Here is a 57,671-nt window from a genome sequence, read left to right on the forward strand (position 1 = left end):
AGAGCCGGACCGGACCGACCGGCCGAGAGCCGGACCGGACCGACCGGCCGAGAGCCGGACCGGACCGACCGGCCGAGAGCCGGACCGGACCGACCGGCCGAGAGCCGGACCGGACCGACCGGCCGAGAGCCGGACCGGACCGACCGGCCGAGAGCCGGACCGGACCGACCGGCCGAGAGCCGGACCGGACCGACCGGCCGAGAGCCGGACCGGACCGACCGGCCGAGAGCCGGACCGGACCGACCGGCCGAGAGCCGGACCGGACCGACCCGCCGAGAACCGCGCGGGAGCCGGCCCGGTCTGGGCCCGAACGTCGGGGTCGACGCCGGGCCAGACCAAAACCAGGGGTGACCCGACCGACGTTCAAAGACGAGGCACTAGCGGGCGACGGTGGCGGTGCAGCTCAGCACCGGCACCGAGTTCGCCCCGGTGAAGCTGCCGAGGAAACCGAAGCTGGTGCTGGCACCGGTGCCGAGGGCACCGTTCCAGCCGGCGTCCCGCACCACGACCTGGGTGCCGGTCTGGGTGAACGAGCCGCCCCAGAGCTGGGTGAGCCGCTGCCCGTCGGCGTAGTTCCACGCCACCGACCAGGCACTGCTCGGTGACCCGGTGTTCCTGACGGTCACCTCGCCCTGGAAGCCGCCCGACCAGGAGGTGGTCACCTTGTACGTCGCCGTGCAGCCGCCGGCCGGGGCCGGCGTGGTCGGGGGCGGCGTCGTCGGCGGGGGCGTCGTCGGCGGCGGCGTGGTGGGCGCCGGAGTGGTCGGCGCGGGCGTGGTCGGCGCGGGCGTGGTCGGCGACGGGCTGGTCGTACCGCCGAGCCGGTCAGCTACGAGGATGCCCCGGCCGTTGGTGCCCAGGTAGACCCGGCCGTAGACCCGGGGGTCGCCGGTCAGCGCCTCGCCCGCGTTGCCGTACTGGTGCTTGTCGTCGTTGATCCGGACCCAGCTCACGCCGGCGTTGTCGGACCGGAACACGCCGTGCTGGCCGTCGACCGTGCCGAAGGTGAACAACGCCGGGTACGCCTGCCCGGGGGCCGCCTTGCCGAAGCCGACGTTCACCGCCGACGACACGTTGGCGAGCCTGGTGAAGGTGGCGCCGGAGTCGGTGGAGTGCCACAGGCCACCCTCGCCCGCCAGCCAGAGGTCGCCCTCCCTGCCGGGCACTGCCTTGAACTTCACGTTTCCCGTGGTCGGCAGGCCGGTCGCGGCCGACGCGGCGAAGCTGGCCCCGCCGGTGGCGCTCACGTAGAACCTGCCGCCGCCGAAGCCGTAGAACTTGTTCTTGTTGACCCGGTCGGACTCGACCACCGCGTTGGCCGGGATCCCGGTCGCCGGGGCCCACGAGGTGCCGAAGCCGACCGAGCGGACCACGGCCTGACCGGCGTCGCCGGGCGCCCAGACGAACTGGCTGCCGTCGGCGGACGCGGCCACCGTGCCGCCGCTGTTGATCCCGGACGGCTCGCCGCCCTGGAACCAGTTTCCCCCGCCGTCGGTGGAGAACGCGACGTGGCTGTCGCCCGGCCGGTCCGCGTCGGCGAAGTTGCCGGCCCGCACCAGCACCGACGGGTTGGTCTCGGCGTAGTCGAGGCTGGTGGTGCTGGTGAAGTTCGGCTGGGTGAACATCATCGGCGGCACGGCCGCGAGGTCGGTGTGCCGGAAGCCGCCGATGTCCCCGAGCGCGCTGACCAGCGGCGCCCCGGACGGCGGGCTGACCAGGTCGAGCACGGCGGTCTCCTCCAGCCCCTTGACCATCGGCTTGATGGTGAGCTGGCCGCCGGTGTCCCACCTGGTCAGGTCGGTGCTGCCGTAGATGGTCGCGCCGGTGCCGTACAGGAAGCGGTCGGAGTCGAACGGGTCGATCTCCACCGACTCGTTCATCCAGCCCAGCTTCGGGGTCTCCTCCGGCGGGGACGGGTTGCTGCCGAAGGTCAGCCACGGCACGGAGCTGACGTCCATCGTGTACTTCTTGGTCTTGTTCGGGTAGCTGCCCCAGTCCCAGATCCGGGTCCAGGTCGCGCCCCCGTCGGTGCTGCGCCAGAAGATGACGTCCGGCCACCAGGAGATCTGGGTGGCCACCATGAGGGTGTTCGGCTTCTGCCGGTCGATGGTCAGCCCGGAGTAGCCGAAGTACGCGTCGGCGCTGGACGACGGGATCGGGCTGATCCGCGTCCACGCGCCGGTGGCCCGGTTGAACTTCCACACGTCGCCCTTGGCCCCGTCGTACGGGCCGCCGGTGTCGCTGGTGGCGATGTAGAGGTAGCCCCCGACCGGGTCCACCACGCCCTTGTGGGCAAGGTACCCGGTGGGCTGGCCGGCGATCCGCTCCCAGGTCGTGCCGCCGTTGGTGCTGCGGTAGACCGGGTTCTCCTTGTCCGCCACGCCGACGTAGACGGTCTGGGTGGCAGTGCCGGCCGTGCCGGTGCTCTTGTCGAAGCTGACCCAGGTCAGGCCCTGGTTCTGGCTCTGGTAGCCGCTGCTGTCGTTCGGGTCGGCCCGGTAGTTGCCGACGTTGGGGAAGTTCGCCACCTTGGCCCAGGTCGCCCCGTAGTCGGTGCTGCGCCACAGGCCGTTGCCGCCCTCGGCGCCGTAGTACAGGATGCTGTTCCTGTTCGGGTCGACCGCCAGCCGCTCGCCCATCCCCCGGCCGGGCATGTTGCCGCCGTTCTTGAACGGCAGCGCGCTGACCTGCCAGGTGGCGCCCTTGTCCGCGGAGCGCAGGATCGCGCCGTTGTTCGGGTCCCAGTCGTTGGTGTACATGCCGACGGCCGCGTACACCCGGTTGGTCTGCACCGGGTCGGTGGCCAGGCTGACCACGCCGTTGTATCCCCACTTGCCGGCGTCGACCCAGTCGAGCAGCGGCGTCCAGGACTGGCTGGCCTGCTCCCAGCGGTACGCGCCGCCGATGTCGGTGCGGGCGTAGATCAGGTTCTTCTCGGTCTGGTTGAACACGATGCCGGGGACGAAGCCGCCGCCGTCGATCCGGACGTTCTTCCAGGAGTACGGCTCCGCCGCCGCGGCGGCGGCCGGGGCGGACGGGGCGACGGTGAACTGAACGGCCACGACTGCCGTGGCGGCGGCCAGCACGGTGGTGACCGCGCCGACGAGACCTCTCCGCATCTGCGGTTCCTCTCGGGATGCCCGTGGGGGTGGGGTACGAGCACGACGCGCCGGTCGACGTACGGCCGCGCCCTGGCGCGTCGAGGTGGGGGGAGCGGCCCAGGCTCCCCACCGGCATGCGTGGCTCCCGCTGCCGAGGAAGGAATTCACAGTAGCCTCTCCCCCGACCGGTTTGGAAGCGCTCCCAAAAAGTCGGTGGACCGGCATGGACCACGCCCCGCCCGGGCGGGGTCGCGGGACGCGGTGGGCGGCTCGGCCCGGGCCACCCACCGCGTCGGCGGCTCAGTCGAGGTGGTAGACGAGCCCGTCGCCGACGGTCTCCCGCCGGATGCCCAGCCCGTCCACCGGCCGGGCCGCCGCGTCGGCCCACGGCGTGCCGGCCGCGTACGCCGGCAGCAGCACCACCGTGCGCACCCCGAGCCCTCGCAGGTACGCCACCGACGCCGCGTCGGGGAAGCCCCCGCTCGCCGCCCGGATCTGCTGCTGACCGGCCGGGGTGAACGAGGCCAGCCCGTTGACCACCTTCGGGAAGCCGTCGGTGGACCAGAGCATCACGTGGAACTCCCGGATGCCGTCGCTGGGTAGCACCAACGCCGGCCCGCGCAGCCCGTGCAGCGCCGCCGGCTGCACCGGGGCGGGCACGTGCGGGGTGCGGTTGACCCCCTCGGCGAGCACCAGCAGCATCGGGAGCACCAGCGCCGCCTGCCCCCAGCGCCGCCACCGGCCGCCGGGCGACCCCGGCTCCGGATCCGGCTCGCGGACGGTCAGCGCCCCGGCGGCGAGGACGCCCAGCAGCAGCGTCGTCCAGAGCACCAGCCGGCCCGGGGTGCGCACGCCGTCCCAGCCGGGCACGTGCTCCACCAGGGTGACGTAGCCGGGGTCGCCGTCGCCGAACAGCGTGGTGCCGGCGGCCAGCGCCGCGCTGAACAGCACCCCGGCGGCCAGCGCCAGCCGGTGCCGCAACCGCCACGCCGAGACGAACAGCCCGGCGAAGGCGAGCCCGATCAGCACCATCCCGGGCAGCAGGGTCATCTCCCCGGCGAAGCTCAGGGTGGCCCGGGCGGCCATGTGGCGCTCCCCCCACAGCCAGGACTCCGGCGGCGCGGTGAGGAAGCCGCGCAACGGCGGGGAGAACATCGCGATCTGTTCGACCGTACGGCGGCCGGAGGGGTGCCGGGCCACCACCTCGAAGTAGGGCGCGGCCATCAGCAGGGTCACCCCGGCGAAGAAGGCGCCGCCGGCCAGGTCCGCCACCAGCAGCCGGCGCGGAAACGCCGGCCGCGCCCGCCGCCACCACGACCAGCCGTACCCGACGGCCGCGCCGAGGCAGAGCAGCCCCAGCGCGTACGCGAAGGGCAAGCCGATGCCGAAGCCGAGGCTGACCTGCCAGGCGGCGACCAGCCAGCCGGCCCCCGCCCAGCCCGGCCGGGCCCGGTCCGGCCGGTACCCGTGCCGCAGCGACCAGCCGTGCCCCCGGGCGAGCATGGCCAGCGCCAGCGCGATCCCGCCGATGCTGAGCACGTGCAGGTGCCCGGCCTGGGCCAGCTTCCACGGCGCGTACGCGAAGGACGCCCCGGCCACCGCGGCGCCCGCCCAGCCCGCGCCGAGCTGCCGGGACAGCGCATACGCCCCGACGAAGGCCAGCGCGTGCACCAGCATGTACAGCAGGTTGTAGCGGACCACGGCGGCGACCGGTCCGTGCCCGATCATCCCGAACGGGGCGTAGCCGAGCAGTGTGTCGGAGTACGCGTAGGTGTACGGCTCCGGCCAGAACGTGTTCGAGTGCCAGACGTGCACCGGGTCGGTGAGCAGGGCGTGCCCGCCCCAGGCGACCTGCCACGCCTGGAGCGTCGGGTCGCCGGTGTCCTGCGGGATGGTGCCGGCCAGGTCGCGCAGCGTCGGCCAGGTCAGCAGGGCGGCGAGCAGCAGCGAGCCGAGCACCGCGAGGGTCCACTCGTGCCGGGCCAGCAGGCCCAGCCGGACGGCCGCCGACCGGCCCCGCCCGGGGCCCCACCACTTCGGGGCGGCGACCGGAGCCGCCGCGCGAACCTCACCCATCGCTTACTCCCCGCCGCCGACAGTCACGCCGCCCACAGATGGTGCCGGACCCGACCGGTCCTTGTCGACGCCCGGCCGCCTCCCGCCGCCCCGGGGCGGCCGTGCGCGACCCCCCTCACCCGACCGGGGTGGGTCCGGTTCACCCGCTCCGGCGGCAGGATCGGCCCCGGCGGGCCCACGCGCGCGCCGCCGACCGTTCGTCGACATTCGGGAGGATGCAGCGATGGCCACCGCGACGACCACCCGCACCGACCAGGACATCCAGTCCGACGTGCTGGACGAGCTGACCTGGGAGCCGCGGGTCCAGCCGCACGAGATCGGCGTGACCGTCACCGGGGGCGTGGTCACCCTGACCGGCTGGGTGGACAGCTACGCGAAGAAGTGGGTGGCGGAACGCGCCGCCCACCGGGTCGCCCGGGTCCGGGCGGTCGCCAACGACCTCACCGTCCGGCTGCCCGGCTCGGCGGAGCGCACCGACGCCGAGCTGGCCACGGCCGTCGGGCGGGCGCTGGAGTGGGACGCGTTCGTGCCGGTCGAGCGGATGGAGGTCACCGTCGCCGACGGGTGGGTCACCCTGCACGGCGAGGTGGAGTGGGAGTACCAGCGCCGGGCCACCGAACGCGTCGTCGGCCGGCTGACCGGCGTACGCGGGTTGAGCAACGGGGTCACCGTGCGGCCGGCGGTCCGGCCGGACACCGGCGACCTCGCCGAACGGATCGTCGACGCGCTGACCCGCGCCGCGGCGGTCGACGGCGAGCAGATCACCGTGCGGGTGCACGGCGACGCCGTGCTGCTGGAGGGCACGGTGCACTCGGTGCCGGAACGCGAGGCGGTGGAGCGGACGGTCTGGTCGGCGCCCGGCGTCCACGAGGTGCGCAACCGCCTCACGGTGGTGGCCGGATGACCACGCCGTTGCAGGTCACCGCCCGGCTTCGGGTGCCGGTGACCGGGACCGACCACGCCCGGGGGCCGGCGGACGCCCCGGTGACCCTCGTCGAGTACGGCGACTTCCAGTGCGGGCACTGCGGCGCGGTGCACTCGAACCTCGCCGAGCTGCTGCGCCAGCGGGCCGACGTGGTCCGGCTGGTCTACCGGCACTTCCCGATCGCCAACGTCCATCCGTACGCCGAGAGCGCCGCCGAGGTCGCCGAGGCTGCCGGGCGACGGGACCGGTTCTGGGAGATGCACGACTGGCTGTACGAGCACCAGGACCAGCTCGACCCGGTGCACCTGGGGCTCGGGGTGGCGCAGCTCGGCCTGCCCGCCGACGAGGTGGGCGGCGAGCTGGAGCGGCACGCCCACGCCGACCGGGTCCGGCGGGACTTCGTCGGGGGCATCCGCAGCGGGGTGAACGGCACCCCGACGCTGTTCCTCAACGACGTCCGGTACGAGGGCGGGCACGCCCTGCCCGAGCTGCTCGCCGCCGTGGACCAGGCCGCCACCGCCTGACCGGGACCTGCCGTGGCTTCGGGCGGTGCCGCTTGCCGGTCCCCCGTGGTGGGCGGCCCCGGGCCCGGTCAGGGCCTTGCCGGCGCCAGGTGGGTGCGTTCCCCGTCGTGGTCGAGGATGCACAGGATCTCGGCCGCACCGCCGTGTGCGCCGAACGCGTGCGGCACCATCGTGGAGAACTCCGCCGCCTGACCGGCCTCGACCAGGATGGTCCGCTCGCCGAGGCGCAGCACCACCGTGCCGGAGAGCACGGTGAACCAGTCCCGGCCCGGATGCACCCGCCCCTCGTCGGGGACCGCACGGGTGATCCGCATCTTGGCGACCGTCACGCCGTGCGGTGCGCCCTCGCGGGACAGCAGCCAGGTGGTGACGCCGCCTGCCTCGTCGCGGTGGGGGCGGATCACCACGTCGTCGTCGGCGCCCGACTCCACCAGTTGGTCGAGCGTGGTGCCCAGCGCCCGGGCGATCGGCGTCAACTGGTCCAGGGCGATCCGCCGGTGGCCGGTCTCGATCCGGCTCAGCGTCGACGGGCTCAGAAAGCAGCGAGCTGCCAGGTCGTCGAGCGACCAGCCGCGCGCCACCCGCAGCCCCCGGATCCGCTGCCGAACCAGGGCGTCCAACTCACTGTCTTGCGTCATACGCAAGACTCTATGCCATCCCAGCAATGGGCGGGTACGGTCGTCGGCATGGCACATTCTCACCTGGGCGAAATGCTCGACCTCGACGCCGACGTTCTGCACGAGTTCCACCGCGAGGTGATCGCCTGGGCCGGCTCGCTGGTCCCCGACCGGCCACGCATCATCGACGTGGGCGCCGGCACGGGCACCGGCGCCCTCGCGTTGGCCCGACACCTGCCGGACGCCGAGGTCGTCGCGGTGGACCTCTCCGACGAGATGCTCGAACACCTCCGGCACAAGGCCCGGGCGTCCGGCGTCGCGGACCGGGTCCGCACCGTGCAGGCCGACCTGGACCAGCCGTGGCCGGACCTCGGGCCCGCAGACCTGGTGTGGGCGTCGGCCTCCCTGCACCACATGGCCGATCCCGTCCGTACCCTCGCCCAGGCCCTCGCGGCGCTGCGCCCCGGCGGCATCCTCGTGGCCACCGAGCTGGACTCGCTCCCCCGGTTCCTGCCCGACGACGCCGGTGCCGCGCTGGAGGAACGCGGCAACGCCGGCATGGCCGAGATCCGCGCCGAGGCGGGAATGCACATGGGCCAGGACTGGACGGCCCACCTCACGGCGGCCGGCTTCACCGTCGAGGCGCAGCGGCACTTCGACATCGCCCTGCGAGCACCCCTGCCCCCGGCCACCGGCCGCTACGCGCAGCTCTGCCTGGAGCGCTTGCGGCACGGTCTCGACGGGCGGCTCAGTGCCGACGACCTGGCGGCCCTCGACACGCTCGCGGCCGGCGTCCTCGACCGCGACGACCTCACCGTCCGGGCGACCCGGACGGTATGGCTGGCCCGGCGTCCGTAGCAACCCGCAGCACCTGATCTGAGCCTCGCGGGGCCCACGACGCCGGGCCCGCGAGGCTCAGATCAGGTGCAGCTCCCGGGCCCGGCGGACGGCCTCCCGGCGGCGGGTGGCGTCCAGCTTGCGGTAGATGTTGCGCACGTGCGTCTTGACCGTGTTGACCGACAGCGACAGCTCGCCGGCGATTTCCACGTTGGACAGGATGCTCTGCAGGTACCGCAGGATGGTCAGCTCCCGCTCGGTGAGCGGCTCCTCCAGCGCCCGCCCCGACGCCGGGTCCGGCCGATCGGTCGGCTCCTGGGCGCGGACCAGGTCGCTGACCGTCGGCCAGTGCGCCGTACCGGAGTCCAGGTGCGCGGCGAGCAGGTCCCGCACCCCCGGCTCGGCCCGGGTGAAGACCCGCCGGTACCCGTCCGCTTCGGCCAGTTCCAGCGCCCGTTCCAGCAGCCGCCCGGCCCGCCGCTCGTCGCCGGCCCGCCGGGCCAGCAGCGCGTCGAGCACCCCCGCGTCGAGGCGTACGGGCAGCGGCCAGGCGGCGGCGTCAAGGCCGTCCCAGTCCGGCAGGGCGTACCCGGCGGCCCGCGCGTCCCCGGCGCGCAGCTCGATGCGGGCCAGCGCCACCGCCACCGCCGGCGCGGGCCCGTCAGACTGGCACAGCCCGTCGGCGAACAACTCCCGGGCGGTTCCCAGGTCCCCGTGGGCGGCCCGCAGCTCCGCCTCGGCGGCCAGCAGCCAGCCAGCGAGCTCCCGCGCCCCGGCCGCCCTTTCCCCCGCCCCGCCGAGGCGGTCCCGCGCCGCCGCGAGCAGACGCAGGCCGGCGGCCGGGTCGCCCCGGTCGTTCAGCAGCTCCGCCCGGCACAGCGCGGCGAGCGCCGCGACCGGCGGCTCCCCGGCGTCACCGGACTCGCGGGGGCCGCCAGGGGCGCCGAGGGCACCCGGGGCGTCGCCGCCGGTGGCCGGGGCGGCCAGCGCCAGGTGCGCCGCCGCCTCGTCGGGCAGGTCCCGGTGCAGCGCCACGAGGGCCAGCGCCAGGTGGCCGTGGGCGCAGTCGACCCGGCAGGACCAGCCCTGGCAGGCCGGCAGGGCCAACGCCTCCCGGGCCGTCCGCTCGGCCGCCCGCAGCTCGCCGAGGGCCGCGTGCAGCAGAGCCGACCGGCTCGCGCAGAGCAGTTCGGTGCGGGGTCGGCCGCCCTCCCGGGCCGCCGCCAGCGCCGGCCCGAACTCGGCCGCCGCGCCGCGCAGGTCGCCCTCGGCGAGCGCGGCCAGGCCGAGCGCCGCGCCGGCCGCCGCCCGCACGTCGGCGTCGTCGGCCGCGCCGGTGCGCGGATCGTCCGCCGACCCACCGGGGGTACGCGTGGCGAGCAGCCGGTGCGCCGCCCGGCGTACCTCGTCGTGGTCGCCGGCCAGCCGGGCCAGGGTGACCTCCAGCGCGGTGGCCAGCCGGCGGAACCGGTCCCGGCGCGGCACGGGCAGCGACCGGGCGTGAGCGGTGGCCCGGTGGAGCTGCGCGGCGGCGGCGGCCGGATCGCCGGCGTGGGCCCGCTCGGCGGCGGCGGCGAGCCCCAGCTCCGGGTCCCGCCGGACCGCCTCCTCCGGCGGCGCGGCCGGCGGCGGCCCATCCGCGCCCTCGCGGTCGTACGGGATCAGCTCCGGCCAGCGGGTGACCAGCAGTTCGGTCGCCCGGTCCCAGTGGCCGGCGGCGAGGTCGTGCCGCAGCGCCTCGGCGGGGCGCCCGTGCCCGGCGTACCAACCGGCCGCCCGCAGGTGCAGGTCGCGCAGCTCCTCGGCGGGCAGCCCGGCCAGCTCGGCCCGGAGCAGGTCGGCCAGCAGCGGATGGCAGCGGTACCAGGGCGGCCGGTTGTCGTCGCGACGCACGAATCCCCCGGTCGCGGCCAGCGCGGCGAGCACCGGCTCGGCGCCGGGGCGGCCGGTCAGCGCGTCGACCAGGTCGGCGCGGAACGCGTCGGCCACCGCGCCCCGGCGCAGGCAGTCCCGGGCCGCCCCGTCGAGCGGGTCGAGCACCTCCTCGCGCAGGTAGCCGGCGACGTCCGGCTGGTCCCCGCCGAACTGCTCCAGCCAGCGCACCGGGTCCGGCCGGTCCCGCACGGCCAGCGCGGCGAGCCGCAGCCCGGCCGCCCAGCCGGCGGTGCGCTCCCGCAGCCGGGGCACCACCGCCGCCGGCAGGTACACGCCGTGCGCGGTGAGCAGGTCCGCCACCTCGTCGTCGGTGAAGGCCAGCTCGTCGGGGCCGACGGTGGTCAGTTCCCCGGCCAGACGCAGTCGGTGCAGGCCCGGCGGCAGGTCGGTGCGCGCCCCGACCAGCAGGCGCAGCCGCTGTCCCGCGTGGCGGAGCAGGAACTCCAGCCCGGTCAGCGCCGCCGGGTCGGCGATCCGGTGCAGGTCGTCCAGGACGAGCAGCACCGGGCTCTCCCGGGCGGCGAGCGTGGCGGCCAGTAGTTCGAGCTGGTCCGGGCGGGGCGGCGCGTCGGCCGGGGGCGGAGCGGGCGGGGGCGGCTGAGCCGGGTCGGGCCGCCGGTCGGTGACGCCGCGCAGCGCCGCCGCCAGGTACGACCAGAGCCGCGCGCCCGTGTCGCCAGCCTCGACCGTCACCCACGCCGGGGCCGGCTCGACCGTACGGGCCCAGGAGCCGAGCAGGGTGGTCTTTCCCCAGCCGGCCGGGCCGGAGACCAGGGTGACCGGGCCGGCCGTGCCCTCGTCCAGCAGGCGCAGCAGCCGGGGCCGGACCAGCACCGGCCCGGCCAGCGGGGCAGGGGCCAGCCGGGACGCCAACAGCGGCGGCGGTCCGCCCGCCCCGGCGCTCCCGGCGGCGGGGCCAGGGACCGCGTCCCCGTCGTGGACCCCCGGCCCGGCGCTCGTGGCGGCCACGACCGTGGCATCCCCGTCGTGCTGCGGCATCCGGCCCCACCCCCCACGGACGCGTCCACTTCCCCAGGTCGTGCGGCGGGCGGTTACCCGGCCCCGGCCGGTTCACCCCTTCGGGGGGAACCCGCTTCACCCGGCCGGCGGCCACCGTGGGGGCCGGCTGCGGGTTGACCGGTGCCCGCCGCCGGACGAGGAGCCGCCGACGATGAGGGGTGGGTGGGACGGATGGGACGCGGGACGCGGGGGGCGCGGGCGGTGGCCCGTACCGCCGGGGCGGTGACGGCCGGCGCGGTGGCCGCGGTGACGGCGGCGCGTGCGCTGCGCGGACCCGGGCGGGCGGACCGGTCCCGCCCGGCGGGCGGCGGCGGCCGGGAGGACCGCTGGCAGGTGGTGACCGTCGACCGGCCGCCGGAACGGGTGCTGCCGGGCGGGCGACGACCCGAACCGCTGCGCCGCCTCGGCGACGGGGTGGAGGTGACGCTGCGCCCGGCACCCGGCGGGCGGGGCACCGAACTGGCCGCCCGGTCGGCCGGCGGCGGCCCGCTCACCGGGCCGGCCGCCCATCTGGTCGGGGACGACCCCGGGCTGCTGATCCGGGAGACCCTGCGGCAGGTCAAGCAACTCGCCGAAACCGGTGAGCTGCTTCGTTCGGACCGCTCTCCGCTGGACGGGCCGGCGGGCCACCTCTCGGACGGACCGTTCGAGGGCCCGCTCGACGGGTCGGCGCGCGGATGAGGGCGCTCTGCTGGCTCGGCGCGGACGGCCTCGGGATGCGCGAGGTACCCGACCCGGAGCTGCGCAACTCCGCCGACGCGATCGTCCGGGTGCGGCGCAGCGCCACCTGCGGGGCGGACCTGCCGCTGCTCGGCGGCCGGGGGCCGAGCCTCGCCGTCGGCGACGTGCTCGGGCACGAGTTCCTCGGCGACGTGGTCGAGGTGGGCCCCGGGGTGCGCCGGCACCGGGTCGGCGACCGGGTGGTGGTCTGCGCCGTCGTGGCCTGCGGGAGCTGCTGGTACTGCCGGCAGGGCCGCTACGCCTGCTGCGACAACGGCAGCACCGGGACGGCCGTGGCCGAGCAGGCGTGGGGGCAGCCCACCGGCGGCTGCTACGGCCAGCCCCGCTCGGCCGGGGGCTTCGCCGGCAGCCACGCCGAGTACGTCCGGGTGCCGTACGCCGACGTCGGGGCGTTCGCCGTGCCCGACCCGGTGGACGACGACCGGGCGGTCTTCGCGTCCGACGCGGTGCCGACCGGCTGGCTCGGCGCCGAGTTGGGCGAGGTGCGCCCCGGCGACGTGGTGGCGGTCTGGGGGGCCGGGGCCGTGGGCCAGATGACCGCGCAGGCCGCCCTGTTGCGCGGCGCGGCCCGGGTGGTGGTGATCGACCGGTACCCCGACCGGCTGCGGTCGGCCGAGCGGCACGTCGGCGCGGAGACCCTCGACTACCGGGCCACCGACGTCGCGGCCGAGTTGCGCGAGCGCAGCGGCGGACGGGGCCCGGACGTCTGCGTGGAGGCGGTCGGAATGGCCTGGGACGGCACCGGACCCCGGTCGCTGGCCGACCTGTTCGCCACCGCCGGGCGGGCCGGTGCGGTCCCGGACCGACCGATCGCGGTCCGCGAGGCGGTGCACGCCTGCCGCAAGGGCGGCACGGTCGTCGTGCTCGGCACGTTCACGGGGTTCGTCGACACGTTTCCGCTCGGCGCGGTGATGCACAAGGGGCTGACCGTGCGCAGCTCCCGGCAGCACGGGCAGCGGTGGATCCCGATGCTGCTGGACCGGATGGCCCGTGGCGAGATCGACACCGGCCACCTGGCCACCCACCGCCTTCCCCTGGAGCAGGGCGCGCACGGCTACGACCTGTTCCGCGAGCGCGCCGACGGCTGCCTGCGCGCGGTCTTCACGCCCTGAGCCGTTCCGTGAGCCGTCCCCGGGAGCCGGGCGGTCCTGAGGGCCGTCCTCGGGAGCCGGGCGGTCCTGAGGGCCGTCCTCCGGGCCGGGCGGGGTGTCGGCCCGGGTGGGACACTCGCAGGATGTGTGAGGACCGGGCGTACGACGTCGTTCTGTTCGGGGCCACCGGGTTCACCGGGGGGCTCACCGCCGAGTACCTCGCCCGGCACGCGCCGGACGGGCTGCGCTGGGCGCTCGCCGGGCGCAACCCGGCGAAGCTGGCGGCCGTCCGGGACCGGCTGGCCGGCATCGACCCGGCGCTGGCCGGGCTGCCGCTGCTCACCGCCGACGTCACCGACCCCGAGTCGCTGCGCCGGGTCGCCGGCAGCGCCCGGGTGGTGGCCAGCACGGTCGGGCCGTACGTGCACCACGGCGAGCCGCTGGTCGCCGCGTGCGCCGCGGCCGGCACCGACTACCTCGACATCACCGGCGAGCCGGAGTTCGTCGACACGATGTACCTGCGCCACCACGCCGAGGCGGTGCGCACCGGGGCCCGGCTGGTGCACGCCTGCGGCTTCGACTCCGTCCCGCACGACCTGGGCGTCTGGTTCACCGTCAAGCAACTCCCGGCGGACGCCCCGATCACCGTGGACGGGTTCGTCCGGGCCGGCGGGAGATTCTCCGCCGGGACGTACCACTCGGCGCTGACCGCGTTCTCACGTACCGCCGAGGCGAGCCGGGCGGCGCGGGAGCGCCGGGCCGTCGAGCCCCGGCCGGAGGGCCGCCGGGTCCGGGCGACGCCCGGGAAGGTGGGCCGGTCGAAGGAGCTGGGCACCTGGGCCGTGCCGCTGCCGACCATCGACCCGCAGGTGGTCCGCCGGTCGGCGGCGGCCCGCCCGGAGTACGGCCCGGACTTCCGCTACCGGCACTTCGCCGCCGTGAAGCGGCTGCCGACGATCGTGCTCGGCGCGGCCGGGCTGGGCGGCCTCGTCGGGCTGGTCAAGCTTCCGCCGACCCGGCGCTGGCTGCTCGGCCGGCTCGCCTCCGGGCAGGGGCCGAGCCCGCAGCAGCGGGCGAAGTCCTGGTTCCGGGTGCGGTTCCTCGGCTCGGGCGGCGGCCGGCAGGTGCTCACCGAGGTCTCCGGCGGCGACCCCGGGTACGACGAGACCGCGAAGATGCTCGGCGAGTCCGCGCTCTGCCTGGCCCTGGACAAGGGACTGCCGGCCACCTCCGGCCAGGTGACCCCGGTGACCGCGATGGGCGACGCCCTGCTGGACCGGTTGACGCGGGCGGGAATGACGTTCCGGGTCCTGGACGCGCCCCGCTGAACGTCAGCCCGGCTCGTCGCCGGGCGGCGGGTTGTACGTGTGGGCCCGCTGCTGGCCGGAGAGGGCACCGATGGCGTCCATGATCTGGTCGGTCACCCGGCGCCGGGCCGGGGCGGAGCCGGCGTTCCCCCGGTGTGCGGGGAACTCCAGCACCGGGCCGAACCGGACCGCCGGCCGGGCGGCGCCAGGTAGCAGGGCCGCCGCCGACCCCAGCCGGGCCGTGCCGACCACCGCCACCGGCACCACGGGGGCACCGGAGGCCATCGCCAGCCAGGCCACCCCGGTGCGACCCCGGTGCAGCCGGCCGTCCCGCGAGCGGGTGCCCTCCGGGTAGATGCCGAAGGCGCCGCCTGCCTCCAGCAGCGCGAGGGCGGCATCGAGCGAGGACTGGAACTCGCGGTTGACGCCCCGCCGCACGGGAATGGCCCCGAGGCCCGCGAAGAACTGGCGGCGCAGCAGCCCGCCGGCACCGTGGCCCTCGAAGTACTCCGCCTTGGCCAGGAACGACACCGGGCGGGGCGCGCTCAGGGGGATGAGCACACTGTCCTGGAAGGACAGGTGGTTGCTGGCCAGGATGACCGGACCGGTGGCGGGCACGTGCGAAGCCCCGTCGATGCGGGGGTGCCAGGCCAGCCGCATCAGCGGTCGCAGCACGGTGCGGACGGTGGCGGCGGCTCGGGGCAAGGAACTCTCCTGGAGTGAGTGGTCCCTCGCACTATAGCGACCGAACGTTCGGACGTTATCGCCTGCGCGCGTCGCTACACTCTCCCGATGAGTCCCCGTTCGTCCCTTGCCGACGCCGCCCGCACGCGCGCCGCCATCCTGGCGCACGGCGCCGCGGTCGCCTCGGTCGAGGGCCTCGCCGGGCTGACCATCGGCCGGCTCGCCGCCGACCTCGGCATGAGCAAGTCCGGGCTGCTCGGCCCGTTCGGCAACAAGGAGACCCTGCAACTCCAGGTGGTCGAGGCCGCCGCCGACGTGTTCTGGCGGGAGATCTGGGACCCGGTCGCGGACCGGCCGGCCGGGCTGCCGAGACTGGCCGCCGTCTGCGGCAGTTGGGTACGCCACCTCGCCCGGCCCGTCTTCCCCGGCGGGTGCTTCTTCATCGCCGCCGCCAGCGAGTTCGACGACCGGCCGGGCCCGGTCCGCGACCTCGTCCTCGGGTACGCCGACCGCTGGCACCGCGAGCTGCGCGGGCAGGCCCTGCGGGCCGTCGCCGACGGGGACCTGCCCGCCGGCACCGACCCGGAGCAGTTGGTCTTCGAGCTGACCGGGCTGGCGCTGGCCCTACACCAGGCGCTACGGCTGCGCCAGGACGCGGGCGCGGTGCCGCGCGCCTGTCAGGGCATGGGGCGGCTGCTCGGCGTTCCCGTCCGGCCCCTGGCTTGACCCTCGACCAGGTTGAGGCAACAGGATCCTCGGTGTGGAGAGCGAACTGCGCAGCATCGGCGAGCTGGCCCGGGCCAGCGGGCTGACGATCAGCGCCCTGCGGTTCTACGACCGCTCCGGGGTGCTGGTGCCGGCCCTGGTCGACCCGGTGACCGGCTACCGCTGGTACGCCGACGACCAGGTTGCCCCGGCCCGCCTGGTGGCGGGGCTGCGCCGGGTCGGGATGCCGCTGGCGGAGATCGCCGCCGCCGTGCGGCACCGCGCCGAGCCGGCCGTGCTGGGCCGACTGCTCGACGGGCACCTGCGCCGGCTGGAGGACGGCCTCGCCGACGCCCGCCGCGAGCTCTCCCGGGTCCGTGCCCTGATCGATCCCGAGGAGAATCCGATGACCACCACCGTATTTGCCCTGTCCCGCGTCGACCTCGCCGCCGCGATCGACGCCGTCCGCTTCGCCGTCGGCGCCGACCCCGAGCTGCCGGTGCTGTCGGCGGTCCTGTTCGAGGCGGACAACGACGGCGTACGCCTCGTCGCCACCGACCGGTACCGGCTGGCGGTGTCCCGGGTACCCGGCCGGGTCGACGGGCCCGGAGCGCGGGCGCTCGCCCCGGTGGCCCTCGTGGACCGGATCCGCGCGCTGCTCGACACCGACGCCCCCGAGGCGCTGCTGCGGCTGGACGGGGCGAGCGTCTCCGTCGCCGTCGCCGACGACGAGGTCTCCGACACGGTCCTGCCGTACGACTGCCCGGACTACGGGCGGCTGTTGCGCGGGCGCGGCACGGACGCGCCCGCGTACCGGATCGAGGTGGAGGTGCCGGCGCTGCGCGCGGCGCTCGCGGGCGCGAAGCCGGCCCTGGTCCGACACGAGGGCGTCGACGTACCGGTGACGGTGCTGGGCCTGGACGACGCGGGCGGGCTCCGGGTCCTCGACGGCGGGGCGCCCGCCGACCCGGGCGCGGTGCGGGTCGGGGTCAACGGGCGGTACCTGCTCGACGCCCTCGACGCGGGCGACCGGGGCCAGCTCGTGCTGGAGCTGGACGGCCCGATCACCCCGCTGGCCGTGCGCCGCCCCGACGACGCCGACGCGTTCTCGATCCTGATGCCGATCCGCCTGTGACCGCCTGGGCACCGATCCGCCTGACCGCCGCCCTGACACCGACCCGCCTGGCCGGCATGGTGCCGATCCGCCTGGCCGCACGGGTGCCGATCCGCCGGTGACCGCCCGGCCGGGGCCGTCGACCCGCGCGGCCCCGGCGGGCGGTCACAGGGCCGGGCCGGTGGTACGGGGCGGCGACGGTAACATCTGTGGGTTCCACCTGACCCCCGGACGGAGGCGTACGGAGCAGCATGCTCGACATGGAGTTGATCCGGAAGGATCGCGAGGCGGTGGCGACCGCGCTGGCGAAGCGACTGGATCCCGCCGAGGTCAACCGGGCGCTGGACGAGATCCAGCGGCTCGACCAGGAACGTCGCGCCCTCATCACGGAGATCGACGCCGAGCGGCAGCGCCGCAAGGCGGACGCCCGGGCGTACGCGGCGGCGAAGCGGGCCGGCAGCGCGCCGGAGGTCTCCGCGCCGGAGGCGGAGCGCAAGCAGCTCGCCGAGCTGGAGTCCCAGCTCGACGAGGTGCAGTCCCGGCTGCGCGACCAGATGAGCGAGCTGCCCAACCTGCCCGCCGACGACGTGGTCGCCGGCGGCAAGGAGGCCAACCGGGTCGTCAAGACCTTCGGCGAGCCGCCGGCCATCGAGAAGGTCCGCGACCACGTCGAGCTGTCCCGGTCGCTGGGCCTGGTCGACTACGAGCGGGGCGTCAAGCTCGGCGGCTCCGGCTTCTGGATCTACACCGGTCAGGGCGCGCGGCTGGAGTGGGCGCTGATCAACTGGTTCATCGACCGGCACGTCGCGGCGGGGTACGAGTTCCTCCTCCCGCCGCACCTGCTGCTGGACAGCGTCGGGTTCGCGGCCGGGCAGTTCCCCAAGTTCTACGACGACGTCTACCACCTGGACCGGGAGTCCGCCCCGCGCGGGCAGTTCCTGCTGCCCACGGCGGAGACGGCGCTGCTGGGAACGTATCAGGACGAGATCCTGGACACGACGAAGCTGCCGCTGAAGACGTTCGCGTACACCCCCTGTTACCGGCGTGAGTCGGCCGGGTCGCACTCGGACGAGCGGGGCACCGTGCGGGGCCACCAGTTCAACAAGGTGGAGATCTTCCAGTTCACCCTGCCGGAGCAGGCGGACGCGGCGCTGGAGGAGATGCTCGCCCACGCGGAGAGCCTGGTGGAGGGGCTGGGCCTGCACTACCAGCGCAGCCTGCTGTCGGCCGGCGACGCCAGCGCGGGGATGAAGAAGACCCTCGACATCGAGGTGTGGATGCCGAGCACCGGGAAGTACAAGGAGGTGTCGTCGGTCTCCTGGGCCGGCGACTACCAGGCCCGTCGGGCGGCGATCCGGTACCGGGAGCCGGGCGGCAAGCAGACCCGGTTCGTGCACACCCTCAACGGTTCGGCGCTGGCCACCAGCCGGCTGTTCCCGGCGATCCTGGAGCAGTTCCAGCAGCCCGACGGCTCGGTGCTGGTGCCAGAGGTGCTCCGCGACCGGGTGGGCACCGACCGCCTGACGCCCCTCCGCTGACCACGGCGACAGAGGGCGGGGGCCGAGTGGCCCCCGCCCTCTGTCGCCGGCACCCGGGCCGGGCGGGCCACCCCGGCCCCCGCCCTCGTCGATTTTGGACTTTGGGCCCACCATAAGGGCGTGATGGGGCATTTGTCGGGGCCGCAACTGCAAGATCGCGAGGCTCAGGAGTGCGTGGGCCGGCCGGCCAGGGCGGTGACTGCGTGGGCACGTCAACCGGGTCGGTCCGGCGGCGCTATGAGCCGGCGGAGGCTTGCGAGACCGCGCCTTCCTTCGGGAGCAGGCGGCGGGAGGGGCGGGAGAGGCCGGCGCTGTGACGCCCCGGCTTCCGACCAGTCCAGCGAGGCTCGCTACTCGGCCCTGACCAGCCGCAGGCCAATTCCGCTCCCCGATCGAGCACGGAGCGTCGGGCCAACGCCCTACACAATGACGCATGTCCATGCATTGACAGCCCTCGCAACACGCTTTAATCTCTCCGCAAATTTCAGCTCGGCTTGCAATATTGCGTCAGTCGAGCCCTCACCCGCCGCAGCATCACCACGGTTCCCCCCGACCCCCGTCAGGAGTTCCGATGCATCGACGTAGCCGCCGCCCGGCGGTCCTCGCCCTCGGCGTGATCGCCAGCCTGCTCGTCCCAACCGTTGTGGCGGCACCCCCGGCCGCCGCGGCCCCGTCCGGCGGCAAGAAGGTCATCGCCAACCTGTTCGAATGGAACTGGCCCTCGGTGGCCAGCGAGTGCACGAGCGTCCTCGGCCCGAAGGGGTACGGCTACGTCCAGGTCTCCCCGCCCCAGGAGCACGTCCGGGGCAACCAGTGGTGGGTGGCGTACCAGCCGGTCAGCTACCGCATCGAGTCCCGCAAGGGCACCCGGGCGCAGTTCCAGTCCATGGTGAACGCCTGCCACACGGCCGGGGTGAAGGTGATCGTGGACGCCGTCGTCAACCACATGTCCGGCCAGGACGCCGGCGGCACCGGCTGGGCCGGCTCGTCGTACGGCCACTACGACTACCCGGGGATCTACCAGACGCAGGACTTCCACCACTGCGGGCGCAACGGCGGCGACGACATCGCCAACTACAACGACCGGTACGAGGTGCAGAACTGCGAGCTGGTCAACCTCTCGGACCTGAAGACCGAGTCGGACTACGTCCGGTCGAAGATCGCCGGATACCTCAACGACCTGCTCTCCCTCGGCGTGGACGGGTTCCGGCTGAACGCCAGCAAGCACATGCCGGCCGCCGACATCGCCGCCATCAAGGGCAAGCTGTCCCGGTCGGCGTACCTGGTGCAGGAGGTCATCCACGGCGCGGGTGAGCCGATCCAGCCGCCGGAGTACACCGGCAACGGCGACGTGCACGAGTTCCGCTACGGCAAGGATCTCGCCCGGGTGTTCCGCAGCGAGAAGCTGGCGTACCTGAAGAACTTCGGCGAGGGGTGGGGCCACCTGCCCAGCGGCTCGGCGGCGGTCTTCGTGGACAACCACGACACCCAGCGCGAGGGTGGCGTGCTGACCTACCGCGACGGCGGGATCTACGCGCTGGCCAACGCCTTCATGCTGGCCTGGCCGTACGGCTCGCCGACGGTGATGTCCAGTTACACCTTCAGCAACCGGGAGGCCGGCCCGCCCTCGGACGGCGGCAACAAGACCTTGAACACCACCTGCTACTCCGGCTGGGAGTGCGAGCACCGCTGGCGGGTGGTGGCCAACATGGTCGCGTTCAACAACGCCGTCCAGGGCGCGGGCGTCGCCAACTGGTACGACAACGGCAACAACCACATCGCGTTCAGCCGCAGCGGCAAGGGCTACCTGACGGTCAACGATGAGGACGGCGCGGTCAACGGGCGCTCCTACCACGCCGGGCTGCCCGCCGGCCGGTACTGCGACGTCATCCACGGCGACTTCTCGGGCGGGGCGTGCAGCGGCCCGGTGATCACCGTGGACGCGAGTGGCTGGTTCGCCGCGAACGTCCCGGCCCACGACGCGGTCGCCATCCACGTCGACGCCAAGCTGAGCTGAACTGAGCGGAAGAGGGCCCTCTCCGGGCGCATTTCGCACAGGAGAGGCCCTCACCCCGGACAGATGGTTACAGTGCGTTTGTGCTGTTTGCCCGATTGACCTCGCGGTGGGTGCTCGGCTGGCTGGCCGCCGCGCTCGGCGTACCGCTGCTGCTGGCCGCCGCCCTGCTCGCCGGCCGGGCCGTGACCCCCGACCCGGTCCGCCCAGCGCCCCCGCCCGCCGCCGATCCCGCCGAGAACGCCGCGCCCACCGGGAACGCCGCCCCCACCCACGAGCCGGTCCCGGCGGCGGCCCCCGCGCCCGCCACCCTGCCGGTCGTCGACTACGACCCGGCGCCCACCGGCTTCCCGGCCGACCCCCACCCGCTGGACGCCACCCCGCTCACCGAGGGGCTGCGGCCGAGCCGGAACGTCGCCGCCTACGACGCGCCCGGCGGCCGGCCGCTGGCCTTCCTCGCCCCCACCATCAACGGCGTCAAGCTGACCGTGCCGATCGTCGAGCGCCGGACCGGCTGGACGGCGGTGCTGCTGCCCTCGGCCAACCGGCGGCTCGCCTGGCTGCCACCCGGCGACGACCGCAGCGTCGTGCCGCTGCGCGACCAGATCGTGGTGGAGCGCCGGCAGCACCGGCTCACCTGGCACCGGGACGGCCGGGCGATGAAGTCGTGGCCGGTCAGCCTCGGCATGCCGGGCCAGTCCACCCCGCTCGGCCGCACCTTCGTCCTCGGCCGCACGCCCCCGCCCGAGGCGGTGTACGGCGGCGTGGACGTCTACGCCCTCGGCGCGGTCCCCGACGACCCGGACGCCGTCCCGGCCGGGCTGCGCGGCGCGCACATCGGCGTGCACAGCTGGCACAACGACGACACCCTCGGCGAGAACGTCACCAACGGCTGCATCCGGCTGACCCGCAGCGCTCAGCGCCAACTCCTCGCCGAGGTCCCGCCCGGCACCGGTGTGCTGGTGGTCGACGTCCTGCCCACCCCCCCCGACCGCCTGACGTCTTCAGGAGCCCCACCGACAGCCGCCCAGCAGTCAGCCGCTGAGCCACCACCTGCGGATGATCCACAGGAGTACGCCGGCCCGAACCATCCGGGTATCCGCGTGACGCCATCCAGCCGGGAACTGAAGCAGTGAGATCAGGTCAGGTATTCACGAATCGGGTCGGCTCGGTGAGCACCGCCGCTGCTCCGTCGGGGTCGGCCAGGCGGGCAGCAAGCGTAGTCGCAGCTAGGCGCTTCGGCAGGGCGGCGCTGAACTTCAGGCCAGCGAGTGCCTTCTCGTTGACTTCCGGTAGACAGAGCCGGTCAGCGGCGTCGGCCGTGAGCGCCCTCCAAGCAGCCGGCGACAGGTCCTCCCGGAGCCGAATGCTGCAGTCGTCGAATCGTCCGACCGGATCGACCACTTCGCCCAAAGTAGAAGTCAGGGTCGCGTTTGCTCGAAATCCCGCCCAGGTCCACCACCGCAGGTCACCCTTGCTTTCCCGCACGACGAGAGTGCCGCCCGGGTGTACGAGGTGCATCATTTCGGACCGTTCCCGCGCCAGCCGTTCGACCGCACGGCGGGTCCGCTTCACGGGTGGGTCTGCCCCGAGCAGCACCTCACGTACTGCCCGCACCATCTCGAAGCCGAGGTACGCCCATCCGCTGCCGGGCCAACGCGCCCGCCCACCGCCGTCGGCGGGCTCGACGAAACACCGCCGCCGGTGCCAGTCGATGTACGTGACCCGCCAACTCCGACCTGCCAGCAGGAGCCGGCGCTCGCCAAGGACCTTCTCGGTGAGGAGACTCGGGTCGATCCGGCCCAACTCGTCGCGCCCGAGCAGAACGATGAACTCCGGTGGCCCGGTGAACACCGCCGTCATCTCCATGAAGTGACGCCGTCCGAAGTGCTGCTCCGCCGCCGGCCCGATGAACAGCATCCCCTCGTCCTGGTCGAGATAGCCGTGCTCGACCAGGTGACGAACAATCGGCCAAGCGCTCTCGTCGAACGGGGCCAGCCCGTTCCATGCCTGGACCCACTGGTGGTCGCCGACGCGGTGCTCTTGGAGGCAGAGCGCGAGCATCTGCTGGGCAATGATGTGTCGGGGCTCGGGCGGCGGGGTCACCCGTTCCACCCAGCCCTGTGACCAGAGCACGAGCAGTGCCGCCGCCTCAGCCAGTGCCTCCCCGCTCAGCGTCAGGAAGAGGCAGTTCCGGATGCCACCCGAGCGCCGGCCGGTCCGGCCGAGTCGTTGCAGGAATGAGGCCACCGTGGCCGGGGTGTCGATCTGGATCACCCGGTCCAGGTCCCCGACGTCGATACCCAGTTCCAGCGTGCTGGTCGACACGATCACGCAGTCCCGGGCCTCGCTGAATGCCTGCTCCGCGTGCCGCCGTTCGTCGCCGGACAGCGACGCGTGGGAGAGGAACGTCCGCACCCCCTTCGCCCGCAGCAGTTGCCCGAGTTCTTCGACAGTCTGCCGGGACTCGCAGAAGACCAGCCGCTTCTCCCCCGCGTGCAGCCCGGCGATCACCGTCGCTGCGTTGGCCAACGAGCCGACGTAGTCCAGCTCGATGTCGCCCGGTGGCGGGAGACAGGCCACCGCGCTCGCGTCGGGAGCCACCACCCGGGCCGGCCGGCTACCCACGCCCGACGCCTGCAGCCAGGTGAGCAGTTCGTCGGGATTGCCGACGGTGGCGGACAGTCCGATCCGTTGCAGGGGCCTGCCCGCCACCCGGGTCAGCCGTTCCAGCACAGCCAACAGATGCCAGCCACGGTCGTCCCCGGCGAAGGCGTGCACCTCGTCGACGACGACGGCGTGCAGCCCCGCGAAGAAGAGGTGATGGTCGACCTTCGTGCTGACCAGCATGGATTCCAACGACTCGGGGGTGGTGAGCAGGATGTCGGGTCGCTCGTGGAGCACGGCCCGTCGGCGGGAGGCGCTGACGTCGCCATGCCACACCGCCGCGCGGCGTCCGAGCCAACCGGCGTACTGCTCGATCCGGGGTTGGAGGTTGTTGAGCAACGCCTTCAGCGGGGCGAGGTACAGCACGGACGTGCCGGTCCACCGCTGTTGCGCCATGCGGGTCAGCAGCGGGAAGAGCGCCGCCTCCGTCTTGCCGCCAGCGGTGGGTGCGAGAAGCAGGGCGTCCTCTCCTGCGCGCACCGGTACGATCGCGGCCCGCTGCATCGGCCGCAGGTCCCGCCAGCCGAGCGTGTTGACGAGGTGATGCACCACGACCGGGTCGAGGTCCGGTGGCACCTCAGATCGGCAGTTCGATGTCGTCCGCCGAGGCGGCGGCGTTGCGTTCGACCTCGGTCAGTTCGTCGGCCCGCAGGGTCAGCTCGTAGTGGCGGCGCGGGTCCCAGTCGGCGAACTGGTCGACCCGGTCGAAGACGTCCGCCACGAGCTTCTTCAGGTAGACGCGGGGAGCCACCCCGACCTTGCCGCCGAGCGCTCCAGTGACGGCCCGCGCCAGCGCGACCAGGTACTCGTCGTCGACCCGCGCGTCCACCGCCGGGCTCGCGTAGATCGAACGCACCCGCTGGCCGAGCTCCACCAGGGCGTCCGCGGTGAAGCCGGGCAGGCGGAGTTGGGCGGCGCGCGGGTTGTCCCAACGCGGCTCGGGCCCGAAGTCGGTGGCGAGCCGCTGGGCGAGCGGCGCGAGCCGCTGGACGCCCAGCGGGCCGTCGAAGAACGCCGGCGTTCCGGTGATCACCAGCAGGAGGCCGGGGAAGCGGTCCGCGTGAACCTCGTCGATGAGCTGGCGGAGGGCGTTGAGCGCCTTGTCCCGCGCGTCGGAGCGCACCCGTTGCAGGGTCTCGACTTCGTCGAGCACCAGCAGCAGCCCCTGATGACCGCTGTCGCGCAGGACGGTGAGCAGCCCGCGCAGGAAGCTCAGTGCGCCGAAGTGGTCGAGGTCGCCCTTGACGCCGGCCGCCCGCCGGGCCGAGGCCGCGACGTGCGGCTGGCCGCCCAGCCAAGCGGCGAGCCCGTCGGCGGTCAGGTGGTCACCGGTGACGTTGGCGGCCCGATAGCCGCGCAGCGCCGCAGCGAAACCGGGGGTACTGCGGGAGATGTCGCCCAGCCGCCGCTCAAGCAGGTCGGCGACCGCCCGGTCGAGCGCCTCGGCGTCGTCCTCGCTGATCACCCCCTGCGCGAGGACGTCCTCCTCGAGCGCGTAGATCCAGCCGTCGAGCACGGGCCGGAAGGCGCTCGGCGCGAACTGTTCGGTGCTGAGGTGCTCGACCAGCCTGCGGTAGACGGTCTCCATCCGGTGCAGGGGCGTCTCCAGCTCGGAGACCTGCACCTCGGCGACGGCGAACCCCCGCTGCTTGGCGCGCTCGGCCAGCCATCGGGTGAAGAACGTCTTGCCGGCGCCGTACTCACCCCGGACCGCCTTGAAGACGCTGCCACCGCTGCCGACCCGGACGAGGTCGTCGTCGAGGGCGGCGGTGAACCGGTCCAGCCCGACCGCGAGCGCGTCGAGCCCGTTGCTCGGCACCACTCCGCGACGCAGGGCGTCGATGACATCCCGGCGACGACGGGCGGAGATCTCCGGCGTCACTGGGACTCCAACCCGAACTGCTCGATGAGCAGTGCCCGGTTGAGGTGGACCGTGCGGCCGTCCGGGTCGAGGGTGACCACGGGATAGCCCTCGACCTGGAGCAGCCGGCGCAACGCGGTGACGGTACCGCTGATCCGATGCGCCGGCACACGGGCCCGGGCGGCGAGCGTGTCGAGGGTCGCCCGGTCGCCGCCGGCCAGCAACGTATCCAGCAGCGCCGCGACCCGCTCATCGGTCAGCGGCGTCCGGGGGTCCCTGCGCTGGGCGTAACGCTCGCTGGCGAGCAGGGCCGTCACCAGGCCGGGCGGGGTCGCGGCGGGTTCTGGCGTCGCAGCCGGCGCGGCGACGGCCGCGACGTCGAACAGGCTCGCCGGCTGCTGCTCCACCGCCCGACGGAGATGCCGCCGCCCGGACCCACCCGAACGGGGGGGTGGCGTGGGGCTCTCCGTCAACGGCTCCCGCCACCAGTCCGGGCTGGCCACCGGGGCGCCCCCCCACCCGGGTACGGCGTGCTCGTCGCCGGCGGTCAGCACGAGCAACGGGATCACGGCCTCCGCCGGGGCCGCCCCGCCGTGGTAGCCGGCCTTGCGCGGCCCGTACCGGACCTCTTCCCGCCAGGGCAGCACGGCCGAACCGCCGCCGAGCAGCACCCGGCTGCCCGTGGCGGTGACCTCGGCTTCGCCGGCCGGGCTGGTCGCCGCGCGCCACCGGTTCTCGCTGCTGGCGCTCGGCAGGGTGACCGCGTCGGGTCCCCGGTCGACGACGTGGCCGTGGTCGGAGACGAGGACGACAACCCGGTCGGCGGCCGAGGCGAGCAGGTCGCCGACGACGGTGATGGTGGTGTCCTTGCCCCAGACCGCGGTGCCCGGGTCGCTGCGGTCGAGCGCGTCGTCGATCGTGTTGACGACGGCGGCGACCAGCGGAACGGTGGGGTTCTCGAGTGCCGCCAGCACGTCCGGGTCGAGCGCCGCGCCGGCTCCGGCCCGCAGGGCCGCCTTGTGCAGCAACCTTCCCGCCGGGAACCGGGCGTTGAAGCTCTTCCGCTCGGCCTGCTGCCCCCCGGCGGCGAGCCGTCCGCTCAGCAGGCTGCACCGGCTCGCCTCGGTCACGGTCGGGAGGGCCGCCAGCACCCCGGTCCGCGGCCCGCCTTCCGGGGTGAGTTCCACCCAGGCGCCGCTGCTGGTGATCGATTCGGCCACTTCGGTGGCGGCGGCGACGCCCATGCCGTCCAGGACGAGTAGGAGCACCCGACGGTCCTGGTCGAGAATCGGTTGGACCACCCGGTCGAGCAGGTCCTCCACGCGCAGCAGCGCCCCCGGCTCGGCCTCGGCGGCGGTCGCCTCGGCGAGCATCGTGGCGAACTGCCGGTCGTGCCGGGACCGCCGGGCGTCGACTGCGCGGTGCAACAGCCGGTACGCCTCGGCGACCTGCGGATCGGGGTCGCCCGCGAAGATGTCAAGCCTGGCCCGGTCGACCCAGCCGTCCTGCCGGACGTGGCGGTGCAGCGCGTCGAGCAGCGTGGCCGAGGGCGGGCCGTCGGTCGTGCTGAGCCAGCGCAGCAGGCGTACCGCCATCCGGGCGATCTCCACCCGGCGGGGCTCCGCCGCCCGGTGCGCCTCCACCGTGGCGAGCGCTGACTGCGCCCTGGTCACGGCCGCCGGGAGCGCCGACCCGCCGGCGGGCACGGCGAGCCGGACGGCGCCAGCGAAGGCCCGCAGCCGCTGGACGAACCCGCTGGGCAGGACGGCCGATGCGCCGAGCAGCTCGGTGATGCCGATCTCGGCGGCGACGACCTCCGCGCGCCGCAGCATCCGCACCGCCTCGTCCCGGCCGTCCCCGCCCGAGTCGAACGTCCGGTAGATCCACGCCTCGGCGGCCTGATGCAGCGCACCGGCCTGCTGGGCGGTGAGCCGGAGCCCGCCGAACCGGGGCTCCAGCCGGGTGCGGCCGACGGCGGCCTCCACCTGGGCGGCCTGCCCACCGCCTTCCGGCCAGAGCAGTCCGGCCAGCAGCCCGAGCGGAATCACGTCCACGCCGTGACCGGCCCGAACGGCCGCCATGACCGGGACCGCGACGTGGCCGGCGACGGCCGACAGGTACGTCGTGACGCCGTCGGCGACGGCCTTCGGGAGGAGGGTGAACCGCCGCTGCCTGAGGGCGTCGGTGCTCCACTGCACCAGCCCACTGTCATCGATTTCACCCCGCGGCAGGTCGAGCAGTTCGGCGGTGAGGCTGCGTAGGGCGTGATCGCGAGTGACGATCGCCCCGGGTGGGGCGGGCCAGCCGTCCGGCGGGTAGTGGTCGCTGAGTGCGTCGGCGACCCAGCCCCCCACCTTCACGAGGGTGGGGTCGAGGTCGGCCACCCCGCCGAACATCTGCCGGACCAGGTCCCATGGGTCGATCTTGCGAACCCGCTGCCCGCTCAGGTGGGCGAGGAGCCCGTCGCCCAGCTCGGCGTCCGTCAGCTCGGTCAGCAGCACCAGGCGTTCTCCGTCGGCGCGGTCGTGCAGGGCGGCGCGGGCCGCCAGCGGGGTGGGGCACGGGACCACCCGGACGGCCGTTCCGTCGATCTTGAGCAGCGGCTCGGCCGGCCACTCGGGTCGGGCGGCGAGCGCGATGGCGTCCGCCTGGTCGTCCTTGGCGAGCCAGGCCTCGACCCTGCGCCGGACCGCGTCCGGCTGCGCTACGCCGATCGGCGCGCTCACCAGTCCGCCCTTTCGGAATTGCCGCGACCGGGGGCGGCGGCGCGGGTCACCGCGCCTCCCAGGTGACTGTGACCTGCCGCCCGGCGGCGATCTCGGCCGCGATCTCGGCCGCGACCGTGTCCCAGGTCGCCGCGTCAGCCACCTCACGGCGCTGCGGGGCGACCGGCAGCGTCCCCACTCCGGCCGCGCCACCGCCCTCCGTACCCGGCAACGCGGTCGTGCCGTCCCCGCCCGGCACGGCGGGTGGGCCGTCGCCGGCCGGCACCCGGGCCGGGTCGGGATCGACGGGCTGGCGGGTCGGCGGCACCCCGGCGGGACCTGCCCCGGGCGTCCCGACCACGGGCGGCGTGGCCGGGGGGTCGGTCGGCCGCGGCACCGGTGGATCGGCGGCGAGCAGCGCCGCCGACGCGTCGACGGCCGCCTGGAGGGCGTCGACCAGGTCCTGGCCGTGCTGTTCGTGGCGGGCCACGTCTCGGAGCCGGTCGAGGATCGCCCGCGCCCGCTCGTCGTGGCGGGCTCGGGGCACGATCGCCTGCAGCAGGGACCACTGGTGGGTCCGGGTCAGTGCCTCGCCGATGTTGCCGGCCTGGGCGAGCACCTCGCCGACGGCCTTGTCGTCGATGTCGCCGACGTCGGCGCGGGCGGCGAGCTGGACCAGCACCACGTCGTCGCGTTCTCCGGCCAGGTCTTCCACGAGACGGGCCGCCCGGCGGGCGGTGGCGAGCCGGCCGGTGGTGGCGGACAGGTCCAGGCCCAGCACCTCGGCGTGCGCCTCCAACGCCTGGACGAGGTTGCCGGCCGCCTTCTTGCGCGCAACCGCGGCCGTGCGCAGGGTGCCGGCGAGGTTGCTGAGGTTGGCCGGCGTGCGCCAGACGGGCAGCACCGCGCCGAAGAGTTCCCCGCCGCGCCGCACCGCGTCGGCCCACGCCCGCTCGTCGGGCATCGGCGGGTGCCTCAGCTCCATACCCTCGTCCCGGATGGCGACCAGGTTGGTCACGTCGGCCTTCCCGCCGAACTGGTACCAGGCGAGCTGCTGCTCCAGCCCGAAGACCGCGATGATCAGGTTCTCCAGCTCCCGGTCGAACCCGAACGCGGCGGGCTCGTCGATGAGCCCGCGCAGCATGGAAACCGGGAACTCGGCCGTGTGGCCCTTGTTCGCGGCGGCCTGGAGAAAATGCTGGCTCCACCGACAGGTGGTGGTGTTCAGCACGTACCGGCCGTCGGCGTACTCGCCGAGGCGCAGGTTGTTGCAGACCCGGCGGAGGATGCGCTGGTCGACGGGGTTGGGCACGCTGACCCCCCGGGCCGAGTCGGCGGCGGCCTGCCGGGCGTACTCCAGGATCTTGGTCAACTCGCCGCGGGTGACCGGCTTCTCGTCGTCCGGCATGGCCGGCCGGCCGGGGTAGGACCAGGCGAGCAGTTCCCCGGTGAGGTTCCGGAACGCCTCGGCGAGGGTGCCGCCGCGCGGGTCACCGACGTGCAGCCCGTCGGCGAGGGTGTGGAAGACGCCGACGCTGTCGTCCTGCACGTCCGCGCCGTGCGAGGTGGCGGTCCCGTACGCCTGCATGAGCGCGCCGAGCAGCGTGGAGCGGAGCTGGCTCTGGCGCTGCTGGAGGTAGACCCGGCCCTGCTGGCGATCGGCCAGCGGCCAGTCGGCGGCCAGCGAGTTGAGGCGGTCGCCGCTGCCGTTGGCGAGCAGGTAGTTAATCTTGGCGAGCTGGGCGACCTTGCCCATCATCTCGTCGGTGAGGTAGAAGGGCAGCCAGAAGACGGTCCGCGAGCCGCGCTCCAGCCTCTCGATGCGGGAGCGGTCGGCGCTGCGCTCGTAACCCAGCGGGTCGAACGGGTAGTCGATGACGATCCGCCACGCCTCGCCGGTGGCGATCAGCGCCGAGACGGGCATGGTGTCCTGGTCGCGGATGTTGCCGAACTTCACCTGGACGGTGTGCCGCCGGCCCCGCCAGTCCCGGAAGTGCAGCAGCTCGCCGAGTTGCCCCTCCGTGCCGACGATCCCCATCTCGGCGGTGACCAGGTCCCGGATGAGCTGCTGCCGCACCCCCGTGGTGTTGGCCTCCTCGTCGGGGACCAGGTCGAGCAGCCTGTCGTAGTCGACGGTGTGCAGTTTGAGCGTGACCACCGGGTCGGGGGTCTTGGTCAGGTGCAGCTCGCCGGCGCCGTCGGCGACCCGGTTGAGCCGGTTGAGCACGATCTGTCGCTCGTAGCCGGGGATCGGCGAGGTGATCGAGCCGAAGTTCAGCGCGTGCAGCTTGGCGGCGGTGAGGTTGTGCAGCGCCGGCACCTCCGGCACCAGCGCGCCGAGCAGCACCGTTTTGATCAGCTTGTCGTCGAGCTGGAACTGCTGGTGCCCGGCGGCCTGCTCCTCGCCGATGCCGTTGAGGTTGAGCAGGATCGGCCGCAGTTTCTGGGTGTAGAGGACGCGGGCGGACTGGAAGAGCTGCTTGAGTTTCGGCCGGTCGGGCAGCTCGCCGTGCAGCACCAGCGGGTCGAAGAGCGCGGCCACCCCGATCAGGTCGTTGACCTGGAGGGTGTCCCGGCGGGCGACGAGCAGCTCCGTCATCACCTTCAGTGCCGTACGTTCGCGCTGCAACGCCTGGGAGAGCGCGACGAGGGTCGCCACCAGCGCCGGCGAGAACGGGTAGAGCTTACGGAAGGCGGCGGCGTCCGAGCCGATGCCGGCGTCGCCGTACTGCGCGCCGAGCAGGAGGGCGTCCCACACCTCCCGGTTGCCGCGCACGGCGGCGAACGCGTTGTCGATCACCGCTCGCCCCTCGACGGTGAGCGGCTTGAGCAGCCGCCCCTCGGTGATCTCGGGCAGGTTGGTGTCGGCGAGGACGATCTCCCCGAACCGGCCCTGCACGCTGCGCATGACGTGCGCCAGGGCCTCCCGCTCGGTGCCGCCGACCTGCGGGCCGAGGAACTCCTCCAGGTTGCGCTGCCGGGCGACGAACGAGATCAGCGGCAGCGGGCGGGTGGCGTCGGCGGACTCGACCAGCTTGTTGAGCTTCGCGCCCTCGCTGTTGACGAAGGTGGGGTCGCTGATCTTCGTGGAGAGCCAGAGGATCAGCTCGTCGAGGAAGAGCACCAGCGCGTCGTACCCGAGGGCCTTGGCGTGCCGGGTGATCACGGCGAGGCCGGTGTCGAGGTCGAGGTACTCCCCGCTGCGGACCGCGCCGGTGAAGAAGGTGCTGGTCAGCGCGCTGACCAGCACGTCGCGCCGCTCGGTCCCCGGGGGTGCGGCCGCGGCGGCGGCGTAGGTGTCCGGCGTCCAGCCGGCGGCCCGCGCCAGGTGGGCGGCGAGCCCGCCGTCGCCGGCCGCCGGGGAGCTGCCGCCGTCGCGCAGCGCGGCGAAGAAGGCCTCGTCGCCCATCCGGTCGCGCAGCCGCGCGGCGTCGTCGAGCATCGCGTCCGACCGGTGTACGGCGGGAACGGACGCCTCCGGGTGCAGCGCGGTAATCTGGTTGAGGTACCCCTCCAGGATCGCCTGCTCGACCGAGCGCGCGTCGAGCATGTGGAAGGTGAGGGTGAGCAGTTTCCGGTCCCGCAGCCAGGGGTCGGCGGCGAGGACCGGCTCGGCCAGGTTGCGCACCTCGCGGGCCGCCGGGTTGTGCTGGAGGATCTCCCGCAGCACCGCCATGAAGTGCGACTTGCCGGAGCCGAACGAGCCGTGCAGGAACACCGCCTGGGAGCGGCCGGTGGTGGCGGCGTGGCCGATCTGGCGCAGCGCTGCGGCGAAGCTCTCCCGGAGCTGGTCGGTGACGACGTACCGGCGCAGGTCCGCGCCCTCGGCGGCGCGGACGACGAAGTCACCGTCGCCGACCGAGGCCGGAATGTCGATCACGTCCCGTAGCAGGGTCATCACCGCTCCTCGCACCCGCCGCTCCCCGTCACGCCAGCGTCACCGGCGACCCGCCGATCCTATGTCCGGACGGTCCGGACAGCCTCTGCCGGGCATCCGACGCGTGCCGGCCCGACGCCGACGCTCACCGCCACGGATGCCGGCGGGAGCACTCGCCGTCGTGGTCGGGCCGGAGCAGGCAGCGCCGGCCGCCGGAGAGGAGCCGGTCACAGAAGACCCAGTGGCGTACGTTCTGGTCGTCCTCGGCCGAGACGGTGGTGCCGCCCGGTTCGGTCTGCGGCAGGACGTGCGTCCAGTGCGCCACCACCCGGGCGAGCCGCTGGGCGGAGACGATGTCGTTGGCGACCACCGGCAGGTGGATGACGAAGCGTTCGCTCACCGGCCCCACTCCCGTTCGTTGCGGACGTGAGCCCGCTCGGACTGCAGGTGACACAGCGCGAGCTTGATCCGACTGGCCTCCCGCCGGCTCTGCGCGAGCGCGTCGTAGACGGCGGCCAGGTCACCGGCGAGCCGGTCGAGGAACTCCTGCACCTCCTGCGGGTCGAGCCCGCGCCGGCCGAACTGCGTGGGCCGGAACCGCTGCTCGCGCACCTGCCAGGGCAGCAGCGGACGGCAGGCCGCCGAGCGGTGGCCGACCGGCCGAGCGACCGACCGGCGGCGATGCCGGATTCGGTGGAAGAAGACGCGCATGACGGGACCTGCCTCTCGTCGACATTGACCTGTGGAAGGGCGGGCCCACCGGCCCGCCGCGCACCGGCGGACCCACCCCGGCACCTGCCACCGCAGCTCTGATCAGCGGTACGACAGCAGGGCACACATGGCCACTGAGCAGCGAGAACTCCACAGCGACCGCACAGGCAGTGAAGCACCGCACCCACCTAAATGCAACGTCTAACAAAACGAGCTTTACCTGGCCCTGACATTGGAAAGTCGACACGCAGTGACGTGTCTATTGTTTCTGATACGAGATTGACGTTTACTTGGGCGGACGCACGTCAACCATGGACTTGACCAGCGGAGGCTCGGGTGTCACAGGCGGTAACGGGTTCGACCATGCTCCGGCGGCAACTCGGCAGGAAGCTCGAGGCGCTCCGCAAGGCGGCCGGGTTGACGATGGAGCAGGCAGCAGAACAACTGGACCGGGCACGGGCGACCCTCTATCGAATCGAGAACGGCGCGGAGAACGTCCGCTTCCGCGCTGCGGACGTCAGGGAGATGCTCACCCTCTACGGCGCGACCGACGACGACACCGACCTGGTCCTCGCGATGGCAGCCGCCACGCGGGAGAACAAGAACTGGTGGCACGACTACATCGGTTCCGGCCTGCCACGCTGGTTCCAGCTCTACATCGGGCTTGAGGCTGCCGCGTCCCGCATTCGGAAGTACCAACCCGAACTGGTCCCCGGCCTACTTCAGACTCGCGCCTACGCGGAACAGGTCTTCCGCATGCCGGGCGGCTCCATCGATGCCGAGGATCACGAGGAACAACAACGCGCCATCCAGCTCCGGATAGAGCGGCAAGGGCTGCTCACTCGATTCGCCGCACCGCAACTCAGCGTGATGATGAACGAGGCAGTGTTGCGCCGTCCAGTCGGCAGCGCCACGATCATGGCCGAGCAACTTCACCAGATCCTGAAGGCTGCAGAGCTACCGAACGTAACCGTGCAGGTACTGGATTTTTCTGCGGGGTTGCACGCCGGGGCGATGACCGGAGCTTTTTCGATCATGGACTTCCCTGAAGACAGCGGCGGCAAGGAGGTGGAGCCACCGGTGACCTACCTTGAGGCCGCCACCGGCGCAATCTATCTCGACAAGCCCCACGAGATCACCGCCTACAACAGCATCTGGTCCGACATGGCCAGCCGCGCACTGAACCCGTCTCAGTCCAAGAGCCTGATCCACCGGATCGCAGAGGAGTACTCCCGTGCCTGACCTGACCAATGCTGTCTGGCGCAAGTCCACCCGCAGCAACAACGGTGGCGACTGCATCGAGGTAGCCGACAACATCCCTGGCGTTGTCGGGCTGCGCGACAGCAAGGATCCATCCGGTCCTGTGCTGGCCTACAGCAGGATCGCCTGGGATGCCTTTGTCCAAGACGTCAAGGCACAGACGTTGAGCCGCTGACCAACGGTCGGAGCCGCCTCCGAGATATCTCGGAGGCGGCTGACTGATTTCGCACCACTCGGATTGCCTTTTACACCCCTAATTCTGGTTGGCGCGGTCGATCGGCCGATGTGCGATCCACGCTGAACGATGATGATCGCTTCATGAGGCGACACCTGACTGCTTCGGCAATTGCGCTGACGATGCTTACCGGTTGCGGCGCGAAAGAGAATCCGCGAGCTGCCGCAGACCCGACACCGTCGGTCGTTGCCACGTCGGCCAGCCCTTCGCCGTCGCCGTCGTACTCCCCCTCGCCGGCATCAAGCACGAGTCCGCCAGCACCGCCGAGCCCCACACCAGCGTGGGCTCCCTGCGATCTTTCGCTGAGCCACTGGGAAGGCGGGTGCGACGACGACTTCATCACTGGCGACACCTGTGACGCCTCGTACGCCTCCGATGCCCTACTTGACGTCTATATCGAGAACAAGAACTACGTCGACGCGAACCGACTCAAGGACTGCCCGCAGTTTCTGCCGACCTGGAAGAAGGCCCAGCACAGCATGGACGAAGGCAGCTTCGAGGTCGGGGCGGAGGTCAAGCCGGGTACATACGAGACCACCGCGCACCTGACGAAGGGCAAGGTGACCGACTGCTACTGGGAGCGTGCCGGCTCCAACGGGCGGATCATCGCCAACAACTTCATCACTGCCGCCAAGAAGGTCCGAGTGACGATCCGGTCCTCAGACGAGATGTTCACCAGCCGCGGCTGCGGCAACTGGGTAAGGGTCTAAAGCACTCAGCACTCAGCCCTGCGCCCTGGTCAAGACCCAGCCCGAGGGCTGCTCGTAGCTACAGGTCCGGCCCCGGCCCTCCACAGCACGAGACATGCGCGACCCAGGCAAATATCAGCGGCCAACCTTCGCGGTGGATCGCGTTGTAACGGTGTCTACCTTCGATCAGCTGGTAGGGATGCCCACGCTCGTCAGGCTGGTGAATCAGGACAACTGCTGGCAGCGGCTCTCCCGCCCGCAGGGTTTCCCCGATGCTCTCCACCTTCATGTGTCCATCGACATCATCAGGGTCATCGATCAACTGGTTGGGATGCACTAGACCGGTGCGGACGTACTCCTTGCGCCAACATTCCAGGTGCTCGCTGACCTGGAAGCCATGATCGAGGTTGTCCACCGTGGAGCCGTGATCATGATCCGGCATCTCGTCGTTCAGGGCCGTCAGAGAAGCCCATCCATCGCCAACCATGGCCAAGATGGTAGTTGTTGCGCTGTGCCATGCAACACGCCGCCTGCGATCTTCCCGACACCGCTCGATCGCCGGGTATCTTATCCGTCAGGAGTCAATCCCACGATTTCACTCTCGATCAGGTGAACGCGGCAATCGATTTCGTAACCAAGAGTGGTGCCGAGGATCGGGGACAGACGATCTCGTACTCACGGGTCTTCGGTGCTGCTGGCCTCGCCGCCCCGCAGCACCTGCACATGGGCGGCGACTCCCACTTGGTCACCAAGTTCATGGAGTCCTTCCACAGGAACTGCCAGGAACGGCAACTACCGCCGCTTGACGCACTGGTTGTCCACGTCGCCGGCCCTCGGGCTGGTTTCCCTGGCGCTGGCTACTTTCGCGTCAATGGCAAAGCTGACCCACTCGGAGAACGAGTTCCTGCCGAGGCCCAAGTCGCCAGCGTTCGGTTCTGGGAGGCGCAACGCGAAGAGTGCAGGCGGTGGGGAACTCTGAGCCGACGCGGGCACCAATTGGGCCGGTAACGCACAGCCGCGCCGCCTCCAAGTCGGATTGGAGGCGGCGCTTATTGTCCTACACCTATTCCGACACGAGGATCAGGTCGAGTCCCTGATCTGGGTGGTAGGTCCATGATGCTCGGATCTTGCCCCATTGAGCTGTCTGCTTGCCATCGAGGGCGCGAGTGGACGACATCTCAGAGATGACATGGTCGGGGGTGTTCAACTCTTTCAACACGCATTCGATATTGGTGTAGGAGAGGCCGAAGCCTTCTTTGCCCGCGCCGTTGAGGGTGAGGGAGTTTCCGCCGTCTCCGACGCTTGCATTAGCCGAGCTGAGTGAGCACTTATCCTTGGCAAGCACCAAGGCGGAGTCGCCCTTTTCCCCGCCCTCGCCGTCGTCGTTGGAGCGGAAGATCAAAGCGCCCACGCCGATGCCAGTGCAGAACAGGATGACACCTGCAACGACCGCAAGGCCGAGCTTCCACTTCCAATCGGGCCGGGCAGCAGGTGCGGGAGCCGTGGGTCCGCCAAGCGATTCGGCGAGCGCACCCAACTGCTCAGGACTCATCGACTTCATCTCGGCATCGCTGGGGTACGGGTCGCTCGCAGGCTCAGGGTTCAAGGGGCCCGAAGTCACTTGTCTTCCTCGCATGAAAATAGCTGACCGGCTCTGCCGGCAGAGACTGGGATGTCGATTGCCGCCATCTACCCGGCGATGCCCACATCGAAGCACCGCCCAAACCGCCCACTGCGGAACCGGCCGTCGCGAAGCGAATGTAGTTGCTTCCGGGCCTCGCCACCAATCACTGTCGGGAGCCCGACAGCAACATGCCTTCCATGTCAGTTCTTGGAGTGCAGCCGATTCAATAGCCGACTGCATCTGAGCCACGCCCCGACCCAGCTCGGCGACCAGATCATGCCAGTTCGGGCACACCGCGCAGCAGCGTCAACGCCGAGCGGTCGGAGCTGAGCTGCGACAACTCTGCGTCGATGAAGCCGGTGAAGAAGTTGGCAGGCGACCCGAAAAAGCCGGGCTTGTCGTCCGAGTGCCACTGGTGCAGCCACGGCTCGATTTCCGCCAGCCCCGCGAGCAGCGGCAACAGGCGGTGCGCCGGCCAGGCCTCCTGCGTCTTCCGGTCCAGGTAGACGGCGGCGAGCGCCTGCGCCTGCGCCAAGTGGTCCCACCCCGCCCAGCCGAGCAGTTCGCTGCCGTCGCTGTCCCGCCCTGCCTGTGGGTATGAGATGAACCTCTCCTTCGCCACATCGAGCTTTCCGCGCGCCCGCCAGTACGACGGCCGGGCGAAGTCCGCCGAGGTGTACTTCGGCGGCACCTCGATCGTGACCTTCTCCCCCGCGTCCTCCCGGCGCTGCAACGCCCAGGTTCGCTCCCACTGTGCCCGCTTGCGCAGCCCGGCCGGCTTGTACCGCTGTGCCGGCAGATAAGGCACATACTCGTCGGCGACCAGTTGGCCCAGCGTTCGAGCCAGGTCGTAGGTGTCGTGTCCGACCCACAGGTCCAGCACCGCCCGGAGGTCCTGATCGGCGCCGATTCGGTCGGCGAGCTGCGCCACTGACAACGGAGCAGGCGTCCCACCCCACAGCTCGGGAGCTTCCAACCGGTCAAGCAGCCAGTCCCGCAGTGCGGCCGACTGCATCTTCTCCCACCCGTCCGTGGACCAGCGCCGCTTGCACTCCGGCCGCTCAATCAGCCCAAGGTGCCGGTTGGACCCGATGGCGGCAATCCGCCGCTCCACCAACGACCGGTACTCCGCCGGCCAGTCCGGCTGCGACCGGTCAATCGGCTTGGACCCGTGCCGGTTGAACCACTCGGTCTGGGCTCCGCTGGTGTGCAGCACGATCTCGAAGGCCCGCTCCCCCAACGCCAACTCCGGCGGGTCGGCGCACGTCAGGTCCTCGTCAATCAGCCCGTAGAGCCGGTAGACCTCCCAGTCCAACTCCTCCTGGAGCGCGATCATCCGCGCTCGGACAGAGTGGTACTTCGCCTCGGCCTCCGCGAGCCGCTGCCGGGTGGGCACCCCCGAGGCGGCAACCGCTGCCGGGGTCAGGCTGGACAACCGCTGCGCCAGCCCATCCACCTCCCGCGCCCTCTCCAACGGGTACGCTCCTGGCAGCGGAAACTCCCGTAGTTTGGTGCCGGTGAACTCGTAAAAATGTTCCCACTCGTACCGGGCGGTCGAGCGTTCGCCGCCACGATTACCTTTGTCCTGGCTCACCTGCTTCAGCCAGAAGCAGGCGGTCGAACTGTTTAGCACCCCAAGCAGCCGCAGGTGATCGTCCTCCGTCGCAGCCTCCGGCAATTTGATTACCGGTGCCGACTGCTTGAATACCTTCCCACCCCGATCCAACACAAAGTGGTTATGCGTCGCTACAAAAGCGAACGCTATCGACAGCGACGTCCGCAGCTTCTCTCGATACAATTCACCAAATTCATACCATCGAAGCGATGGAATTTCTTCGATAAAAGTTCCGAAGCGCTTACGTCGCTCCAACACCCGGCGATTCGGCCAGAAAAGCCTCATCATGCTCGGAATTCGGTCTTCAGCAGCCACCGCGAGATCATCCGTGTAAGGAAAGGATGTCACCACCTCGGTCACCACTCCGTAATCGCGAACGACCTCCCCGGTCACCATCGGCCGGGTAGCCTCGATATCCTTTCTGCGGGCCGCCATGCCAGTCAGAAAGAATGCATCGTCTTCGGCGGTGATGGCTACGAACCCCATCAGGGGCGCGCGTTCACCCAGACGAGCCACCGCCATCCGAGCGACCGCGTCCATCAAAGCATCGGCTCCGCCACCGCTCAGGCTCCAAGGATGCTGTGCGAGCTGCTGACGAGTAAAGTCGGCGACGGTAACCCACTCAGACTCAGAACCCGGCTCATCGACCTGATTGGCGATCGCGCACCACACCTTTCCCAGGGCAGGGTCATCAGGCGTGGATGGTTCACCACGTATACCGAGAACCGTGCGAATGGGGCCGCTGTAACGTGCGCTGACGAATCGGTTACGGCCAATCAGAATAACGGTCGGCGTACCATGACCGGGAATGTATGCACCGGAGGTGTCGATGACTTCGGTCAACTCGGCCCTGCCGGCGAAGAACTTGTCAATCAGCTTCTTGCCGAACTCGCGCTTCATAAAGGCGTTACCGGTGATCTGACCGACATGGCCAGCACCATCGCCATCATGATCACCCTGTCTTGCCAACTGAAAGAAGCGTTGCGCGAATGGCACCGTCAGGGCGTACTTGCCCGAGCAGGTGTCGTACAACCCTCGGTAGAGCTGGTTTCGGGCGCTGTCGGAGACAGTGATGTATGGCGGGTTGCCGACCACCACCGTGTACTGGTTCTCAGCCAGGAAGTCCTTGAGCAGGTCGGCGTCCTCGCTCTCGTACGCGAAGATTTGCTTCTGCTCCTCCGCCTTGTAGCCCTCCGCCGCCTGGCTCTCCAACATCTTGAGCAGGTCGCCCTGCGCGCGGGACCTAAACGCTCCCCACGGCAGCAGCGAGTCCCCGGTGGCCACCCGGATCGGCCAGGCCGGGGTGCGTTCCAGCCTCGTCAGCCCGCACACCTTCATCGCTGCAATCAGCAGCCGGAAGCGGGCAATCGCCACCGCGAAGGGGTTGATGTCGACGCCGGTCACCTGGCCGAGCGCCCGCTCGGCCAGGATCTTGACGTCGGTGGCGGGTTCCCGGTCCTGCCACTTGCGGAACAGCCGGTGGAACGCGCCGAGCAGGAAGTGGCCGGAGCCGCAGGTCGGGTCGATGACGCTGGTCGCGGGGAGGCCGAACTCCTTGACCGCCGGCTCGAAGGTGCGGTCGAGGATGAACTCTTCCACGAACTCCGGGGTCTGCAACAGCGCGTACGTCTTCTTGGCGTGCGTCGACAGCTCCTGGTAGAGGTCGCCGAGGAAGCGGGTGTTCAGGTCGTCGCGGCGCAGCGACTCCTGGCCGGCTCCCCGGCGGAAGAAGTCGCTCAGGTCCTCGGCCGCCGGGCCGGAGATGTCGAACCGCCATACGGGGTTGTGCTGGTCGAAGATCTTGCCGGTGGCCTTCAGGCCGCGCAGGTAGCGGAACCCCTCCCGCAGCCAGTCGCGGTCGTTGTTCCGAAAGTTCTTGATCAGGTACGCCTGCCGGTGCTGGACGGCCCGGTCGGCCGGCGCGGCCGGGTCGGCGCCACCGATCCAGAGCCCGTCGACCAGCTCGTTGTCCTCACAGAACCGGACGAACACGCAGCCCAGCACCCAGGCCACCGCCGCCTGGTCGAGCATGTCGTCGAGCCAGGTCTCGAAGCTCGCCGCGACCCGCTCGGCGGACTTGGCCTGGTCGTGCTCCCGGCGCAGCTCCGCCCGCAGACCCGGTGCCTCCGCGACCTGCCCGCGCAGGTCATCCACGAGGGTCTTGACCTGCGCTTGAAGTGCCTTCAGCTCGATCACTGCTAGATCCTAAGGTCTGTCGTTCTCCCGACCGCTACTCCGAGTCGTCGTCGGCCACGCCTTCCAGGTTGTCACCCAGCCGCACCCCGATTTGAGCGGCAAAGACCCGCAGTCGTTTGCCCAGGTATGCGGTCCGATCCTCAACGAACAGGTCACCGCGCCCCTCGTTCAACCGGAACCACGCCGCCCTCGGGATGCCGTGGCTGTCCAAGATTTCCTGCGCCCCCGCTGATCCGAGGACGGTGCCGTCGAAGAACCCACGCTGGATCAACGGCAAATCGAGCAATGACCTTTCCACGCCGTAACCGGCGATGGTGGGGAGGATGAGCCGGTTGGCAGGCCGGGAGTCCCCTGAGACGACCGGCCGGTAAGCCTGGGTTGCCCCTGCCGCGAGCAACTGAACGACATCGAACTCCTGGCCGAGGACATCACGTCGCTTAGGCAACTCCCCAGCCTCCCAGGCCACATATGCCAGGGTGCGGGCACTGTTGAGGTTGAAGGCATCCGGCATGGGCTGAACTGCGGCCAGGTCGAGCGCGAGTGTCCCGCGGTTCTCCGCGAACTCGCGCATCTCACGCAATGCCGACTTTAGCGTCGTGGAGTTTGCGCCGGCGAACGAACCGGACCAGGACGTCACCCAGAACCAACGCCGCAGCTCCTCTAACTGCTCGCGGCTCGGATTGCGGCAGCGGTGGAAAAACTTGGTGAGCACCACGAGTTGGTGTGCGTACGGGAGAAGCCTGGCAAGCTGAAGGCCGGCGTACTTGAGGAAGGTCACTGCCTCGTGCACCGCCCGTTCAGCGTCCGGGACCGCGTTGACCAGCTTGTTCTGGAGCCGGACGGCAACCGATTCCCACCTCGGCGTCATGACGTCCGGCTCGTCGGCCACGGCCAGCACTGCCCGGAAGATAGCCAGTCGAGGCAGCTCTCCGAACCCGGTCGTGGCGACCGACTCCACGATGGCGTCGATCCGACTGGCCAGGGTCGGTAGACCCGGCCGATGGGTGAGTGCGGAGATCATCTGGTCGGCTTCCATCCGCACGCCCTTGCGATTGAGCCTGGTGTAGACCTCCACCGCCTGGTCCAGGTCACCACCCTGAAGCCGGATCACCGACAGCTTGCAAGTCTTCAGGCGTTGGGCGACCCGGTCCGCCTCCCGGACCAACTGCTCCGCACGGTCCCGCCCGACCCGCAGTTCGAGGCCCCTGGAGAAGGCGAGGAAGTCGAGCGTGTCGGCTACCGCCCGCACCGGTAGAAAGTGGTCCGGGGCAGGGACCGGCGGACTGCCTGCGGCACGGTGGTGCCGGTAGCGCTCAGCGTCGCTCCGTGGCGTTAGATCGCGATAGACCCGCCACTTCCACTCTCGCTGGTCGTCTGCGCGTGGTGGACGACCGAGCCGCCTCAGCACGCCGAACAGGGTGGACAGCCTCTGGTGACCGTCGAGCACATAGGAAGCAGTGCGACTTGAGGGCGCTTCCGGCACTGGAATGTCGCCAACCTCGATGAGCGACGGAACCTTGTCGGCCGTCTCCCACACGAGGATGCTGCCGATGGGATATCCCCGCTCAATGCTGTCGAACAGGTCGAGCATCTGCTCCGGTCGCCAGACGAAGGGCCGCTGGAACGCGGGCACCCTGAGCACACCGCGGGCAATATCCTCCAGGATCTGATCCAGATGCAGGACCACGGGTTCCAGTCGGCTTTCGGCCCGATCGCTCAACATGGCACCCAGTGTCCTACAGAATTCCGTGGATCATCGCGAGCACCTGCCGCAGTTCGGCGACGACATCGGGCCCCAACTCGTGGAAGTCGGCTTCGGACAACGCCATGCCGTCAGGCATCAGCGGCGAAGGCATCTTTCCCTTTTCGCCTATAAAGTGAATTTTGAGGTGTCGGTAGCCACGCTGCTGCGGGATCCACTCACGGAGGTCCTTGATCTTGGCTGCCTTGTACGGGAAGTGCCGCTCCCACACCCGGAACGGCACGTAGTTCTCCACCATCCGCCAGGTGAGCATGTGGACGTGCGGCACCCCGCCCAGCCTGGCCTTCTGCACTTTTTGATCATTTGGGCTGGGCGTGGCAGCATCGGGACGGTCACTGTCGATGAGCATTGCCACCCGGACGATCAGCGAGAAGTCGCGACACTCGTCAACTGCCAACTCCGCCATCTGCCCGGTGCCGCCACTGTGGCAAAACTTGAGCCACCGCTTCCTGAGTGCGTGCACCACGCGCTCGTCTCTGAGTGCGGTTGCCATCGCCTGTACGAACCCGCCATCGCCGATCCTGTTCTCGACCACCAGGACAGCCGGCTTACCAAGGTCTTCAGCGGCTGGCCCCACGTTGGCCGGAGTTACCCTGACCGGCCGCGCACCGCCCGATGGCGGAAACGCCGATCCGCCGCGATCGGCAGCCGCCTCCATCGTTTTCCGCGCCCAGAGCTTCAGGTCCGGTGCCTTGACCTTCGCGGCGTACAAGGACGCCACGAACGACTCGGCCCGCATCGCGTCCGACTTGGAGGGCAGCCAGTCGTGGCGGCCACGGGCGACCAGCTTGAAGATCTCGATCACCGGGAGGTGGTCGCTGCCGTCGAAGACCTCGACGTCGATGTCAAGAAGCATTGTCGAGCCGCTCCATCTGCGCCGTCGTGAGTGCCCGCACCTCGTGGTAGTCCTGCGAGAAGTAGCCGTCCGGCCAGCTGTCGTCGAGATTTCCCAGCTCGTCGATGTCGACGTGGCGCACCACGGACGCGCCGTCGCGCTGTTCCACGACGTAAACCTTGACCATGTCTGCCGTAAATTCGTTGTCAGCCTCGGCGATGCGTCGGCGTAGCCGCAGCAGCAGGGTCTCGCTGTGCGTCTCGACGAGGAACTGAGTCTTCGTCGCCAGAGCGGTTTTCAGGTAGATGTCAGCGAGCTCGGCGTGCGCGGCCGGATGCAAGTGCATCTCCGGCTCCTCGACGATCTGCAAGGGCGCGCGCTCCGGCTCGCCGCGCAACTCGTCGAGGGCACACTGCACCAGGATGGGCAGCACCTGGGCCAGGCCGGTACCTGCGTCGGCCAGGTTCACTTGGACCTCGCTGCCTCGGCGGGTCAACACCGTCGACCAAAGGGGGCCAGCTGGTATCTCCGCGACCCGCCAGTCCGGCACGATCGACGCCAACAACTCGTTGACCCGCTTGACCAGCACCCCACCTGCCCGCTTGGAATCGTCGGCGAGGATGCCCGACATCCCTTCGCCCTGCACGCCCAGCAGAGCCGGTGCCCCCAGGGGCAGCCGGTGGTGCCGCGCGATCCGCTCCCTGTACGGGCTTAGATACCGAATCGGCCCTGGGCTCAGGTCGAGGTTGCCGACGTCCCGCAGTCCTCGTACGGCGGTCAGGTCGGGCACCAACCCACGGAAGCCGACCCGTTGAACGACAGGAGGTTTCCAGGCCCGTCGGATCTCGTACTCCAGCTCCTCTCCGCGCCGGATCTGCGGCAGGGGCGTGACCGAGATCCCGTCAATGTCTGGCGTCTCGTGGCGACCTGCTCCCACCAGCCGAGACGAGACGAGCATGGCCTTGAACTGCGGGGACATGAGATCCAGGCTCGACACCACCGCGCTGTTGATGCTGTCCACGTACTGGACCTCGGCCTCAAGGGCGAACGGTGAGATGCCCGCCACCGTCAACCCGATTTTGATCGGCCGGCCGGTCAGATGGTCGTGGAACAGCTCGCGAAAGTCATCCACGATGTCCGGGCCGAGCCGGTCCAGATCGAGCGGAGCCGTACTGGTGGTGTCGAAGCCGGTGGCGATGACCAGCGGGGCCCGTGCCAACACGCTCTTGCCGGAGTTGTTCTTGCCGAGCACCACCGTCACCGGGGCCAGCTCGATCTCCTGACGCTCCCGGAAGCAGCGATAGTTCTCAAGCACGATCTTGCTGAGGGGCATTCGCATGTTTCTAGCAGGACTTCTGGGCAGGAAAGGTCCCCGAGGGCTGTCAGAAACACGACATACCACCCCTCGAACCGAGCCTGATATCGGATCAGCGAGAAGTTGATATCCTCGGTCGGTTGCTACCAGGCGAGGAGGCCCACATGTCCCGAACCATCATCGACATCGACGACGAACTGCTCGAGGAAGCAGCGAAGATCTTCGGTACCACTACCAAAAAGGCCACCGTCAACGCTGCACTGAAGGCAGCTGTCGATCGGGAGAAGCGGCGGGAGTTCGCCGACTGGCTCAAGAGCGGCGGTCTCCCCGGCCTCACCGGGCAGCGTGCGGCAGCGCCGGACGCTGCGTGAGCGGGGAGTTCTACCTCCTCGACAAATCCGCTCTCGCTCGCTGGTCCAAGCCCGTGATCGCACCGGTGCTTGACGAGTTGTCCGACCGGGGCCTGCTGGCGGTGTGCGGCGCAATCGAGATCGAGGTGATCCAGAGCGCCCAGACGGCGAAGGACGCTCAGCGCGCCCGCTGGCTGCTCGGCGGATTCCACTGGCTGGCCATGCCTGACGAGATCTGGGACCGGGCGATCGACGTCCAGGTGCGGGCGCTGCACAAGGGCAACCACCGTGCGCTGTCCATGGCCGACCTGCTGATCGCCGCGACCGCCGAGCGCCACGGGGCCACCGTGCTGCACTACGACGGCGACTACGACATGATTACCGCGATCACCGGGCAGCCCACCACGTGGGTGGTGCCGGGCGGCACTGCGGACTGATCAGCGCGCTTTCGACCGCTCTTCGCCGGCCGCCTCGATCCACTCGTCGGCGAGCCAGAGCGACTGACTGGCCGGGGAAGTCAGCGGTAACTGCACCCCGTCCAGCACCGCCGGCTCCGGCCGCCACGCCGGGACCAGCAGCAGTCGGGCCGCCGGCCGGGGGCGGGTCGGGTCGGCCAACTCCTGGAGCAGCCCGAGCTGACCGTAGCGGGCCAGCGGCGCGGCCTCCGTGATCAGCACCGGCCCGTCGGCGGCGGCGATGGCCGCGCCGACCGCCGGCACCACCTGGTGCCGGAACAGGTCCAGCAGACTGCGGAAGTCCGCGTCCAGCGGCGAGCCGTTGTCGGCCGCCACGATCGCCTCCCACGGGACGCCCAGCGCGCGCAGCCGCTCCAGCAGGATCGCCGTGACGTCCACCTCGGTCAGCGGCAGCCGGGCCAGCAACGCCCGCCGGGCCGGGCCGAGCCGGCGCAGCGGCGTCAGCAACGCCAGGAACGCCCGCCGCTCGATCGCCGAGGCGAGCCGGTCAGCCACCTCGTCGGCCGCGCTGAGCCCGAGCAACGGCACGTGCGTGGTGTTCATCCGGGTGCCGGTCACCGACGTCAGGAAGACCGGCGGCCCGTACACCTGTTCGTTCGCATGCCAGGTCAACGGGACCTCGGCCGCCGCGAGCAGGTCGGTCAGGTCGGGCCGGTCGGGTGCCCGTTCCGCCCGGGGGAAGCGGCTGTGCACCCTGTCGCGGATCCGTGCGGCGCTGAGCCGCTGGCCGATCAGGCTGCCCACGGACAGCCGCAGCGCCCGCTTCGCCGGCATGTTGACCGGGTATAGCTGGCCCTGCGCGTTGACGTCGACCCGGTCGTTGCTGCCGGCCGCCGCGAGCTGCAACAGCCGCAGGTCGGTCACCGCCGGCATCCCGGCGGGGGCCGGCAGGCGGCGCAACTCCTCCACGGCGCGTTGTCGGGTCGGCAGCGGGTCGGCGGCGGCCAGCTCGGCGGCTCGGCCGCCCAGCTCCACCACGTACGCGAGGAAGTCGGCGGCCGTGACGTCGGACGCCGGGTCGTCCGGCTCCCGGCCGACCAGGACAGTGTTCGACGCGCGGAAGCGGTGGATGGCCACTCGGGCGTCCCCGCCGGTGCTCAGCTCGGCCTCGACGGCGGCGCGCACCAGCCCGATCGCCTGCGGCAGCCGCTTCGGCCCGGAGGTGTACGAGCCGCGCGCGGCGATCAACGCCTGGGCCAGCTCCTCGGCGGACATCACCGCGCCCCGGGTCTCGAGCAGCGCCACGAGTTCGTTGCGCACCGCCGCCAGCGCCGGCAGGCCCAGCCAGAACCGGGCCTGCGCGCCGAGCAGCTTGGAGATCTGCGGCTGGGTCCGGTCGGTGGCCCGGGCGGCTTCCGCCTGCGCCGGCCAGCGCAGGAAGACGCCGTCGCCGGTGGGCGCCTGCCCCAGCAGCACGGCCAGCGCCCGGTGGTTGCGGGACGTCGCGGCGGGCAGCAGCACCTCGCAGAGCGCCTCGACTCCCTGGGCCGCCGGCTGGTCCTCGGTGGGTGCCGGCTCGCTGTCGTCGGGCAGCACGGCGCGCAGCGCCCGCGCCTGGGCGAGGATCTCCTTGCGGGTGGCGTCGGGCACCCCCTTCGCCCGGGTCAGCGCTGACGGCTCCGCGTCCAGCAGGTCGCCTACGGTGTGCAGGCCGAGCCGTTCCAGCGCCGAGCGGGCCCGGGCGGTCAGCTCGGTGACCTCCAGCGGCGATTCCCTGGCCAGCCCCACCGTCGCCGGCACCGGGCCGATCGGGGTCACGGCCGGCTGCGGGACCTGCTGGAAGATGGCCCGCCAGGCGTCGGTCATCTCGTCGACGGTGTCGAACCGGGCCGCCGCGTCCCGGGCCAGCGCCCGGCGGAAGAACTCCACCAGCCGGTCGGCGACCGCCGGATCGAACGCCGCCGGATCGAGGGTCACCTCGTCGCTGACCGCCACCGGGTTGGCATTGTCCCCCCAGCGGGGCAGGGCGCCGGTCGCCATCTCGTAGAGCACCACGGCCGCGGCGAACCGCTCGGCCGCCGCGTCGTAACGCAGCCGCCGCGCGGAGCCGAGGAACGGGTCGAGGTAGCCGACCGTGCCCGCGCCGAGCTGGTCGGCCGGCGTCGACGACAGCGAGAAGTCGAAGACGCACAGGTGCGGCTGCTTGTCCTTGGGGCGGGGACGGGCCGCCAGGTTGGCCGGCTTCAAATCCCGGTGCCAGACGCCCTGGCCGTCCAGGTAGTTGACGATGTCGAGCAGGTCGCGCCCGTACCGCTCCAGCAGGTCCAGCGCGAGCCGGCCCCCGCGGAGCTCCTCGGCGAGCGTCAGCGCCCCGGCGCTCTCCATCAGCAGGGCCGTCCGGCCGCCGACCCGCACCGGGCCGTCCACCAGCGCCGCCACCTGGGGATGCTTCAACCCCGCGAGGGTACGCGCCTCAGCGGTCAGCCGTTCCTCGTGCTGCTCGTCGCGGGCCACCTTCAGGACCAACTCACGGGACACTGCAACGCCCCCGGTGACGAGCAGGGCGACCGCCGTGGCACCGGAGCCGAGCCGGTCCTTCACCTCCAGTCCCCCGTCGAGCAGGTCGCCCCGGTGCGCGGAGAGCGGATCGGCCACCGGCTCGGGCTCCGGCGCGGTCAGCTCGTTCCACACCTCCTCCAGGTCCTTGCGGAACTTCGAGACGCCGGGCGTCCGGGCTGCCGGGTCGCCCCGGGTCGCGTCGTAGACCAGCTTGACCAGTTCGAACGGCATGCCGTCGACGGCCGCGTCCAGGTGCAGGCCGCTGTCGCGGACCGCGTTGACCAGTTCCTCCGGCGTGGCGGCCGGTGCCGCCCCGGCGAAGATCCGGTACGCCAGCGCGCCGAGCGCGAAGACGTCGAGCTGGTGGCCCGGCAGCAGGGTGGCGCCCCCCGCCTCCGGTGCCTGATAGCGGCGGACCTCGTCGTCGAAGAACAGCTCCAGGCTCGCCGGGTCGCTCGACGGGCCCAGCCGGGTCAGGTGGCTGGTGCCGGCCAACCGCCCGCCGGTCTGCCAGTCGGTCACCACCAGCGTCGGGCGCGGCCCGTCCGGTTCCCCGACGTAGACGGCCCGGGGCGAGAGGGCCCGGTGAGCCAGCCGGCGTGAGTGCGCGTAGTCGATGATCTCCGCAAGGTCCTGTACCAGTTGCAGACGTTGGGCCAAGGTCAACGCGTTGCCGCGCCGAAGCAGCCACTGATCGAGGCGTACCCATTCCTGCTGGTGGTCGAAGACGACCGCCGGGCCCCAGGGGTGCTCGACCAGGTCGTGCGCCCGGGCCACCCCGGGGTGGTGGATGCCCTGCAGCAGGCGGAACTCCCGCTCCGCCGCCCTGCGGATAACCGGCACCTCGTGCTCGGCGGCCCGGCTGGTCAGGTAGAAGCGCACCCGTCGCACCAGCGCGGTGTCCAGCGCGTGGCCGGCGAGGAAGTCCTGCCAGCCGAGCCCTTCGGCGAACGGCTTCGGGTGCAGCAGCAGTTGCCCGACCTTGCGGTCCGCAACCGACGGCCGGATCTTGGCCCCACGCACCAGCTCGACGATCTGCCGAGCCCGCGCCGCGTCCACCAGGTGGTCGGGGTTACGCGGCAGCGCGAGCAGGAACCTCTTCAAGCTGGGCAGGTTGGATTCCGCCTCGTGCCCGTCCAGCCCGTGGACGTGCTGGCCGCCGATCGCGTCCAGCTCCGCCCGCATCGCCCGGGCATGCAGGAACACCGCCGCACCGACGTAGGGCGCCTCGTCCTGCCGTCCGTGCTGCTTGGCGTAGTAACGGATCAGGCTGGCCAGCCGCTTCGCCTTCCGGTTGGCCAGGATGTACGGATTGTCCTCGGGGGTGAGCCGGGAGTTCGATGCACGGCGCACCCACTGGGTTCCGTCCCCGCTGATCTCGCCCTGCCAGTGCTTCAACTCCAGCACGTGCAACCCGCTGGGCGTGAGCACCAGCGCATCGACCTCGTTGATCGAGCCGTCGACGCCCACGAACTCGACGTTGGCCCAGACGTGGTACGGGTCGGCGTCCGGCAGGTAACTGGCCAGTTCACGCAGGCCGTCCTGTTCCCACGTATAGGAGCTGGCGTTGATCTGCTCCCAGCGCGGGGAGTCCTCACGCATCAGGCAGGCCCCTCCACCCACGGCCGTCGGTGCCCCGGCTCAGCCTTCGCACCCTACCCCGTCCGACATCTGATCGAGGGAACGCCAGAGCCACACGCAACGAATGAACCTGTTCACACACGCTGTGCACCGATGATCTCCTGACCACGCGGTGTCACGCCGCCGGGAGGGCGCTGCGGAAAGCCCTCCTGCAAGTCGCATCGGTGACAGTAGCGCGGCCCTCGTGGTCTTGATCCTTATGGTCATGCAACGGCGCGGGCGAGCCATGGAACTTCCATCACCGACCTGCTGCCTGACTGCGTATCAATCTGGGGGTTCGGTGGGGATTTTCGACATCATCGGCACGGCGCTCTCCGTCGCGACGACGATCGGCAAGGTGGCGGGGGCCCTCAGCGGGGCCCTCAGTGGCGACCTGGTACATCTCGGCCGTGCACAGGTCGGCAACAGCAACCCCGACCTCGGTGAGGTCGTGTTCTGGCGGGACAAGCAGACGGGCATGCTGATGGTCGGCAACCAGTCGACCGACACCAGCGTCGCGCTCTTCTTCCCGGGGAACCCGTACGGTGGCGCCGGTGCCGAGTCGATCATTCTCGGGAGCATGCAGAAGTTCCCCGTCGGCGACATCTTCACGCAGTACGCCAACGCCGACGTGGACGACCTGGTCATCACCCCCTTCCTGGACGATTCCAGCGCGCAGGCGGAGGCCGGCGTAGGCACCGGTGGCCCCACCGGCATCTCGATCCAGGCGTCCGGTCAGAACATCGCCCCGAGGGCCAAGGTGCAGCTCGGTCCGTCCGTCGTGATCGAGGCGTCCGACACCACCGTGCAGGTCGCGGTGGTCGGCGGGCTCGTCCTCGCCGGAATCGTGCTCCTCAACGTACGTGGCGCCGGCACCACGGCCGCGCGCATCCTGAACGTGCTCCGCAAGCCGTCCGACGCACTCGACGACGACACCTCGATGACGGTGGCCATCCCACAGGGCGTCGACATCGCCAACGGCATCTCCTCCATCGACGTGATCCTGGCGGTGCAGAGCGCGAGCCCGACCGCGGCCATCCCCGCCCTGGCTCCCCACCCCGACGCCGTGCCGTTCACCGACGAGGACCTTGCCCGGCTGGCAGCGTTCACTCCCGGCCAGTGACCATGGTCGAGATCACGACACCCGATCCGCTTCCCCCGGGAACCGTCGGTCAGCCGTACCACCTGGAGTTGCGGGCCGCGCACGGCATCCCGCCGTACTCGTGGTCGACGGCGAACGGTGAGCTTCCCTACGGCCTGGCGCTGGACGACGGGGGTCTGGTCGCCGGGGTGCCGAAGGCCGAGGTGATCCTGTCGGTGCAGGTCTGTGTCCAGGACTCGGCGGAGCCTGCGCCGCAGTCGGCGCGGAAGTGGCTGAACATCGTCATCCGACCGGCCGGCCGGTTCCTGATAACGACCGCCGAGCTGCCGCCGGCGAAGCAGAACACCAGTTACCGCACCGCACTCGCGGCGACGGGCGGAGCGCCGCCCTACGTCTGGTCCGTCGACAGGGACTCGTTGCCGGTCGGGATCGAACTGGACGCCACGACCGGAACGCTCGCCGGCACCCCGGCCTCGCCCGGCTCGTCGTCCTGCGAGTTCGAGGTGACCGACGACGCCGGCAACCACGCCGCCCGCACGCTGCCGCTGACGGTCCTCGGCGAACTCGGGGTCACGACCACGGACCTGCCTGCGGCGATGGACCAGCGCCCGTACGACGTCACGTTGCGGGCCGGCGGCGGAGCGCCACCGTACACCTGGGCCGTCGCCACCGGCGCGCTTCCGGCCGGTATCGAGCTCGACGCCGTCACCGGGCGGCTGAGCGGCACGCCGCAGAGCACCGGAACCTGCGCCGTCAGCTTCACGGTGACGGACAGTCAGCAGTCCCACGCCAGCAGCGCGACGATTCCGCTGACGGTCGCCCCGACCGCCTGCCTCGCGACGATAACCTCGTTCACCGGCCGCGTGGAGGTCGTCGTACCGGATGTCAGGAACAGGGTCATCGTGTCGTGGCAGACGGAGGGCGCCGCGGTGGTCTACTTCGACCGGGAGGTGGGCCAGTTCGCGAACCCCGGGCCCAGCGGCCGGGTCTCCATCGAGTACCGGACCAGCATTTCGGGGCCGATCGACCCCCCGGTCCTCCCCGGCACGATCACCTGCGTGGACCAGTACGGGCTATCGGTCCTGGCCCCCATCCGCCGGGCGGTGGACGCGTCACGCTCCGCCGTCCCCGGGAGGAGTCGGTCTACGCCCTGAGACCCGCCTCCCCCGCGCCAGCCGCCGGCCGCTGGCGCGGCACGGTCGGACCCGCCTCCCCGCTCAGGTTGCGCCACAGGAACTCCAGCGTCAGCGCCCAGACGAAGGCGCGCTGCGCGTTGTTCGCCGCCGCGCCGTGTCCGCCCTCGACGTTCTCGTAGTACGCCACCTCGTGGCCCTGCTCGCGCAGCCGGGCCGTCATCTTGCGGGCGTGCCCCGGATGCACCCGGTCGTCCCGGGTGGAGGTGACGAGCAGAAGCGGCGGATACGGCTGGTCGCCGCGGATGTTGTGGTACGGCGAGTACCGGCTCAGGTAGGCCCAGTCGGCCGGCTCGTCCGGGTCGCCGTACTCGGCCATCCATGAGGCGCCGGCCAGCAGCCGGTGGTAGCGCCGCATGTCCAGCAGCGGGACGTGGGCGACGACCGCCCCGAACAGCGCGGGGTAGCGGGTCAGCATCACCCCCATCAGCAGGCCGCCGTTGCTGCCGCCCTCGATACCGAGTCGCGCCGGCGTGGTGATCCCCCGGGCCACCACGTCGGCCGCCACCGCCGCGAAGTCCTCGTACGCCCTGAGCCGGTCCTCCCGGAGCGCGGCCCGGTGCCACGCGGGACCGTACTCGCCGCCGCCCCGGATGTTCGCCACCACGTAGGTTCCGCCCCTGGCCAGCCAACCCCGGCCGATGATGCCGCTGTAGTGCGGGGTCAGGGAGATCTCGAAGCCGCCGTACCCGGTGAGCAGGGTCGGCCCCCCGGCCGCGTCCGGGTCGCCCACCACGAAGTACGGCACCCGCGTCCCGTCCGCCGAGGTGGCGAAGAACTGCCGTTCCGCCAGGGTCTCCCCGGCGAAGAACGTCGGTGCCCGCTTGAGCGTCTCGACCGTGCCACCGACCTGTCCGAGCCGCAGGGTCGCCGGCTCCCGGAACCCCTCGGACGCGAGCAGGTAGTCGTCGCCGGTGTCGCGGTCGGTCTCCACCACCCGGCTGTGGCCGGATTCGGGTACGCCCGGCAGCGGCTCCCGCCGCCACCCCGTCGAGTCGGGGGTCAGCACCTCCAGCCGGCTCCGCACGTCCGCGAGGGTGGCCAGGATGAGGTGGTTGCGGGTCCACGCGTGACCGCCCAGCGCGGTGCGGTCGTCGGGCCTGAACAGCACCGTCAGGTCCCGCCCACCGGCGAGGAACTCGTCGAACCGGGCCGCCAGCAGCGCGCCCGCCGGATGGGTGACGCCCTCGACCGTCCACGGCGAGCGCAGCCCGATCACCAGCCATTCCCGGTGCACATCCCACCGGGCGTCGTCCGGCACGCCGATCCGCAGCCGCTCACCCTCCCGCGTCAGCAGGTGGCTCTCGGTGCGGTAGAAGTCCAGGCTGCGCCCCACGAAGGTGCGCTCGAAGCCGGGTGTGTGGTCGTACGAGGCGTAGGCGCTGACGTCGTCCGCCTGCCCCTCGAAGACGACCTCGGCCGCCGACAGCGGCGTGCCCCGCCGCCAGCGCCTGACCACCCGGGGATAGCCGGAGGTGGTCAGCGACCCGGGCCCGAAGTCGGTGGCCACGTAGATGTGATCTGCGTCGATCCAGCAGACCGTGCTCTTGGCCTCGGGCACCGTGAAGCCGTCCTCGACGAAGGTGCGGCCGGCCAGGTCGAACTCGCGCACCACGACCGCGTCGGAGCCACCTCGGGACAGGCTGAGCAGGCAGCGCTCGTACCCGGGGCGCAGCACCGTCACACCGCCCCAGACCCAGTTCTCGCCCTCCTCGGCGGCCAACGCGTCGAGGTCGAGCAGCACGTCCCACTCGGGTTCGGGCCGGCGGTACTGGTCGAGGGTGGTCCGCCGCCACATCCCCCGCGGATGCGTCGCGTCGGTCCAGAAGTCGTAGTAGAAGCGGTCCCCACGCCACCCGGGGTAGGGGATGCGGTCGTCCGAGTCGAGCACCTGCCGGATCTCGGCCCGCAGGGCGTCGAACCGCTCGTCCCCGGTCAGCGCGGCCAGAGTCTCCGCGTTGCGGTCCCGCACCCATCCGGCGGCGTCCGGTCCGTCCAGGTCCTCCAGCCAGAGGTACGGGTCGTCGCCCTCGTCCGTCAGCGTCACGTTGCCACTATCCACCCACGCGTCAACCCGAACTACGACCGCCGGCCCGGCATGGCCCGGAACTCACGGGGTATGCCCGGAACATGAGGGCGAGTTTCCGGATCGGCCGGATCGCGGGCGTGCCGGTCGGGGTCAACTGGAGCGTCCTGGTCATCTTCCTGCTGATCGCCTGGGGGCTGTCGGCCAACCAGTTTCCCCGGTCGTACCCGGACCGGCCGACCTGGGCGTACGTGCTCGCCGGGCTGAGCGCCGCGGTGGTCTTCTTCCTCGGGCTGCTGGCCCACGAGGTCTCACACGCCGTGGTGGCCAGGCGCAACGGCATCGAGGTCGGTGGGATCACCCTGTGGCTCTTCGGCGGGGTGGCCGAGCTGCGCGGGGAGGCCCGCAGCCCCGGGGCGGAGCTGCGCATCGCCGGGGTCGGGCCGCTGGTCAGCCTGATCATCGGCGTCTTCTTCGGCGGCATCGCGGTGCTGCTCGCCCTGGCCGGGGTGCACGGGCTGTGGTTGGGGGCGCTGGCCTGGCTGGCCGGCATCAACATCCTGCTGGCGGTCTTCAACGCGCTGCCGGCCGCCCCGCTGGACGGGGGCCGGCTGCTGCGCGCCGCCGTGTGGAAGGCCACCGGCGACCGGACGAGGGCGTCCGTGGTGGCGGCGCGGGCCGGCTGGATCCTCGGCGTGCTGCTGATCGGGCTGGGCCTGTGGCAGTTCCTGCGCGGCGTGGGGTTCGGCGGGCTCTGGCTGGCGCTGATCGGCTGGTTCCTGATCGGGGCCGCCGGCATGGAGGAGCGGCAGGCCCGGACGGGCAGCGCGCTGCGCGGGATGCGGGTGGCGGACGTGATGACCCCGCAGCCGCAGACCGCGTCGGCCGAGATGACCGTGGCCGACTTCGTCGACCACTACCTCTTCGCCTACCGGCACTCGGCGCTGCCGCTGACCGAGGACGGCCGGCCGGTCGGTCTGGTCACCCTCGACCGGGTACGCGGCGTCCCGGCCGACCGGCGGGCCGCGACCACGCTGGCCGAGGTGGCCTGCCGGGCCGACCAGCTCGTGCTGGCCTCCCCGGACGAGCCGCTCACCGACCTGCTCCCCCGGCTCAGCGAGTGCGCCGACGGCCGGGCGCTGGTGGTGACCGACCAGCGCCTGGTCGGCATCGTCTCGCCCAGCGACATCAGCCGTGCGGTGCAGCGCGGCAGCCTCCGCGACCAGGTGACGGCCGGCCACCACTGAGCCCTCTTGATCGTCTGCCGTGCACCGGCACCCGCTCCGGCGTGTCGCGCTCGTCAGCCGCAAACGATCAGGGGGCCGGTCAGCGGGGGAAGTGGCGGTCCAGTAGGGCTGTGCGGAACTTGCCTGCGGGGTCCAGGTCGCGCAGCAGGGCCAGGAAGTCGCCGTGCCGGGGGTACGCGGCGGCGACCGCCGCCGGGTCGAGCGTGAACACCTTTCCCCAGTGCGGTCGGGGCACGAACGGGGCCAGCCGCGCCTCCACCTCGGCCAGCACCGGGGTCACCGCGTCGGCGTCGGCGGTCCAGGTGAAGTGCACGGCGACGCTGTCCCGCCCGTACTGTGGGCTCAGCCACAGCTCGTCGGCGGCGACCGTACGCAGCTCGCAGACCTGGAGCACGGCGGCGATCCGGTCCGCCACCGGGTCGAGGGCGGCCAGCGCGTCCACCGCCGCCGCCCGGGGCAGGTGGTACTCCGACTGGAGTTCGTCGCCGCTGCTCGGGGTGAAGCCGAGCCGGAAGTGCGGCAGCCGCTCGTGCCAGGGGCCGGGCTCGCCGAGCTGGGCCGTGCAGTTGCCCGCAGGCATCCCGGGCACCGGATGCACCGGCCCGGCCGCCCCCGTGGTGCCCAGCCAGTCGGCCTCCGGCGGCGGGCCGTCGGCGAACTGCTTGCGCCACACCTGCCCGATCCGGTCCCCGCGCCAGTCGGTGAAGAGGCTGACGCTGTACGCCGAGGCGAACGCCTCGTCCAGGGCCACGCGGGGCAGGCCGAGCCGGACGTACTGCCGTATCTCGAAGGCGGGCAGCACGTCCAGGGTGACCCGGGTGACCACGCCCAGCGCGCCGAGGGCGACCACCATCCCGGCGAACCGGTCGCCGTCGGCGTCCCGGCGCACGGTCAGCAGGTCGCCGTCGGCGGTGACCAGCTCCAGGGCGGCCACGGCGGTGGCCAGGTTGCCGATCCCGACGCCCGAGCCGTGGGTGGCGGTGGCCACCGCGCCGGCCACCGAGATGTGCGGCAACGACGCCATCGTCGGCAGGGCGTACCCGGCGGCGTGCAGCCGGGTGGCCAGGTCGCCGTAGCGCACGGCGGCGGCCACCGTGACCGTGCGGCGCTCCCGGTCCACCTCGACGGTGGGCGGCAGGCCGGCCAGCGACACCAGGTCGCCGGTGGTGTCGCCGAACCGGTTGAACGAGTGCCCGGTGCCGACCGCCCGGACCCGGTCGCTGCCGGCGACCAGCCGGCGCAGCTCGTCCACTCCGGACGGGCGGTGCCGCCGGGCGGCGGCGTACCGGACGTTGCCGGCCCAGTTGCGCTCCGGCACGCCCGGTGCCCGGTAGGCGGGCCCCGCCCCGGGCACACCCACGCCCGCGCGTGGTTCCTGCTCTCCTGCGTCCACGTCGCACTCCCGTCGGTCGAGTCGCAGTCGATCGTCATCGCGCCCCGCGCTTCGCCCACTGACGCCCCGCCCGACCGCGCCGAGCGGGGCCGGCGGGCGCGCCGAGCAGGGCCGGGCGGGCGCGAGGACTCAGAGCTGCGGCATGACCTCGGCGGCGACCAGCTCGACGTGGTCCAGGTCGGCCAGGTCGAGAACCTGGAGGTAGATCCGCTCGCTGCCGATCTCGGCGTACCGGCCGATCCGGTCGACGATCTCGGCCGGGGTGCCGGCGAGGCCGTTCTCGCGCAGCTCCGCCGGCTCCCGGCCGATCACCTCGGCCCGCCGTCGTACCTCCGCCTCGTCCCGGCCGCAGCACAGCACCAGCGCGTTCGACCAGCGCATCCCGGCCGGGTCCCGGCCGATGTCGGCACAGGCGGCCCGGACCCGGTCGAACTGGGCCACCGAGTCGGCGACGGAGACGAACGGCAGGTTGAACTCGTCGGCGTAGCGGGCCGCGAGGCGGGGCGTGCGCTTCGGCCCCATGCCGCCGAGCAGGATCGGCGGGCGCGGCTGCTGCACCGGCTTGGGCAGGGCCGGTGAGCCCGTCACCGGGTAGTGCCGGCCCGCGAAGTCGAACGTCTCGCCGGCCGGCGTCTCCCAGAGCCCGGTGACGACGGCGAGTTGCTCCTCCAGCCGGTCGAACCGTTCGCCCACCGAGGGGAACGGGATGCCGTACGCGGTGTGCTCGTCGGCGAACCAGCCGGCCCCGATGCCCAGCTCCACCCGGCCGCCGCTCATCTGGTCGACCTGGGCGACGCTGATCGCCAGCGGGCCGGGCAGCCGGAACGTGGCCGCCGTCATCAGGGTGCCGAGCCGGATCCGGGAGGTCTCCCGGGCCAGTCCGGCCAGCGTGGTCCAGGCGTCCGTCGGGCCCGGTTCGCCGCTGACCGCGCCCATCTTCAGGTAGTGGTCGGACCGGAAGAACGCGCCGTAGCCGGCGTCCTCGGCGCAGCGGGCCACGGCGAGCAACTGGTCGTAGCTGGCCCCCTGCTGGGGTTCGGTGAAGATCCGCAGTTCCATGCCCCGAGCATAGGGAGCCCGTCGGGCTCCCGCCGCGAAAGGAAGGCCCCGGGGCGCAGCCGGCCCTGCCGGGGCGTACCGGTCAGGGTTGGCCGAGGCCTGCCTCGCGGGCCCGCTGGATCGCCTGGCTGCGGTCGGCGACCTGAAGCTTGCCGAGCACGTTGGACAGGTGGTTGCGGACGGTCTTCGGGCTCAGCGTCAGCCGGCGGGCGATCACCACGTTGCTCAGCCCCTGCGCGACGAGGTCCAGCACCTCGCGTTCCCGGTCGGTCAGCTCGGGGAACGGCGCCGGCCCGCCGGCCCGCCCGCCCGCGAGGAAGCCGATCGCCCGGCTGGCGATCACCGGCCCGAGCAGCACCTCGCCGTTGGCGACCGCGCGGATGGCCCGTTCCACCTCGCCCGGCGCGGCACCCTTGAGCAGGTACCCCCGCGCCCCGGCGCGCAGCGCGGCGAACACCGAGTCGTCGTCGTCCAGCATCGTCACCACCAGCACCCCGATCCCCGGGTGCCGGGCGACGATCTCCCGGGTGGCCTCCACACCGGACCGCCCGCCGAGGTGCAGGTCCATGATGATCACTTCGGGCCGGGTGCGGTCGGCGAGCCGAACCGCCTCGTCGGCGTCCGCGGCCTCGCCGACCACCTCCAGTCCCGGCGTGGACGCCAGCAGCGCCGTCATGCCGAGCCGGAACACGGGATGGTCGTCGACCACCGCCAGCCGGATCACCGCCGCGCCACCGACCGCCGCACCGTCACCGGTCACCGCCGCACCGCCAGGGCTCGTCCCGCCACCGTCCACCGCACCGTCACCGGTCACCGCCGCACCGCCAGGGCTCGTCCCGTCCGCGTCCCCGGCACCGTACCGGCCTCCGCCGGCGCCCCCCACGGCTGCCGCTGGCCCGTCGACGGCTCGGCCGGGGCGGGGTCGGCGGCCGACGGCTCCGGGTCGGGGTCGACCGGGGCCCACCCGCGCTGGGCGGGGACGGCCGGCGGCCGGTCGCCGTCGGCCGGCGGCAGGCGATCGACGGGCACCCGGACGATGACCTCGGTGCCGCCGTCGGGCGCCGGGCCGATCACGCACACCCCGCCGATGCCCTCGGCCCGCTCCCGCATGGAGAGCATGCCGAC

42 protein-coding genes (1 of these 42 running past the window's edge) are annotated in these 57,671 nt (G+C 71.9%); 19 read left to right on the plus strand and 23 right to left on the minus strand.

Going from position 1 to position 57,671, the window contains the following annotated elements; genetic code table 11:
- Positions 1-377: 377 nt before the first annotated feature.
- Both ACFYZF_RS24950 and ACFYZF_RS24955 read right to left on the minus strand, forming a co-directional pair.
- Positions 378-3,119 carry a cellulose binding domain-containing protein gene (locus tag ACFYZF_RS24950; protein WP_387024639.1) on the minus strand — a complete coding sequence of 914 codons (2,742 nt, stop codon included), beginning with the start codon at positions 3,117-3,119 and terminating at the stop codon, positions 378-380.
- 282 nt (positions 3,120-3,401) lie between these two features.
- Complete coding sequence (locus ACFYZF_RS24955; RefSeq protein ID WP_387024641.1) at positions 3,402-5,177, minus strand: hypothetical protein; 1,776 nt, start codon at positions 5,175-5,177, stop codon at positions 3,402-3,404.
- A gap of 223 nt (positions 5,178-5,400) precedes the next feature.
- Here ACFYZF_RS24955 and ACFYZF_RS24960 point away from each other — a divergent pair, with 223 nt between their 5' ends.
- Positions 5,401-6,081, plus strand: a complete 681-nt coding sequence (locus tag ACFYZF_RS24960) for a BON domain-containing protein (protein ID WP_387024643.1) — start codon at positions 5,401-5,403, stop codon at positions 6,079-6,081.
- Entirely contained in the window at positions 6,078-6,626 is a 549-nt protein-coding gene (locus ACFYZF_RS24965; RefSeq protein WP_387024645.1) for a DsbA family protein, read from the plus strand. The genes ACFYZF_RS24960 and ACFYZF_RS24965 overlap by 4 nt, the downstream gene beginning before the upstream one ends.
- Before the next feature lie 68 nt (positions 6,627-6,694).
- Here ACFYZF_RS24965 and ACFYZF_RS24970 read toward each other — a convergent pair whose 3' ends face one another.
- A complete protein-coding gene (locus ACFYZF_RS24970; RefSeq protein ID WP_387024647.1) occupies positions 6,695-7,264 on the minus strand; it encodes a helix-turn-helix domain-containing protein in 570 nt (189 codons plus the stop codon).
- Between the two features lie 48 nt (positions 7,265-7,312).
- Here ACFYZF_RS24970 and ACFYZF_RS24975 point away from each other — a divergent pair, with 48 nt between their 5' ends.
- Complete coding sequence (locus tag ACFYZF_RS24975; RefSeq protein ID WP_387024648.1) at positions 7,313-8,101, plus strand: class I SAM-dependent methyltransferase; 789 nt, start codon at positions 7,313-7,315, stop codon at positions 8,099-8,101.
- A 57-nt stretch (positions 8,102-8,158) separates the two neighbouring features.
- Here ACFYZF_RS24975 and ACFYZF_RS24980 read toward each other — a convergent pair whose 3' ends face one another.
- A complete protein-coding gene (locus ACFYZF_RS24980) occupies positions 8,159-11,014 on the minus strand; it encodes a LuxR C-terminal-related transcriptional regulator (protein ID WP_387024650.1) in 2,856 nt (951 codons plus the stop codon).
- A gap of 192 nt (positions 11,015-11,206) precedes the next feature.
- Between ACFYZF_RS24980 and ACFYZF_RS24985 the strand changes: the two genes are divergently transcribed.
- The 3 genes from ACFYZF_RS24985 to ACFYZF_RS24995 all read left to right on the plus strand — a co-directional run bounded on the left by ACFYZF_RS24985 (position 11,207) and on the right by ACFYZF_RS24995 (position 14,195).
- Complete coding sequence (locus tag ACFYZF_RS24985; protein ID WP_387024652.1) at positions 11,207-11,716, plus strand: hypothetical protein; 510 nt, start codon at positions 11,207-11,209, stop codon at positions 11,714-11,716.
- Positions 11,713-12,888: an alcohol dehydrogenase catalytic domain-containing protein gene (locus ACFYZF_RS24990; RefSeq protein ID WP_387024654.1), complete on the plus strand. Its 1,176-nt coding sequence runs from the start codon at positions 11,713-11,715 to the stop codon at positions 12,886-12,888. Before ACFYZF_RS24985 ends, ACFYZF_RS24990 begins: the two co-directional genes overlap by 4 nt.
- A gap of 122 nt (positions 12,889-13,010) precedes the next feature.
- Positions 13,011-14,195, plus strand: a complete 1,185-nt coding sequence (locus ACFYZF_RS24995) for a saccharopine dehydrogenase family protein (RefSeq protein WP_387024656.1) — start codon at positions 13,011-13,013, stop codon at positions 14,193-14,195.
- A 3-nt stretch (positions 14,196-14,198) separates the two neighbouring features.
- Here the strand turns inward: ACFYZF_RS24995 and ACFYZF_RS25000 are convergent, their stop codons facing one another.
- The gene (locus tag ACFYZF_RS25000) at positions 14,199-14,879 is read right to left on the minus strand and encodes a lysophospholipid acyltransferase family protein (protein WP_387024658.1); all 681 of its coding nucleotides are present in this window, start codon (positions 14,877-14,879) and stop codon (positions 14,199-14,201) included.
- A gap of 87 nt (positions 14,880-14,966) precedes the next feature.
- Here ACFYZF_RS25000 and ACFYZF_RS25005 point away from each other — a divergent pair, with 87 nt between their 5' ends.
- The 5 genes from ACFYZF_RS25005 to ACFYZF_RS25025 all read left to right on the plus strand — a co-directional run bounded on the left by ACFYZF_RS25005 (position 14,967) and on the right by ACFYZF_RS25025 (position 21,365).
- The gene (locus tag ACFYZF_RS25005; protein WP_387024660.1) at positions 14,967-15,584 is read left to right on the plus strand and encodes a TetR/AcrR family transcriptional regulator; all 618 of its coding nucleotides are present in this window, start codon (positions 14,967-14,969) and stop codon (positions 15,582-15,584) included.
- 46 nt (positions 15,585-15,630) lie between these two features.
- The gene (locus ACFYZF_RS25010) at positions 15,631-16,698 is read left to right on the plus strand and encodes a MerR family transcriptional regulator (protein WP_387024808.1); all 1,068 of its coding nucleotides are present in this window, start codon (positions 15,631-15,633) and stop codon (positions 16,696-16,698) included.
- Positions 16,699-16,928: 230 nt separating this feature from the next.
- Positions 16,929-18,215, plus strand: coding sequence for a serine--tRNA ligase (serS, locus tag ACFYZF_RS25015; RefSeq protein ID WP_387024662.1), 1,287 nt, complete (start codon positions 16,929-16,931; stop codon positions 18,213-18,215).
- A 571-nt stretch (positions 18,216-18,786) separates the two neighbouring features.
- Complete coding sequence (locus ACFYZF_RS25020) at positions 18,787-20,232, plus strand: alpha-amylase family protein (RefSeq protein WP_387024664.1); 1,446 nt, start codon at positions 18,787-18,789, stop codon at positions 20,230-20,232.
- 80 nt (positions 20,233-20,312) lie between these two features.
- Entirely contained in the window at positions 20,313-21,365 is a 1,053-nt protein-coding gene (locus ACFYZF_RS25025) for a L,D-transpeptidase (protein ID WP_387024666.1), read from the plus strand.
- A 7-nt stretch (positions 21,366-21,372) separates the two neighbouring features.
- Here ACFYZF_RS25025 and ACFYZF_RS25030 read toward each other — a convergent pair whose 3' ends face one another.
- The 6 genes from ACFYZF_RS25030 to ACFYZF_RS25055 all read right to left on the minus strand — a co-directional run bounded on the left by ACFYZF_RS25030 (position 21,373) and on the right by ACFYZF_RS25055 (position 32,050).
- A complete protein-coding gene (locus tag ACFYZF_RS25030; RefSeq protein WP_387024668.1) occupies positions 21,373-23,472 on the minus strand; it encodes a DEAD/DEAH box helicase in 2,100 nt (699 codons plus the stop codon).
- Between the two features lies 1 nt (position 23,473).
- Entirely contained in the window at positions 23,474-24,778 is a 1,305-nt protein-coding gene (gene brxD / locus ACFYZF_RS25035) for a BREX system ATP-binding protein BrxD (protein ID WP_387024670.1), read from the minus strand.
- A complete protein-coding gene (gene pglZ, locus ACFYZF_RS25040) occupies positions 24,775-27,483 on the minus strand; it encodes a BREX-2 system phosphatase PglZ (protein ID WP_387024672.1) in 2,709 nt (902 codons plus the stop codon). Before pglZ ends, brxD begins: the two co-directional genes overlap by 4 nt.
- 46 nt (positions 27,484-27,529) lie before the next feature.
- Entirely contained in the window at positions 27,530-31,360 is a 3,831-nt protein-coding gene (locus ACFYZF_RS25045; protein ID WP_387024674.1) for a phage resistance protein, read from the minus strand.
- Between the two features lie 124 nt (positions 31,361-31,484).
- Entirely contained in the window at positions 31,485-31,739 is a 255-nt protein-coding gene (locus ACFYZF_RS25050) for a hypothetical protein (protein ID WP_387024676.1), read from the minus strand.
- On the minus strand, positions 31,736-32,050 hold the full coding sequence (locus ACFYZF_RS25055) for a DivIVA domain-containing protein (protein ID WP_387024678.1): 315 nt from the start codon (positions 32,048-32,050) through the stop codon (positions 31,736-31,738). Before ACFYZF_RS25055 ends, ACFYZF_RS25050 begins: the two co-directional genes overlap by 4 nt.
- Before the next feature lie 363 nt (positions 32,051-32,413).
- Here ACFYZF_RS25055 and ACFYZF_RS25060 point away from each other — a divergent pair, with 363 nt between their 5' ends.
- The 3 genes from ACFYZF_RS25060 (at position 32,414) to ACFYZF_RS25070 (ending at position 34,255) form a co-directional block, all read left to right on the plus strand.
- Positions 32,414-33,292, plus strand: a complete 879-nt coding sequence (locus tag ACFYZF_RS25060) for a helix-turn-helix domain-containing protein (protein ID WP_387024810.1) — start codon at positions 32,414-32,416, stop codon at positions 33,290-33,292.
- On the plus strand, positions 33,285-33,485 hold the full coding sequence (locus ACFYZF_RS25065) for a DUF397 domain-containing protein (RefSeq protein WP_387024680.1): 201 nt from the start codon (positions 33,285-33,287) through the stop codon (positions 33,483-33,485). The genes ACFYZF_RS25060 and ACFYZF_RS25065 overlap by 8 nt, the downstream gene beginning before the upstream one ends.
- A 143-nt stretch (positions 33,486-33,628) precedes the next feature.
- Complete coding sequence (locus ACFYZF_RS25070; RefSeq protein WP_387024682.1) at positions 33,629-34,255, plus strand: hypothetical protein; 627 nt, start codon at positions 33,629-33,631, stop codon at positions 34,253-34,255.
- Between the two features lie 58 nt (positions 34,256-34,313).
- Here the strand turns inward: ACFYZF_RS25070 and ACFYZF_RS25075 are convergent, their stop codons facing one another.
- The 6 genes from ACFYZF_RS25075 to ACFYZF_RS25100 form a co-directional block, all read right to left on the minus strand.
- Positions 34,314-34,721: a hypothetical protein gene (locus tag ACFYZF_RS25075; protein ID WP_387024684.1), complete on the minus strand. Its 408-nt coding sequence runs from the start codon at positions 34,719-34,721 to the stop codon at positions 34,314-34,316.
- A gap of 576 nt (positions 34,722-35,297) precedes the next feature.
- Positions 35,298-35,786, minus strand: a complete 489-nt coding sequence (locus tag ACFYZF_RS25080; RefSeq protein ID WP_387024686.1) for a hypothetical protein — start codon at positions 35,784-35,786, stop codon at positions 35,298-35,300.
- 346 nt (positions 35,787-36,132) lie between these two features.
- Positions 36,133-39,669: a BREX-2 system adenine-specific DNA-methyltransferase PglX gene (gene pglX, locus ACFYZF_RS25085; protein ID WP_387024688.1), complete on the minus strand. Its 3,537-nt coding sequence runs from the start codon at positions 39,667-39,669 to the stop codon at positions 36,133-36,135.
- A gap of 34 nt (positions 39,670-39,703) precedes the next feature.
- Positions 39,704-41,392 carry a DUF262 domain-containing protein gene (locus ACFYZF_RS25090; RefSeq protein ID WP_387024690.1) on the minus strand — a complete coding sequence of 563 codons (1,689 nt, stop codon included), beginning with the start codon at positions 41,390-41,392 and terminating at the stop codon, positions 39,704-39,706.
- Between the two features lie 13 nt (positions 41,393-41,405).
- Positions 41,406-42,287, minus strand: a complete 882-nt coding sequence (locus tag ACFYZF_RS25095; RefSeq protein ID WP_387024692.1) for a hypothetical protein — start codon at positions 42,285-42,287, stop codon at positions 41,406-41,408.
- Positions 42,277-43,599 (minus strand): DUF3696 domain-containing protein, encoded by a 1,323-nt coding sequence (locus tag ACFYZF_RS25100; protein ID WP_387024694.1) that lies wholly within the window; start codon positions 43,597-43,599, stop codon positions 42,277-42,279. Before ACFYZF_RS25100 ends, ACFYZF_RS25095 begins: the two co-directional genes overlap by 11 nt.
- 146 nt (positions 43,600-43,745) lie before the next feature.
- Here ACFYZF_RS25100 and ACFYZF_RS25105 point away from each other — a divergent pair, with 146 nt between their 5' ends.
- Complete coding sequence (locus ACFYZF_RS25105) at positions 43,746-43,952, plus strand: type II toxin-antitoxin system VapB family antitoxin (protein WP_387024696.1); 207 nt, start codon at positions 43,746-43,748, stop codon at positions 43,950-43,952.
- Complete coding sequence (locus ACFYZF_RS25110) at positions 43,949-44,368, plus strand: PIN domain nuclease (protein ID WP_387024698.1); 420 nt, start codon at positions 43,949-43,951, stop codon at positions 44,366-44,368. The genes ACFYZF_RS25105 and ACFYZF_RS25110 overlap by 4 nt, the downstream gene beginning before the upstream one ends.
- Here the strand turns inward: ACFYZF_RS25110 and pglW are convergent, their stop codons facing one another.
- A complete protein-coding gene (gene pglW, locus ACFYZF_RS25115) occupies positions 44,369-48,508 on the minus strand; it encodes a BREX system serine/threonine kinase PglW (protein WP_387024700.1) in 4,140 nt (1,379 codons plus the stop codon). It lies immediately after the preceding gene.
- Positions 48,509-48,827: 319 nt separating this feature from the next.
- On the opposite strand from pglW, the gene ACFYZF_RS25120 reads away from it, so the two are divergent.
- Positions 48,828-49,649 (plus strand): hypothetical protein, encoded by an 822-nt coding sequence (locus ACFYZF_RS25120; protein WP_387024702.1) that lies wholly within the window; start codon positions 48,828-48,830, stop codon positions 49,647-49,649.
- A gap of 2 nt (positions 49,650-49,651) precedes the next feature.
- Positions 49,652-50,782 (plus strand): Ig domain-containing protein, encoded by a 1,131-nt coding sequence (locus tag ACFYZF_RS25125; RefSeq protein ID WP_387024812.1) that lies wholly within the window; start codon positions 49,652-49,654, stop codon positions 50,780-50,782.
- On the opposite strand, the gene ACFYZF_RS25130 is transcribed toward ACFYZF_RS25125, so the two are convergent.
- Positions 50,772-52,868, minus strand: coding sequence for a prolyl oligopeptidase family protein (locus ACFYZF_RS25130; protein ID WP_387024704.1), 2,097 nt, complete (start codon positions 52,866-52,868; stop codon positions 50,772-50,774). The genes ACFYZF_RS25125 and ACFYZF_RS25130 overlap by 11 nt on opposite strands.
- An 83-nt stretch (positions 52,869-52,951) precedes the next feature.
- Between ACFYZF_RS25130 and ACFYZF_RS25135 the strand changes: the two genes are divergently transcribed.
- Positions 52,952-54,094 (plus strand): site-2 protease family protein, encoded by a 1,143-nt coding sequence (locus ACFYZF_RS25135; protein ID WP_387024706.1) that lies wholly within the window; start codon positions 52,952-52,954, stop codon positions 54,092-54,094.
- A 79-nt stretch (positions 54,095-54,173) separates the two neighbouring features.
- On the opposite strand, the gene ACFYZF_RS25140 is transcribed toward ACFYZF_RS25135, so the two are convergent.
- From ACFYZF_RS25140 to ACFYZF_RS25155, 4 genes are all read right to left on the minus strand, one after another.
- Positions 54,174-55,412 (minus strand): FAD-binding protein, encoded by a 1,239-nt coding sequence (locus tag ACFYZF_RS25140; protein ID WP_387024814.1) that lies wholly within the window; start codon positions 55,410-55,412, stop codon positions 54,174-54,176.
- Positions 55,413-55,616: 204 nt separating this feature from the next.
- Positions 55,617-56,546, minus strand: a complete 930-nt coding sequence (locus ACFYZF_RS25145; RefSeq protein WP_387024708.1) for an LLM class F420-dependent oxidoreductase — start codon at positions 56,544-56,546, stop codon at positions 55,617-55,619.
- Positions 56,547-56,628: 82 nt separating this feature from the next.
- Positions 56,629-57,360, minus strand: a complete 732-nt coding sequence (locus ACFYZF_RS25150) for a response regulator (protein WP_387024710.1) — start codon at positions 57,358-57,360, stop codon at positions 56,629-56,631.
- Positions 57,357-57,671: the 3' end of a sensor histidine kinase gene (locus ACFYZF_RS25155; protein ID WP_387024712.1), read on the minus strand. 1,938 nt of this gene lie beyond the right edge of the window; the window shows 315 of its 2,253 coding nt (coding positions 1,939-2,253); its start codon lies off the right edge, out of view; the stop codon is at positions 57,357-57,359. The genes ACFYZF_RS25150 and ACFYZF_RS25155 overlap by 4 nt, the downstream gene beginning before the upstream one ends.

It is taken from the genome of Micromonospora sp. NPDC001898 (assembly GCF_042891255.1).
In the GTDB taxonomy this organism is placed as follows: domain Bacteria; phylum Actinomycetota; class Actinomycetes; order Mycobacteriales; family Micromonosporaceae; genus Micromonospora.

Excerpts from the sequence above, each read along its gene's own strand:
- ACFYZF_RS24950 (WP_387024639.1), bottom strand. The coding sequence starts at position 3,119 with ATGCGGAGAGGTCTCGTCGGCGCGGTCACCACCGTGCTGGCCGCCGCC.
- ACFYZF_RS24955 (WP_387024641.1), bottom strand. The coding sequence starts at position 5,177 with ATGGGTGAGGTTCGCGCGGCGGCTCCGGTCGCCGCCCCGAAGTGGTGG.
- ACFYZF_RS24960 (WP_387024643.1), top strand. The coding sequence starts at position 5,401 with ATGGCCACCGCGACGACCACCCGCACCGACCAGGACATCCAGTCCGAC.
- ACFYZF_RS24965 (WP_387024645.1), top strand. The coding sequence starts at position 6,078 with ATGACCACGCCGTTGCAGGTCACCGCCCGGCTTCGGGTGCCGGTGACC.
- ACFYZF_RS24970 (WP_387024647.1), bottom strand. The coding sequence starts at position 7,264 with ATGACGCAAGACAGTGAGTTGGACGCCCTGGTTCGGCAGCGGATCCGG.
- ACFYZF_RS24975 (WP_387024648.1), top strand. The coding sequence starts at position 7,313 with ATGGCACATTCTCACCTGGGCGAAATGCTCGACCTCGACGCCGACGTT.
- ACFYZF_RS24980 (WP_387024650.1), bottom strand. The coding sequence starts at position 11,014 with ATGCCGCAGCACGACGGGGATGCCACGGTCGTGGCCGCCACGAGCGCC.
- ACFYZF_RS24985 (WP_387024652.1), top strand. The coding sequence starts at position 11,207 with ATGGGACGCGGGACGCGGGGGGCGCGGGCGGTGGCCCGTACCGCCGGG.
- ACFYZF_RS24990 (WP_387024654.1), top strand. The coding sequence starts at position 11,713 with ATGAGGGCGCTCTGCTGGCTCGGCGCGGACGGCCTCGGGATGCGCGAG.
- ACFYZF_RS24995 (WP_387024656.1), top strand. The coding sequence starts at position 13,011 with ATGTGTGAGGACCGGGCGTACGACGTCGTTCTGTTCGGGGCCACCGGG.
- ACFYZF_RS25005 (WP_387024660.1), top strand. The coding sequence starts at position 14,967 with ATGAGTCCCCGTTCGTCCCTTGCCGACGCCGCCCGCACGCGCGCCGCC.
- serS (WP_387024662.1), top strand. The coding sequence starts at position 16,929 with ATGCTCGACATGGAGTTGATCCGGAAGGATCGCGAGGCGGTGGCGACC.
- ACFYZF_RS25020 (WP_387024664.1), top strand. The coding sequence starts at position 18,787 with ATGCATCGACGTAGCCGCCGCCCGGCGGTCCTCGCCCTCGGCGTGATC.
- ACFYZF_RS25045 (WP_387024674.1), bottom strand. The coding sequence starts at position 31,360 with ATGACCCTGCTACGGGACGTGATCGACATTCCGGCCTCGGTCGGCGAC.
- ACFYZF_RS25055 (WP_387024678.1), bottom strand. The coding sequence starts at position 32,050 with ATGCGCGTCTTCTTCCACCGAATCCGGCATCGCCGCCGGTCGGTCGCT.
- ACFYZF_RS25060 (WP_387024810.1), top strand. The coding sequence starts at position 32,414 with ATGCTCCGGCGGCAACTCGGCAGGAAGCTCGAGGCGCTCCGCAAGGCG.
- ACFYZF_RS25070 (WP_387024682.1), top strand. The coding sequence starts at position 33,629 with ATGAGGCGACACCTGACTGCTTCGGCAATTGCGCTGACGATGCTTACC.
- ACFYZF_RS25075 (WP_387024684.1), bottom strand. The coding sequence starts at position 34,721 with ATGGTTGGCGATGGATGGGCTTCTCTGACGGCCCTGAACGACGAGATG.
- ACFYZF_RS25080 (WP_387024686.1), bottom strand. The coding sequence starts at position 35,786 with ATGAGTCCTGAGCAGTTGGGTGCGCTCGCCGAATCGCTTGGCGGACCC.
- ACFYZF_RS25090 (WP_387024690.1), bottom strand. The coding sequence starts at position 41,392 with ATGTTGAGCGATCGGGCCGAAAGCCGACTGGAACCCGTGGTCCTGCAT.
- ACFYZF_RS25095 (WP_387024692.1), bottom strand. The coding sequence starts at position 42,287 with ATGCTTCTTGACATCGACGTCGAGGTCTTCGACGGCAGCGACCACCTC.
- ACFYZF_RS25100 (WP_387024694.1), bottom strand. The coding sequence starts at position 43,599 with ATGCCCCTCAGCAAGATCGTGCTTGAGAACTATCGCTGCTTCCGGGAG.
- ACFYZF_RS25105 (WP_387024696.1), top strand. The coding sequence starts at position 43,746 with ATGTCCCGAACCATCATCGACATCGACGACGAACTGCTCGAGGAAGCA.
- pglW (WP_387024700.1), bottom strand. The coding sequence starts at position 48,508 with ATGCGTGAGGACTCCCCGCGCTGGGAGCAGATCAACGCCAGCTCCTAT.
- ACFYZF_RS25125 (WP_387024812.1), top strand. The coding sequence starts at position 49,652 with ATGGTCGAGATCACGACACCCGATCCGCTTCCCCCGGGAACCGTCGGT.
- ACFYZF_RS25135 (WP_387024706.1), top strand. The coding sequence starts at position 52,952 with ATGAGGGCGAGTTTCCGGATCGGCCGGATCGCGGGCGTGCCGGTCGGG.
- ACFYZF_RS25145 (WP_387024708.1), bottom strand. The coding sequence starts at position 56,546 with ATGGAACTGCGGATCTTCACCGAACCCCAGCAGGGGGCCAGCTACGAC.